Consider the following 56,966-nt stretch of genomic DNA (forward strand, 5'->3'; position numbering starts at 1 on the left):
ATACCCAGGCATTGAACGCGCTGGAACTCGAGGGTGCGCTGCGGCGCGCCCTCGAGCGCGGCGAATTCGTGCTGCATTATCAGCCCAAGGTCGACATCTTCAGCGGCCGCGTGTGCGGCGCGGAAGCGCTCGTGCGGTGGCAGCGCCCCGACCACGGTCTGGTGCCCCCGTTGCAGTTCATTCCCCAGGCCGAGCGCAGCGGTCTGATCGTGCCGCTGGGGGCGTGGGTAATCGACGAGGCGTGTCGCCAGATGCGCGCGTGGGCGGATGCCGGACTCGGCGAGGTCGGCGTCGCGGTCAACGTTTCGCCGCGGCAGTTCCGCGGCGACGACCTCGAAGCGATTGTCGCGAGTGCGCTGTCTCGCCACGGCGTCCGGCCCGACCTGCTGATGCTCGAACTGACCGAGGGCATGCTGATGGAGCGTCCCGAGGAGACGGTGAAGCGCTTGACGAAATTGAAACGATTGGGCGTCAGACTGTCGCTCGATGATTTCGGCACGGGGTATTCGAGTCTCGGTTACCTGAGCCGCTTTCCCATCGATCAACTGAAAATCGACCGTTCCTTCGTCACCAACATCGTCTCCGATCCGAGTTCGGCCATCATTGCCACGTCGGTGATCGGGCTCGCGCACCGCATGGGTATCGATGTCGTTGCCGAAGGAGTAGAAACGGAGCCGCAACTGAGCTATTTGCGGAGAAACCGGTGCGACAAGATGCAGGGCTATCTTTTCAGCAAACCGCTGCCGGCCGACGATTTTTGCGAACTCGTTCATCAGGAGATTTGTCTGCCCGCCATGACTCCGGTAACCGATACGCGAACCCTTCTGCTCGTCGACGACGAGCCCAACATCCTTTCCTCGATCCGGCGATTGCTGCGGGGCGAGGGCTATCGCGTGCTGACGGCGGGTAGCGCACGGGAGGCCCTGGAGATCCTCGCCGGGGAGCCCGTGCAGGTCATTCTGTCCGATCAGCGAATGCCCGAAATGAACGGGACCGAGTTTCTCGGCCGCGTCAAGGTGCTCCACCCGAGTACGGTGCGCATCGTGTTGTCCGGTTACACGGAGTTGGAATCGATCATGCAGGCGGTCAACACCGGCGCCTTGTACAAGTTCCTGACGAAGCCCTGGGACGACAATGCGTTGCGCGAGCACGTTCGCGATGCGTTCAGCTACTACGAGGCGGTATTGGCGCCGCGCGCTGCCGGCGTCACGAACGGCCTCGCGCCGGGCCGCTAGACGCGCCTCCGCAGTGCGCGGCAACCGGATGCGTGTCAGGTTGAACGCGGGACGGAACGTTCGCCTGACGCTGGGTGCGTGTCATCGACCGGGAGCCACAATCGGACGGACGTGCCCTGTCCCTGGGTGCTATCCACCTCGAAGCGCCCGCCGTGCTTCTGCGCAATGTTGTATGCCACCGACAGTCCGAGCCCGGTTCCCTGTCCGACGGGCCGCGTCGTGTAGAAGGGGTCGAACATGTGATCGCTGACGTCGGACGGCATGCCGCAGCCGGTATCGGCAATCTCGACACATACCTCGTCGAGCCCGCGCGACGTGCGCAAGGTGATCGTTCCACGATGGTCGATGGCATGGACGGCGTTGAGCAGCAGGTTCAGGAAGATCTGGTTGAGTTGGACGGCATTGCCGCGTACTGGTGGTAGGGCCGCGTAATCGCGCACCACCTCAGCCTTCTCGTCAATCGCCGCGGCCACCATCTTGAGGGTGGCGTCGAGGCAATGGTTGATGTCCACGTTCCCCCATTCGGCGGGTGAGCTGTCGATTCGGGAGAAGTCCTTCAGATCGGTCACGATGCGGCCGACGCGTTGCAGACCCTGGCGGCTTTCGCCTATCAGGTCGCGAAGATCGTTGCGGAGGAAGTCGAGATCGGCCGCTTCGCGCATCCGCTTGACCGTCGCATGCGCCGATGCGTCCGCTGTCGCCGCGATCACCCCCTCGTAGCCGTCGATCAGGTTCAGGAGATTGTTTACGTAGGTTTCGAGTGTCGCAAAATTCGAGTTGACGAAAGCCAGGGGGTTATTCATCTCGTGCGCAACCCCGGCGGCCAGTTGCCCCAGGCCGGCGAGTTTCTCGGCCTGGATCAGCTGGACCTGCGTCTCGGCGAGGCGCGCGTTCGTGTCCTGCAGCTCGGTTACGGTTTCGTTCAGCAGCTGCTCGTGCTGCCGGCGTTTGGTGATATCGTGGAAAATGACCACGCCGCCCGGCGCGCGACTGCTGTCCATGTGAAGCGGGGCACTCGCGTACTCGACCGGGAAGCTGCTGCCGTCCTTGCGGAAGAAGACCTCGTCGTCCCGATGTTCAATGTGCGCGTGTTGACGCGAGCGTGCGATCGGACAGTCTGCAAACGCGTAAGGGCGCCCGTCCGCATGATGGTGGTGCACCAGCGCGTGGGCAGCCTGGCCGATCACCTCGGTCTCCTGATAGCCGAGCATCGTCAACGCAGCAGGGTTCACGAACATGATCCGGCCTTCCCCGTCGACGCCGTAGATCCCGTCCGCGACCGAATTCAATACGGTCTGCAACTGACGCATCAAGGCCGTGAGCGCGAGGCGGTCGTCGGCCATCTGCGTGATCGTCCGATTGATCGCCGACGCGATCCGGGCCATTTCCGACTCCCCCTCGAGGTAAGGGATCCCAACGGATTGCTCCCCACGCGCGATCGCGTCCAGGGCCTCCTCGATGCCGCCGATGCGCTGCATGATGTGACGACCGAGGTGCACGGAAAAGAGGACGAGGCAGAACAGTCCGGCACCCAGCACGGCCGAGACGGCAAGCCGGGTGTGCCGAATCGAGCTTTTCAGATTCTGCGTTGCCGTAAGGCCATGTTGTTCCTGCAGCGTGGTCAGGATCTGCAGATTTTCGACGAGGGCTTGCTGGAGCTGGTACCAGCCCGTCTCGCTCAGGTACGACAACTGCGCCCGGTCGCGCTGCTCGTATGCCTGCTCGGTTCCGTCGAGAAAGGTTTGAAGGATCGGCAAGGAGGTCGCGATGTCTTCAATCAGGGCATCTTCGGCAGGATCGTCGACCTCGCTGCGGTGATCCCGACGAAAGGTTTGCCACGCCGTCAGCAAGAGCGGCCGCTCCTTCCGCAGCATCTCCAGAGCACCGCGCGGGGTCGACTGGCCCAGGAGGACGGATTGCATCCTGGTATGAATCGATTGGAGCCGTGCCCCGAGTGCATGCAATTCCATTGCGGGGAGCATTTCGCCCCGGATCACGCGAAGAAAGGCGCGGTCCGTCACCTGCTGGGCCCACACGGACGCCAAGGCGAGGCCAAGCATCACCGCGCCTGCGAAGATGGCCTGAAGGCCGAGGCGTCTGCGAATGCTCAAGTGTCGGATCATGGTGCGTGCAAACGGGCCAAGGTCAGGAATGGTAAGGCATTCCCCCCGCATTGACTACGACCAATTGTGTATTCTCGATGTCATTCAGGCACACGCCTGTCGTCGCCTGGAAGTCTCTGCCGTGTGATATTGGCTTCGGCGCACCCTCATGAAATCCGGGGTTCGCTCGTGGAGTCCCGGCCTACGAGTCGCCAAGTTCGGTCAGCACGAAGAGCCGCGCCAGCGCGGCGATCGATCTGATTTCGAGCTTGCGCAACAGGTTGGCCCGATGGGCATCGACCGTCCGCGGACTTATCCCGAGGAGATCGGCCATCTCGGGAGACGACAGCCCTTCGGTCAGATGTCGTGCGACCTCGATTTCCCTTTCGGTCAGGAGTTTCAGTTTGGCGCGTGCCGACGCGCTCTGGTTGCGCCGGGTTCGCCTGGCTCGGGCATCGGTAATCGCCGCTCGTACGCGCGTGATCAACAGTTCGCTGCTGAGAGGTTTCTCTACGACGGCGTAGGCACCCGCTTGCATCGCCTGGACGGTGACGGGAACGTCCGCATTGCCCGTGTAGATGATCACCGGAACGTCGATGCCACGCTCCTTGAGGCGGTCGAGGAGTTCGAGCCCCCCGAGTCTCGGCATCCGCAGGTCAAGGATGATGCAAGCCTCATCCTTCGGGATGTAGCTGGCGAGAAATGCTTCGGCAGCGGCAAAGCTTTCGGTGCGAAAGCCGGCGGAGTGGAAGACTCGTTCGAGTGCTTTTCGAAAAAAATCGTCGTCATCAACGATCGCTACCGACTGGTCGGCACTCATCAACGTTTCCCCGTGTTTTCGTGTGCGCATCTGCCGGCGAAGCGGCGCCTCGCGCTGGCAAGTGAAGGCAATAGGGCCTTACTCTACCGCCTCTGGTGTGCGCCCTCCAAGGCTGACAAGCGTCGTGGCCCTGCTCCGGGACGAGAGAAGGGAAGGGGAGCGATCGCCGGCTGATGCCGGCCCGTCCCGGGCGACTGCTCGCTCGGGACGGGCCGGTGTTGTGTGGGGAGCCGTCTTCGCGGGCGGAATGCCTTACGCCACGGCGATCTCGATCTTGCGCGGCTGGGCGTGTTCGGCCTTCGGGATGCGCAGTTTGAGTGCGCCCTGGTTGAATTCGGCCGAGACCTTGTGCGCGTCGAGTTCCTTCGACAGCGTGAACACGCGGCGATAGCGCGGCAGGCTGACTTCGGCATGTACCGATTCCATGCCCTCGGGCGCAACGAGGCTCACTTCGCCTTCGATGGTCAGCGTGTCGCCTTCGACCAGCAGGCTCAGCCGGTCCTTCGGCACACCCGGCAGGTCGGCGTACAGCGTGATCCCGCCGGCATCCTCGATGACATCCACCGGCGGCATCAGCGCCATGTCGCTGGCCGGGGTTTCGGGCTTGCGGGTGACGTTGGTGTTGTCGCTCATGTCCGGTTCCTCCTCATTCGATGCTGATGCGGCGCGGCTGGGCGGCCTGCCGGCGCTGGATGCTGACGTGCAGCACGCCGTCGCGGTACTTCGCCGACACGGCGTTCGGGTCGGCGTCGTCGGGCAGCGTCACGACGCGGCGGAAGCGGCCGCTGAAGCGCTCGTCGATATGGACAGTCGCGTTCGCGTCCTTCGGGGGGAGAAGGCTCGCCCGTTCGCCGGCGATCGTCAGCACGCCCTTTTCGAGCTGCACGTCGATCGTCGCCGGGTCGATGCCGGGCGCGAAGGCGTAGATCTCGACCGAATGCGGCGTGTTGCCGACATTCATCGCCGGAAAGCCGCCGCGTGCGAGGCCGCGGATGCTGGGGGAGAACTCGTAGGCCTGCTGCATCTCGCGCTGCAGGCGATCCAGTTCGGACACCAGGTCGCGGGGAAACAGTGATCGGTAGAACATGATGATCCTCCATCGGACAGGGACGGGTGTCCGCCTGCAACACCCATGATTCCGGATATAGAGGCGGTTGTCCGGAGTTCAAGTCCACGTCCTGCGACGCGCCGGCGAGCGCGGGGCGGCTCGGCGCGACGGCGCCGAGCAGGGTCACACCGGCCGCGAGCGTGGCGCGCGTGAGGAAGTTGCGACGGGCCCCGGAGTGATCGGGGGTCGGGGTGTGCGGGCAGTTGCAGTGGTCGTGAGTGTCCATTGTTCGAAGTGTTATTGATGGATATCGGTATGAAGGCGGCCGGAATGGTATGCCGGCGGAATTGAATGATAAATGCATTAACGATATTTAATGCAATTTGGATTAATTGGCCAGAACCAGCGCGGACGTGGGTGCCGTGCTTTCGTGTGAGTGACAAACGGTTTGATGGGCGTCGGCTCGTTGCCGACCGGCGATTGCCTGCGGGGGCGCAGGTCATGTCCTCGATCTGCTGCGCCGGCGCTTGTGGGCCGGGGGCAGCAGGACGTGCCGCTCCAGCATGCCGTCGAACTCCGCGGCGGGAAGCGGTTTGCCGATCAGGTAGCCCTGCAGGAGGTCGCAGCCCAGCCCGCGCAGGAAGTCGACCTGCTCCCAGGTTTCCACCCCTTCCGCGGTGACCTGCAGGCCCAGGCTGTGCGCCATGTTGATGATCGCCTCGACCAGGTGCGCGTCGTTGCGGTCGTCCGGGCAGCCGGCGACGAAGCTGCGGTCGATCTTGACGATGTCGACGGGGAAGCGCTTGAGGTAGGACAGCGAGGAAAAGCCGGTACCGAAGTCGTCGAGCGCGTAGCCGATGCCCAGCGCCTTGATCTCACGCATGCGCGATTCCATCGATTCGCTGCCGCCCATCAGCACCGACTCGGTGATCTCGACCATCAGCCCGCCGCGGTCGATGCCGAATTCGGCGAGGACTTCGCCGACGAGATCGGGCAGGCCGGCTTCGCGGAATTGCACGCCGGACATGTTCACCGCGAGGCGCGGCGAGGCACGGCCGCCATCGCGCCATTGCCGCGACTGCCGTGCCGCTTCGCGCAGCGCCCATTCGCCGATGCCGATGATGAGCCCGCTGTCCTCGGCGACCGGGATGAACTCCAGCGGCGAAACCGGGCCGCGTTCGGGATGGATCCAGCGGATCAGCGCCTCGGCGCCGACCAGTTCGCCGCTGTCGGCATCGACGATGGGCTGGTAGTGCAGCGAGAAGGCCTGCCGTTCGAGCGCGATGCGCAGGTCCGCTTCGAGCTGCAAGCGGGCGAGGGCGTCGCTTTGCATGTCGCGAGCATAGAACTGGAAGCGGTTCTTGCCCGCCTGCTTGGATTTGTACATCGCAATGTCGGCGTTGCGGAACAGCGCCTGCACGTTTTCGCCGTCGTCCGGATACACGGTGATACCCACGCTGCCCGACATGCGATGCTGGATCCCGCCGAGAAAGAATGGATCGCGCAGCACCGCGACGATCTTTTCGGCGATGGCGTTGAGGTCGTCCGGCTCGGCGAGGTCCTGCACGATGATCGTGAACTCGTCGCCGCCGAAGCGTGCCACGGTGTCCTGCTCGCGCACGCAGAAGGTCAGGCGGCGCGCCACCTCGACCAGCAGCTCGTCGCCGATGTCGTGGCCCAGTGTGTCGTTGATCCACTTGAAGCCGTCGAGATCGAGGAACAGCAGGCCCACGCGCGCGCGGTTGCGGCGGGCGTGGGTCAGGGCCTGGTCGAGGCGGTCCTGCAGCAGGCTGCGGTTGGCGAGGTTCGTGAGCGGGTCGAAGTTCGCCTGCCGCCAGATCGCCTCTTCCTGCTGCTTGCGCTGGGTGATGTCGTTGAACAGCGAGATGTAGCCGGTGAGGTGGCCGTGCTGGTCATGGACGGCCGAGATCGTCTGCCACTGCGGGTAGATTTCGCCGTTCTTGCGCCGGTTCCAGATCTCGGATTCCCACTGCCCGTGGCGGGCAAGCGAATCCCACATGTTGTCGTAGAAGGCCACGTCGTGGCGCCCGGAACCGAGCATCGACGGCTTGTGCCCCAGCACCTCTTCGGCGGTGTAGCCGGTGATCGCGGTGAAGGCCGGGTTGACGGCGGTGATCACGGAGTGCGCGTCCGTCGTCATGATGCCCTGGCTGGAGGCGTTGAACACGACCATCGCCTGGTTCATCCGCGCCTCGATGCGCTTGCGCTCGGTGACGTCGTTCATCAGGCCGACGAATTGTTGCGGCTCCCCGCGGGGCGACAGGATCGGCGCGATGCGCAAGTCGCTCCAGTACAGCTCCCCGCCCTTGCGGCGGTTGAGCAGTTCGCCCTGCCAGCTTTCGCCGCTCAGGATCACTTTCCACAGTTCGGCATAGACCTCGCGCGGCATGCGGCCGGAGCGGAACAGCGCCGGCGTCCTGCCCAGCGCCTCGGCGGGGGGATAGCCGGTGATGCGTGAAAAGGCGGGGTTCGTGTATTCGATCACCGACGAGCGGTCGGTGATGACGATGCCCGAGGTGCTCGCATCGACCGCCACCTTGAAGAGGCGCAGCCGGTGCGCCGCGCGGCGGCGCTGTTCCAGCAGCACGATGGACAGCACGATCAGCAGCAGCGCGATGAGCTCGACGTGCATGTGCAGCAGCGTCGCCCAGCCGAGGGCGGTGCGATCGACGACGTGATAGACCGTCCACGGCGCGTTCTTCAGATGCAATCCCTTGAGCAGCCAGCCGTCGTGCTCGTCGTAACCCGGCGTCATTGTCCCGGATCCAGGCAGGCGGCCGACGAGTTCGAGCGGCAGGCTGCCGTCGACCAGGCGCACTTCTGTATCGCCCGGCGCCACGACGCCCGGATCGGCGAGAAGCTGGCCCCGGTCGTTGGCGACGAATACGCGGCCGATCTCCAGTCCGGGGCCCGTGAGGTAGCCGTTCAGGGTCGCGAGCGTGATGTCGAGGGCGACGACGGCGCGGAAGCGTCCCGCCGCGTCGAAGACGGGCGCCGTCAGCGAGCTCATCATGCCCTTGCCGGCTTCATCGACGTAGGCCTCGCTCCAGCGCAGCTTGTGTTCGGGGTTGTTCTCCGGTGCAGCGTCCGCGACGATCGGGTGGTTGAGCATCTCGTCGCGCCACGACAGGTATTTCCATTGTGCATCGAGCGGATAGACGCTGATGAAGCCCGAGCGTGACATGTAATACACCCACGCCGCCTGCGGGACATTTTCGCGGACGCGCTGGAACACCGGTATCAGGTGCAGCGCGACCTCGATTTCGCGGTCCATCTCGCGGGGAAACGCGGCGGGGTCGCCGCGGCCGAAGACGTAGGCGCCCAGCTCGGGCGGCACCTCGTCGGGCAGCCGCGCCGTCGCAAACAGGCCCGGTCCGGGGAACACGGCGAAACCCTTGCGCAGCGGATTGGGTGCGTGGACCAACTCGTCGCGCAGCGCGCGTTCGGCTTCGACGCGGAGGATGGCCACGTGGTCGGTGGCGGATTTCGCAGTGGCGTCGAGGGAGTTGCTCATCGCGTGCAGGCTCTCGCCCGAGAGGCGCAGCGCCGCGGCGACGCGGAACGACCACAACTCGTAGAAGCCGAAGCCCGCGAGGCCGATCACCGCGGCGTACGCGATCAGGACGACCCGGTTGAGCTGCGGAGCTTTCACACACCACCTGCTTCGTTGGGAACGAGCGAACACTGCAATCTAGCGCATTGGCGACCGAAATGGCGCTGAACTAGTGCGCGGGTGCCAATTTCCCGGGAATGCGCTGTGCAGGTGCGCGGTGGATGATCCTCAGCGGCGCAGGCCGGCGTTGTCAAGCACGCGTTCGACGATGCGGCGCAGCAGGGCGCGCGCGAACTCTCCGCCCGGCGTCTGCAGCGCCGGCGGGCGCGACACCAGGAATACCGTGCGCGGGCGGCCCGGCAGGGTATACAGCGCAATCGTCATCGGACACAGCGCGATGTGGCGGACGTCCTCGGCGACCATGCGCCCGGACACCTGCGCGCTGCAGAAGGAGAAGATCTCCGCCTGATCGTAGAAATCCGCGCGGTGGCCGAGGTCGCGCGCGGTGCGGGCCAGCATTTCGCCGAACTGGCTCACCGCGGGGGGCGCGAGGCCCTCTTCGACGAAGGCGTCGAGCAGCGCCGTGCGGGCGTCGGCATAGGCGAGCGGTTGCAGTTCGCGCTCGATGAGTTCGCCGTCGGCCGCGCGTGCCACGCCAAGGCATGACAGCAGGGTCGCGAGCCAAAAAACGAGCCCCGCCCGTACGAGCCGGGCAGGGCGAAGACGGTCACCGCGAAGGAGGAGGAGCACGGGCCGATGTCAGAATCGATAGCTGGCCCTCACGCCCGCGAACAGGCTGCGGGTCGGGCCGGGTTCATAGAAACGGTCGTTGCCGTCGCCGACGATCACGGAGGCAATGTGTTCCTTGTCGAACAGGTTGTCCACGCGCAGCATCTCGCGGAGGGTCCAGCCGCCGGAACGCTGCTCGGCGGTCAGGCGCAGGTTCGCCAGCGTGTAGCGGGGCGCGGCGCGCTTCGCGTTGGTGTCTTCCACGAACACCTTGCTCCGGTGCACCGCCTCCACCGCGGCCGAGAGGCCTTCCTGCGGTTTCCATTCGAGTTCCGCATAGGCCGAGAGCGCGGGGATGCCGGGGATGCGCTTGCCGTCGTCGATGGTCTTCGCGTTCGCCCCGGTGCCGGTGACAAAAGCCTCGTCGTACACGGCGCGCAGCTGCGTCACCGCCAGCTTGCCCCGCCAGTTGCGGGAAAACTCGCTCTCGGCGGCGAGCTCGATGCCCTGGCGCAGCGTCGATCCGGCGTTCTTGAACACCGTGCGCCCGCCGACCGCGTTGTCGACGACCAACTCGTCCTCCGTGCGGATCTCGAACACCGCGAGGTTCACACGGGTGTTCTCGCCGACGAAAGCCTTGGCGCCGAGTTCATATTGCTTGCTGGTCGCGGGTTTCAGGCCGAAGTTGAAGCCCTTGGTCGCCCCGGTGCCCGAGTACGACAGTTCCGCCAGCGTCGGGGTCTCGAAGCCGCGCGCGGCGCTGGCGTAAAGGTTCATGATCGGGCTCAGCTGGTAGACGATGCCCACCGCGGGGGTCGTCTTGCGGAAGCTGAGGTCGCCGCTGTCGTCCGGGTTGCCCGCCGCGATGAACTTGTCGTTCACCTCGAACTTCACGTCGCTGTGGCGCAAGCCGGCCTGCAGCGTCCATTTGTCGAGTTTCCAGCTCGCCTGCAAGTAGGGATCGACGCTGGTGACGGTGTCGGTCTCGTCCCGGCGCAGCCGCCCCTTCACCCCCAGCGCGGTCGGGGCGTTGGCGCGGCCGACGAAGTTCTCGAAACCCTTGCGCGCGTCTTCCGAGCGGTCGTAGTCGACGCCGCCGGTCAGCGTCAGCTCGCCGGGGCCGGCGGCGAGCGTGTGGATCCAGCGTGCGCCCAGTCCGTGGAAGCTGCGGTCGAAGTCGATGACTCCGCCGGAGTGCCGCGGGTTGAGCTGCGGGCCGGTCGGAATCGCCTGGAACTGCGTCACGCTGCGTTCGCCCGCGTACGCCGAGAGCTGCAGCCTGCCGGGGCCGAAGCGCCGTTCGTAGGTCGCACCCGCCTGGCTGTGATCGATGCTCTTGCGGGTGTCAAAAGTCTCGGCCACGCTCTCGACGGCGCGCGGATTGCGCTTGAAGGTCTCCCAGGTGAGGCCCAGCGGGTCCTGGGTGTCGTCCTGGCGCAGCGCGTTGGCGACCAGCGTGAGCTTGCTGTCCTGGTCTGGGTGGAAGACGAGCTTGCCGAACAGCTGGTCGCGCGTCGCGGTGCTGTGGGCGCGGTAGCCGTCGGTGTCGAAGCGCGACGCGTCGATGAGGTAGCCGACGCCGTTCTTCTCGCCTTCGGCGCCGATGTCGACCTTGCTCGTGCCCCACGAGCCGCCGAGCACGCCGCCATATACGCTCGGCGCCCCCTTCGGGTCGCGCGAGAAGAGCTGGATCACCCCCCCGGCATCGTTGCCATACACGGTGGAGAAGGGGCCGCGCATCACCTCGATGCGATCGGCGGTGTCGAGGTTGAAGGTCGCCGCCTGGCCCTGTCCGTCGGGCGTGCTGGCGGGGATGCCGTCCGCGATGAGCTTCACGCCGCGCACGCCGAAGGCGGCCCGGCTGCCGAAGCCGCGTACGGAAATCTGCAGGTCCTGCGCGTAGTTCTGGCGGTTCTGCACGACCAGCCCCGGCACCCCGGCGAGCGCCTCCGAGGCGTTCACGCCGAGGTTGCCCGCTTGCACCGGCCGCATGTCGACCGAATCCACCGAGAAGGGCAGGTCGAAGCTCGGCGTCTCGACGCGGCTGCCCGTCACGACGATCGGGTTGAGTGTCGGCACCGGATCGGCGGCGAAGGCGGGGACGGCGCCAAGGCCCGCGATCAGCGCGGCATGCAGCGGCCGGAGCCGGGGGGGCGGGAGAGGCGGGAGCGAACTGCAGGGCGATGCGAACATGTTTCCGGGTCCTGTCGATGGGCGTGCGCCGCGTCTGGCGTTTGTACCCACTTTACGGTCGCGCGCACAGTCCCGCGTCCATGACTCCACGGAATGGCACTACAGAAAATCATGAGATCGGCCGGAGAGGGCCGACTGGCGGGCGTCTCAGCCGTACCAGATGACGAAGTACTTTTGCGGCCAGCGCAGCGAGCGCCACCATCGCTCGCCGGCCTCATACAGCGCAACGCCGTCGGACGACAGGGTGTAGAAGTGCGCGCGTGGCCCTTCCTTCGCGCAGGGCACGATGTAGCCGTTGCGTTCGAGAAAACCGAAGTAATGCACCGCCATCGGTGCGCCGTCGAGGTGCGTGAGGCAGGACAGATCCCACAGGTGTATGAAGGGATGCCCGGCGTGCATGGAGCGCAGCATCTGCAGCACGTGCCAGCGATGCGGCAGGGGTTCGCGGCGGGGGGCGACGTCGGCGCGCGCAAGCATCACGGTCTCCTGGAGCTGCGCAGTCAGGGCAGCCCGGCAAGGTATCCATTCGTTCCATGCGCCAGCGTCGGCAGGGTAGCTTGCCGGCGCGGGCCATCCCGAATCCCGGGATGGCGCACCCGCGGCGAGGAACGGATCAGATGCCCTTCCAGGCGTAACGCACGCCAACCCATGCGCTGCGTGGCGCGCCCGGGGCGATGAACTGTTCATGGCGCCATTCGCCGGGATCCGCCACAAACGCGTTGTCGGGGCCGACGAAGGGGTTCGCCGCCAGCGCCCCGGCACTCGCGTAGCGCTTGTCGAACAGGTTGTCGATGCGGCCGAAAAGGGTCCAGCCGCGCGCCAACTGGTAGTCCGCGCGAAGATTGACCACCCCGTATCCGGGAAGTTTCCCGCGCCCTTCGAACCTGCCCTGGGGCTCGTGGCGGTTGTTTTCGTTGCCGCGCACGTAGCGGTCGGAATATGCAACGAGGTCGGCCCCCACGCGCAACACGTCGGTGGCGTGCCAGCCGAGACCGAGCTTGAGGCTGTGCTTGGACAGTCCGGGCAGCCGGTCGCCGCGCGCAACGCGGATCTCGTCGTCGGGGCAGCCGCCCTGGCCTTCGGTGCTGTTGTTCTCGGCGAGCAGGCAGGCCGAGGACTGGAAGGTCGCGTCGAGGTAGCTGTAGTTGGCCTGCCAGTCGAAGGCGCCGATTTCCCCGCTCAGGCCCAGCTCGATGCCCTGGCGGCGGGTCTGTCCGAAGTTGGTGAAGAAACCGAGGCTGCCGGCGGTGCCGACGAAGAGGATGTCGTCGTGGTTGGTGCTGCGGAATGCGGTGGCGTTCCACTGGGTGTTGCCGGCGAGTTTGCCGCGCACGCCGAATTCGAGCGTGCGGGTGACGACCTGTCCGAGGAACGGGTCGGCGGCCATCGCATTCGGCAGGCTGCAGGCGTTGCCGGGATCGGCGCAGCCCAGCTCGATCGGCGTCGGCGCGCGGTTGCCCTGGGTGAAGCCGCCGTAAACGGTGAGGGCAGGCGTCACCTCCCAGGTGAGACCCAGCGCCGGATTGAGCTTGTGGTAAGTGAAGTCGCCGTTGAGTGCGTCGCCCATGCGATCGCTGTTGAGCACGCTCGTGCGGTTGTAACGCAGCGAGCCCGTGAGATGCACGGTCGGGGCCAGCGCGACGGTGTCGGTCGCATACACGCTGGTGGTGCGCGTGCGGCCGAGCAGGCTGTTCACCGGCTCTTCGTCGCCGGTGGCGGAAATGCCGCGATTTGCGGTCAGCTCGCCCGCTTGCTGGCTCTGGCGGAAGCCGGCGTGGCTGCGGTCGTGGGACACGCCGACCGAGAATTGGTGGGCGCCGGCGATGCGGCTCCACTGCAGCGCGATGCCCGCAGCGGTCTGGCCGGTGCGGGCGCGGTTGAGTGCGCCGGCTTCCGGTTCCGCTCCGACGGGAAAGCCGGCAGCGGCCCATTGCGCGAACTCGCTCGCGAACTTGTCGTTCAGGTCGCCGTTCAGCGTGCGGGTGAGGGTGCGCCGCGCGTAGACGGTGCCCGAGATCTGGTCCTGATCGTTGAGCCAGTGGCTGCCCGAGAGTGCCAGCAGGGTGCTGCGGTTCCGTGTCTCGTCGGGATGGGTGAAGGTCGCTGCGCGCCGTTGGCGTTCGATGCTCTCCGGTACGAGGGCGTTGCCGATCAGGTCGGTGTCGGCGTGGGCGAGCGTGAGCGCCAGATCGGTTTCGCCCCTCGTCCACGCGAGCTTGCCGAACAGCTGGCCCACTTCGGACGGGGAATGGTCGCGCCAGCCGTCTTCCTTCATGCCCTCGGCCGCGACGTACCAGGAAAGCTCCCCGCGCTTGCCGCCGTGCTCGACGGAGCCGCCGCGGCGGTTGAAGGAGCCGCCGTATACCTCCAGCGCGCCGCCGGGGTGCGTGTCGCCGCGCTTCGTCTGCAGCGCCAGTGCGCCACCCAGGGTGTTGAGGCCGTACAGGGGGTTGGAGCCCGGCACGAGCGTCATCGTGGCAATCGCCGTCTGCGGGATCAGGTCCCAGTTCACGACGTCGCCAAAGGGTTCGTTGACGCGCACGCCGTCGAGGAAGACGGACAGGCCCTGCGGCGTACCGAGCAGCGGCGAGGCGGAAAAGCCGCGGTAATTGAGGTCGGCCTGGTAGGGATTGCCCTGGATCTCGTTCACGTTGACGCTCGGCAGCTTGCGCTGCAGCTTCTCGGTCAGCGCTGGCCCGCCCGCGTCGCGCAGTTGCTGGCTGTTCATCAGCTGGACGTTGGCGGGAACCTGGTCCTTCGGGAGGTTGATGCCCGGCAAGGGCGTGGTGCCGACGACCTCCACCGGCGCGAGTTCGACCGTTTCGGCTGCGCTGGCGGCGGTAACGGATCCCAGGAGGGCGGTCAGGATCGCGAGCGGTTTGCGGATCGGTGCCGGGGGGGCGTGCTGCATGAGCTTGCTCTTGTTGGCTGAAATGATTGGCCGGCCGGCGCGATGCTCCGTGAGCCCTGCCGGATGCAGGCGTCAGCGTACATATACCGCGTGGCGCTTTCCATAGGAAAAACTCTGATTGCCGACGTCCTCACGCGCTGCTGGAGTGAATGTCGGCGGGGCGCAAACGGATCGGCCGTGAGCCGGGGCGGAAATTTCCATGCATCGCGGCACTCGACAGGCGTCCCCGCGGTCTGAACTTGCGGAGGCCGGCGACGGCCGTTCTCGAGGAGGCGAGGCATATGCGCAGTCCGGCGGCATCACGGCTTCCTGCCTGCAGCATGACGCGGGCGCAGTTCCTGCGGCTCGCGGCAGGGGCTGTCGTATCGTTGGTCGCGGGCCGGTGGGGGCGTGCGCAGGCGCCGGCCGGATCTTCGGGAGGTGCGATGTTGACGCGACCGATTCCTTCGACGGGGGAGAGGCTGCCCGTGATCGGCCTGGGCACCTACGTGGGTTTCGATGTCGAGCGCGATTCGGAGCAGTATCGCAGGCTGCCTGAAGTGTTGAGGGTCATGTTCGAGGCGGGCGGGTCGGTGATCGACTCGTCGCCGATGTACGGGCGCGCCGAGGCAGTGACGGGCGAACTGCTCGCCGCCGAGGGCGTGCGCAGCAAGGCTTTCGTCGCGACCAAGGTGTGGATTCGCGGGCGCGCCGAGGGCATCCGGCAGATGCAGGAGTCGATGCGGCTGCTGCAGGTGGAGCGTCTGGATCTGATGCAGGTGCACAACCTGGTCGACTGGCGCGTGCATCTGGCGACGTTGCGCGACTGGAAGGCGGCGGGCCGGGTCCGTTACATCGGCATCACGCATTACACGAACGGCGCCTACGCCGAACTCGAAGCGGTGATGCGCGAGGCGCAGTTCGACTTCGTGCAGGTGAATTATTCGGTCGCCGAGCCCGAAGCGGAACGGCGCATCCTGCCGCTGGCGGTCGATCGCGGCATGGCGGTGCTGATCAACCGGCCGTTCGGCGGCGGCCGCGTGCTGCGGCGGCTGAGTGACCGGCCGTTGCCGCCGTGGGCGGCAGAGATCGGGGCGACGAGCTGGGCGCAGGTGCTGCTGAAATTCGTGCTGAGTCATCCGGCGGTGAGCTGCGCGATCCCGGGCACGGGGCGGCCCGAGCACGTGACGGATAACGTCCGCGCCGGCATGGGGATGATCCCCGACGTGGCGTTCTGGAAGCGCCGTCTGGATTCGATCAGTGCCTGAGCGTCCAGCCAGGCCGCGTTGGGCCGCAGGGCCCGGACCATGAAGAGGAGGCAAGGGTGATCGCGCAATCCCGGCGCCAGTCCGGGCTCCATTTCCTGCTCCAGTCGCCCGTCAATCGCCGGCGCCGTGCGCTGCTGGCGGCCAGCGCGGCGACTGCGGTACTTGGCGCGCTGCCCGGATGGGCCGTCGCGTCATCCGACGGTTTCAGGATCGGCGTCATCGGCGCCGGACGGATCGGCGGCACGCTCGCGGAGCTGTGGGCGAAGGCCGGCCACGAACTCCTCATTTCCTCGCGCCACCCCGACGAGCTGAAGCCCCTCGCGGCGCGCCTGGGCTCGAACGTGCGCGTGGGGACGCCCCGCGAGGCGGCGACCTTCGGCGACGTCGTGCTGATCGCGGTGCCGTATGGGGCGCTGCCGCAGTTGGGGCGCGACTACGCGGGGCTGATGGCGGGCAAGGTGGTGCTTGAAACCGGCAATCCGCGCCCCGAGCGCGACGGCCCGATGGCGACACCGACGCTGAACCGCGGCACCGGGCTCGCGTCGGCCGACTACCTGCCGGGCGTGCGGCTGGTGCGGGCGTTCACGTCGGTGCCGTATCTTGCGCTGCGCAGCGAGGCGCATCGCAGCGGCGAGCGCATCGGTGTGCCGCTGGCGGCGGACGATCGCGACGCGCTGGCGGTGGCGGCACGGCTGGTCGAGGATGCGGGCTTCGAGGCGGTGCCGGTGGGCGGGTTGACGCGGGCCAGGGACTTCGACGTCGGTTCGCCGGTGTTCGGCCGCGCGCTGACGGCGCGCGAGCTGCGGCAGGCGCTGGGCCTGGTGCCGAACCTGTGATCGGCGCCGCCGGCGGGTCAGCGATGTTCGCCGCACTCATCCGGCGGGTGGTCCCGGTTCGCGAAGGCGAGACCCTGCCGCTGCTGCTCGCCACCGCCTACGGTTTCGCGATCCTGTATGCCTACTATCTGCTGCGGCCCGTGCGCGACGAGATCGGCGCGGCGGATCGCGGCAACCTGCAGATCCTGTGGACCGCGGTGTTCCTCGTGATGCTGCTGGCGGTCCCGCTGTATTCCGTGGCCGTCGCCCGCTGGCCGCGGGCGGTGTTCGTGCCGTTGGCGAACCGCTTCTTCGCGGCCAACCTCGGCGCGTTCTATGCCGCGCTCCACCTGCTGCCCGCGGTCGCGCTCGTCGGCTTCGTCGCCCGCGGTCGCGCTCGTCGGCTTCGTCGCCCTCGGCGCGGCACCGGCGCTGGCTGCGTTGGTCGCCGTGCGCGTGCTCTACGACAGCAGCCGCCATGCGTTGGCGAAGCCCGCGCGCGAGGTGCTGTTCACGCTGGTGAGCCGCGAGGAGCGTTACAAGGCCAAGGCCTTCATTGACGCGGCGGTGTATCGTGGCGGGGACCTCGCGAGCGGCTGGATCTACGCGGGGCTCGCCGCGCTGGGCCTGTCGGCGGGCGCGATCGCGCTGGCGGCGGTGCCGGTCGCGGGCGGCTGGATCGTGGTCGCGCGCCAGTTGGGACGCTGGGAGGAGCGCGATCGTACCTGAGCCGCGCCGCGGGGCGTAGTGCCGCTCACTTCCGGACCTATTCGTGGTAAATTACCACGTAAATATTACAAAACTGCGTTGGGCGTGCGGAGGATCGACTCTCTGCACACGCGCCGATCCCCCTGTCCCGAAGCAGAACTTCCCCATCCGAATATTTTGGATCGACCACGTCATTTACGGATGAACGGATGAAGCTGCCTGACTTTCGGTGGCGCAAGCTCAACACGCGAATCGCCCTCGTCACGCTGTGCATCTTCCTGGTCGGCATCTGGTCGCTGGCCTGGTACGCCAGCCATGTCCTGCACAGGGATATGCAGCGCCTGGTAGGCGAGCAGCAGTTCTCGACGGCCACCATCCTGGCTGCGGGCGTCAACGAAGATCTCGCACAACGTCTGCACGCACTGGAGGTTGTCGCCGGGACGATTGCCGCGGCCTCCGCGCGGACCCCGTCCGGGCTGCAGATGCTTCTGGAACGGAATCCGGTCCTCCTGGATCTGTTCAACGGCGGTGTGATGGCCCTCGACGCCGATGGCACCGCGATCGCCGACATGCCGCGTTCGGTCGGGCGGATCGGCCTCAATTACATGGAACGGGATCACGTCGCCGCTGCGCTCCGGGAAGGCCGGGCAATGGTCGGTCGGCCGGTCATCGGCAAGAAGCTGTCGGTGCCCGTGTTGGGCATGGCCGCGCCGCTTCGCGACGCTCAGGGGAAGGTGGTTGGTGCCCTATACGGCGTGACCAACCTGTCGACGTTGAATTTCATCGACAAGGTCGCCGGAAACGGCTACGGGCGCACCGGCGGTTACGTGCTTGTTGCGCCGCAATATCACCTCGTGCTCGCGGCGTCGGACAAACGCCGCATCATGGAGGTGCTGCCGGCCCGCGGCACCATCCCTGCGATCGACCGCTTTGCGGACGGCTACGAAGGATCCGTCATCTTCCATAACCCCCCCGGCGTCGAGATCCTCGCCTCGGCGAAGGGCATTCCGCTGGCGGGCTGGTACGCGGCCGTTGCGCTGCCGATCGAAGAGGCTTTCGCTCCCATTCGCGACGTGCAGCGGCGTGTGCTGGTTGCCGCGCTCCTGATCAGCCTGCTGGCTGCGGGGCTCACCTGGGTGCTCGTCAAGCGTCAGCTCGCGCCGGTGCTCGATACCGTCAAGTCGCTGGCCGCGTTTTCGGATTCGGAGCAGTTCTTGCACCCCCTGCCCATCGTTCGCGACGATGAAGTCGGAGAGCTGATCGGTGGGTTCAACCGCCTTCTGGAGACGCTGTCGCAGCGCAAGCGCGCGGTGAAGGAAAACGAACGGAAGCTTTCCTTGATCCTCGACAGCGTCGACGCCTTCATTTACATGAAGGACGCGGCGGGCGTGTATCTGTTTGCCAATCGCAAGGCGTGCGAACTGTTCGGCCTGGCCGAATCGGAAATCGTCGGGCATGGCGACGAGAAGTTCTTCGATGCCGAGACCGTGGCGCGGATTCGCATGGACGACGCGCAGGTTCTGGAGAAAGGGGACTCGGTCAGGACGGAGGAAACCCTCCGCAATCGCAAGGACGGCGGCACGTCGACCTACCTCACCTTCAAGCTCCCGCTGCGCGATGGAAGGGGTGAGGTCTACGCACTGTGCGGTATCTCGACGGACATCACGGAGCGCAAGCAGGTCGAGGAGACTTTGCGCGAAAGCCGGGTATTCGTGCAGGGGGTACTGGACTCCGTGCCAAGTCAGATCGCCGTTCTCGATGGTGACGGGATGATCATCGCCGTCAATGAACCGTGGCGGCGATTTGCCATCGAGAACGGGCTCGAGCCCGGGAAAGCCGCGCCCAACACCGATATTGGAACGTCTTACCTGGCGATCTGCGGTACGAGTGACAATGGCGCCACGGGCGGGGCCGCCGAGGGGATCCGCGCAGTGCTCGCAGGTCGGCTGCCCAGTTTCAGTCTCGAATATCCCTGTCACGCCCCGCATGCGCAGCGCTGGTTCACGATGACCGTCAATCCGCTGGGGCCCGAGCGCCAGGGCGTGGTGGTCATGCACAGTGACATCACGGCCCGCAAACTGGCCGAGGACGGCTTGCGCCTTGCCGCCAGTGTTTTCACCCATGCCTATGAGGGGATCGTACTCACGACTGCGACGGGTGAGATCATGGACGTGAACGAAGCCTTCTGCCGCATCACCGGCTACAGCCGGGAGGAGGTGCTGGGCAGGAACCCGCGGATACTGAAATCGGAGCAGCATGACGAGACGTTCTACGCGGCGCTGTGGCAGCGGCTTGCCGAGAAGGGCCACTGGCAGGGGGAAATATGGAACCGCCGCAAGAGCGGGGAAATCTATCCGGAACAAAAGACCATCACGGTCGTGCGCGATGAGCATGGCCGGGTTCAGCATTATGTCGCGTTGGGCTCGGATATCACCGAGCGGAAGAACATGGAGGAGCAGATCCGCCAGCTCGCTTTTTACGACGCGCTGACGAATCTGCCGAATCGCCGACTGTTCCACGACCGCATGCGGCAGACGCTTGCCGCCTGCCGGCGCACGGGCCGGCAGGCCGCCCTGCTGTTCGTCGACCTGGACAATTTCAAGCCGCTGAACGACACCCACGGGCACGACGTGGGCGATCTGCTGCTGGTGGAAGTGGCCGGGCGGCTGCAGAAATGCGTGCGCGAGGTGGACACCGTGGCACGCTTTGGCGGCGACGAATTCGTGGTGATGCTCGGCGACCTTCAGGCCGATCACGTGGAGTCGCGCCGCCAGGCCGAGCGGGTGGCGCAGAAGATCCTGGCGCGCGTTTCCGAGCCCTATGTGCTGACAGTCGAACACGCCGGCCAGCCCGCGCGCACCGTCAGGCACCACTGTTCGGCGAGCATCGGCGTGGCAATGTTCCTGGACACCGAGGGGAGCGAAGAGCTCATCCTCAAGCGCGCGGATGCCGCGATGTATCAGGCCAAGGAGGCCGGCCGCGGAGCCATCCGCGTGGTCGATTCCGGTGCCGGGGCGTCGCCTGTGGAACCGGAAGCACTCGACTGACCGTCAAGCGCGCGGTCCCGCCGCAAGGGCTGCGCCGGCATCCGGGGCGGTCACTTTCCCTGCGACAGCCTTGCCTTCAGATCGGCAAACGGGTTGTGCGTCGCCACGGCGCCGTTGTCCGTCCGGATCGAGCTGCCCGCCTGTGCTTCGAGCTGCCGCTGGTGTTCGTTGTCGTGGCAGTAGATGCACAACAGCTCCCAGTTGCTGCCGTCGGGCGGGTTGTTGTCGTGGTTGTGGTCCCGGTGATGCACGGTCAGTTCGCGCAGATTGGCGAGGGTGAATTCGCGTCCGCAGCGGCCGCAGATCCACGGGTAGATCTTCAGTGCGCGTTCGCGGTAGCCGTCGCTGCGCGCGTCGGCGGCGCGCCGGGCATTGGCGACGATACGGTCGAGCTTGTCGTGGTCGAAGGCCTTCATGGCGGGACGATTCGCTTGTGGCTCGTGGACGTTTCGATCGCGGCGGAATTGCGCCGGTTCATCGGGACCTGAGGGCGCGGTGCGGGCGCGCTCAGAGCAGCGCTTCGATGTCGTTCGCGATGGACTGGGGCGACGTCATCGGGGCATAGCGTTCGACCTGCGTGCCGCTGCGATCGACGAGGAACTTCGTGAAGTTCCACTTGATCGCCTCCGTACCGAGCACGCCCCGGGCGTGCGCCTTGAGCCAGGCGTACAACGGGTGGGTGGCGTCGCCGTTGACGTCGATCTTCGCGAACATCGGGAAGCTGACGCCGTAGTTCTGCTCGCAGAACGCGGCGATCTCGGCGGCGTTGCCGGGTTCCTGCTCGCCGAACTGGTTGCACGGGAAGCCCAGCACGACCAGCCCGCGGTCGCGGTACGTTCGGTAAAGCTGTTCCAGGCCCGCATAGTGCGGGGTGAAGCCGCATTGGCTCGCGGTATTCACGATCAGCAGCACTTTCCCGGCGTATTCGCCCATCGTCGTGCTGCCGCCGGCAAGGCGCTCGACCTCGATGTCGCCTAGTTGCGTGTCCATGTGCCTGTCCCTCCACATCCTGCCTGCCGCATTACGGCGATACCCCCGGCCGGGCCGGGGGGCAAAGCGTCACGCCGTCACAGCAATCCTTCGGCCTTCATGGCCGCGGTGACCGACGGGCGGGCGGCGACGCGGGCCTGGTAGGCGGCCAGTGCGGGCCATTTCGCCAGGTCGATGTCGATGTACTTCGCCCAGCCGAGCACAGTGAACAGGTAGGCGTCGGCGACGCTGAAATCGGCGCCCAGCAGGTAGTCCTTGCCCGTGAGCTGTTCGGCGATGTAGCCGAGGCGGCGGTCGAGGTTAGCGCGGCAGATCGTCTTCCACGCATCCGGGGTGGCCGGATTGAAGAACGGGCTGAAGGTCTTGTGCAGTTCGGTGCCGATGAAGGTGAGCCAGCTCTGCAGGCGGTAGCGCTCGGGCGTGCCGTTGGGGGGCGCCAGCTTCTTCTCCGGGACCTGGTCGGCAAGGTACTGGACGATCGCCGGCCCTTCGGTGAGCAGTTCGCCGTTGTCGAGCAGCAGCGCGGGGACGTAGCCCTTCGGGTTGGTCTTCGTGTAGTCCTGCCCCGATCCGGTGACCTTGGTCTGCAGGTCGACGGTTTCGGTTTCGTACTTGAGGCCCGCTTCTTCGAGCACGATGTGCGGGGAGAGCGAGCATGCACCGGGTTTCAAGAACAGCTTCATCGATAGGCTCCTTGGCCGGGTTATTGGTGGGTGCGATCGGAAAGCAACTCCTTGCGTGCGCGGGGCCCGAGCGGGCGAACCGCGGCGCTGCGGGCGGCCTTCCGTGATGGGGGTGCCCGGGAACGTTCCTGCCGTGGCAACGATTGCACGTCCGGGCACACCGCAAAGACTCCCGGATCGTGCCGGGGTTCCGCAGAGCCTACGCGCGGGGCGCGCACAAGGCAATGCGGATCGCCGCGCGCACGTTCAGCGTGTGCTCACGCTGCGCAACCTGACGATGTCGGCGCAACGCGCCGATTGACGGGCGCCACCGCCGCTCAACCGGCACCCGTCTGGGGGTAGTCCGCACGTGGGTGGGAGAACTGGTGCAGGGTGGCCTGTTCGCTGCGCAGGCGCCGGAACAATTCCGTCATCACCGCGTCGATCTGGGGTGCCGACAGGATGTCCATGTCGAAAAGAATCGCACCGAGCAGCCGGTGGCCGTTCCCGCTCAGTTCCCCGCGAACCTGGCAGGCGAGCGCTTCAGTGAGCTGCGATTCCGTGAGGAATCCGAGTTCGACGGCGATTTGCCCGAAGCGCGGGCCGTATTTCTCCGAAAGACTCTTGCGTATGGAATTGAACATGATCCGGGGCTGGCGACAGTGTCCTGAGCGCGGTCCGATGCCACCACGCCCCCACGGCCGGACTGCGCCGCGCGTGCCGGTGTATCGTAAGTGTCTGTTCCGAACCTCTCATGCCGATGCGGCTGCGATTGACGCAGTCGGCACGAAAACGAGGCGGACAACATATTACACCGGCAATATTGCCATTGCATGTCATTTCGTGGGGTGCGGCGTCGGGCCGTCGCCCTGGAGCGGAGCTGCTCAGGCTTCAATCAGCCCCGATCGCACCGCGATCAGCGCGAGTTCGGCGGCGTTCGCCGCGTTGAGCTTCTGCTTGATGTGGTACAGGTGCGTGCCGACCGTGCTCGGGCTGAGCTTGTGCGTGTCGGCGACCTGGTTCACCGAGCTGCCTTTGGCGAGCTGCAGGAACACCGCGAACTCCTTGTCGGTGAGCGCATCGGCGGGATCGTTGCTGCCGCCGAACTGCGCGAGCGCGAGCTGCGGGGCGAGTTCGGGGTCGACGTAGCGCTGGCCGCGCGCCACCTGCGCGACGGCGCGCACGAGCTCCTGCGGCTGGGCGCGCTTCGACAGGTAGCCGGTGGCACCCGAGCGCAGCGCACGCATCGGGATCTGCGAATCCTCGTGCGCGGAGAGCATCAGCACGCGCGCGCCGGGGTGGCGGGCAAGGAGGCGCTCCAGCGCGCCGAGGCCGCCGATGCCCGGCATCGTCACGTCCATCACGAGGACGTCGGGCTGATGCTCGGCGAAGGCGGACAGTGCGCCCTCGCCGCTGTCCGTTTCGGCGACGATGCACGCACCGGCCCCTTCGAGCAGCATGCGGAAGCCCATGCGGACGATGGTGTGATCGTCGGCGAGGATGAGGCGGAGGTTTTCAAGAACGCTGGCCATGGAAGCTCTCCTCGGGTGAGTGGTGATGGGGCAGGCGGGCGCTGACGCGCAGTCCGCCGCCGGGGGGCGTGTCCAGATGCAGTTCACCGTGCAGCTCGGCGACGCGCTCGCGCATGCCGGTGAGGCCGTAGTGCCCGGGGAGCGTGTCGGCGGCGAGGCCGCGGCCGTTGTCGCAGACTTCCAGCGCGACGGCGTCCGGCGCGAATTCGAGGCGCACATCGACGTGCGAGGCGCCGGAGTGGCGGGCGACGTTGGTGAGGCTCTCCTGCAGCAGGCGCAGCACCGTGAGGCTCAGGGCGCCGTCGGTGGGGGTGCCCGCCGGGGCGGTGCGGCAGTCCACGCGAATGTGGGGGTGGTGGCCGGACCATAGGTGGCAGTAGTCGCTCACTGCCTGGTCGAGCCGGCCGCCGCCGTCGGTGCTGGCCGGGCGCAGACGTTGCAGGATCGCGCGCACGCCGTCCTGCATCTGGCCGGTCATCGCGAGGATCGCCTGCGCGCTGCCGTGGAGCTGCGGCTGGTTGTCGCAGCGCTGCAGGATCGCGCCGGAGATTGCGCGCACGGCGGTGATGGCCTGGCCCAGCTCGTCGTGCAGCTCGCGTGCGATCACGCGGCGCTCTTCCTCCAGCCGCGCCTGTACGGCGCGTGCGAAGGCCTGGTCTTCTTCGAGGCGCAGGTTCTGCGCGCGCGTGTCGTCGAGCGTGTCGGCGAGGCGGTTGTAGCTGGCGGCGACGCGGTCGAGCTCGGCGACGCGGTAACCGGGCAGACGTACGTCGAAGCGGCCGTCGGCGCCGCGGGCGAGCGCCGCGTCGATCTGCGCGAGCGGGGCGAGCGCGCGGTGCAGCGCGAGGCGGGCGCCGATCGCGACGATCAGCAGCAGCGCGAGCGCGGAGCCGAGGCCGGCGGCGAGATCGTCCCAGGCGTCGAGGACGGCGCGCGACGCATCCGGCCGCAGCACGATCTGGCGGTCGCCGACGTCGAAGTGGCGCACCGGCAGCGAGGGCGTGAGCCAGTCTGCAAACCAGTCCGGCGCGAAGCGGCCGGGCTTGTAAGTCGATTCGGGCGACACGTACAGGCGCGCGCCGTCCGGCCCGAGCACTTCGAGCTGGTTCGCGCGCAGTCGCCCGACCGCGCGCAGGTGGGTCATCAGGCGGTCGGGGCCGTCGGTGCGGTCGCGCAGGGTCTCGGACACCAGCACCGTGACCCATTGCTGCGCGACGTGGCTCGCGGCGAGCACCTCCTCGTGGATGGACTTGCGCGTCTCGCTCACCCACCAGCCGACGCCGGCGAGCAGCACGAGCGCGAGGATGGCGGCGAGCACGAGGCCGATGCGGGTGCCGAGGGTGGTCGATCTAGCGCGCATGGGCTTTCTCCAGCACCGCCTGTTCGGCGGCAGGGAAGAGGTGGACGACGGAGCGGCGGTATTCGCGCTCGACTTCGGCGAGGCCGCGAAAGCGCGCGGGAATGGGGCGGGCGAGCATCTCGGTCATGTCGAGGCCCGACTCGGCGCCTTCGCGCATCGTTGCGGCCACCCATTCAAGATAGTCGCGCGTCTGGGTGATTGCAGCCGCGTCGCGGACGACGTCGCCGTGGCCCGGCACCCACTGCCGCGCGGGGAGCGCCTCAAGGCGCTTCAGCGTGGAGAGCCAGTGCGCGAGGTCGGCGTGCGGCGTGGTGGCGGCGCGGTCGTGGAACAGCAGGTCGCCCGCGAACACGGTGCCGCTCGCGTGATCGATCAGGACGAGGTCGGCCGGTGTGTGGCCGTCCAGCGCGACGATCTCGATGTCGCGCCCGCCCACCGTGCGCCGCCCTGCGGCGAGGGGCTGCGTCGGCACGACGCGCTCGGTGCCTTCCATCCAGTCGCCGGCCATGCGGTACAAGTTCTCGTTGAAGGCCTCGCCATCCTTCTGGATGCCGCGCTGCGTTTCGGGCAGTGCGGCGAGGGTCGCCGCGGGGAAGGCCTGGTTGCCGAGGAAGTGGTCGGGGTGGAGGTGCGTGTTGATCGTCAGCACGACCGGCAGCGGCGTGACGCGCCGGATCGCGGCGAGCATCTGTTCGCCGTAGCGGCGCGAGGGGCCGGTGTCGATGACGATGACGCCGGTGCTGCCGACGAGGAAGCCGGTGTTGACGATGTTGCCGCCGTTGGCGGGTGAGAAGTCCTCGCGCCGGCCGGTGAAGACATGCACGCCCGGGGCAATCTCCTGCGGCGCAAGGTGGTAGTCGAAGCGCGCGGCTTCAGCCGCGGCCGGCGCGGGCGCCGGGAGCAGCGCCAGTGCGCCGGCGAGCAGGACGGGGAAAGCCACACGCCGCGCGTTCATTGCGTCACCCACGCATCGATGCGGTTGCCGTCGTTGTCCCGCCCGCGGGCGCGGACGCGCGCGCCGGCGGCGGGCATGTCGATCGTGAACAGCGGGTTCTCGGACACCGGCTCGTAGGTCTGGATGCGCATCAGCTCGGCGCCCGATTCGTCCGAGAGGGTCAGCTCCTCGATGTGGAACGCCGGGATGCCGGGTGCGAATCCCGTGTCCATAGGATGGATCACGCGCATGCGCAGGCGCTCGCTGCCGTCGCTGCGGGAAAAGATCTTCCCGCTGACCTCGTTCAGGCGCTCCTGCCATTCGGGCGAACCCGAGCCCGTCGACGGCGCCGTGCAGCCGCCGCCCGTCGCGGTGACCCACGTGCCGCCGACGTGCCACACGCCGTCGGCAGTGCGGGCGGCGGCGCGCACCGGCGAGGATTGCTGCAGCTTGAGGCGGAAGCCGAGGGCGGGCTTCGCCTTCACGGGGTGGAAGCGCAGCGCCGCGAGGATCGGGTTGAAGTCGGCGAACACCAGCACTTCCTCGATGCCGGCGAGTTCGCTCGCATCGACGAACACGGGGACGTTGAGCGAATCTTCGGCGATCGCCGGCGCAGTGACTTGTACGCGCGCATCGAACACCACCGTGCGGCCGGCGAAGAAGGTCGTCGCCATGTCGCCCCAACGGGCCGAATCCAGCGGATCGGTGCTCGCGGGCATGGCGACAGGCGCCACGGCGCTTGCATCCGCAACGGAACACAGCCACAGCGTCGCCAGGGCGAGCACGGTCGTACGGCGCATCGAGTCTCCTCCGCGGGCGGTCGATGCCGCCCTTGTTTGTTCCCTCAATTTAGCAAGGAATGTTCCATGCGAATGAGGGACACATCTGTGCGGAGCGCAACGAGCGACTGCTCCGAAACGGAACAGGTGCTGTCAATCAGAGCAGTGAAAATCGCCAGATGGCATCGTCGAACCTTGAAAAATGCCCCTTCTGAGCCATGTTTCAGGGAACCGCGGCATTTTTCGCGGTGCGCGGACCGGTGGCACGCCCTTTGCGAAACCGTTGCCGAATCCGGTCGCCCGGTCAGGGAGGCGGTTTCCAACAAATACGACGAGATTCCACAAGGAGGATTCAAATGGAGCAGATCCGCAAACGCGCAGGGCTGTCCGTCGCGGCATCCGTCCTCGCGCTGTCCCTGGCAGGCCTGGGCAGCGTGCAGGCCAAGGAGGTCACCGACGCGGACATCCTCGCCGACGGCACGGGCAACACCACGCAGGTCGTCACGCACGGTCTCGGCACCAAGGGCCAGCGCTTCAGCCCGCTCGCGCAGATCGACCCGCAGACGGTGAAGGACCTCGTTCCCCAGTGGTCCTTCTCGTTCGGCGGCGAGAAGCAGCGTGGCCAGCAGTCCCAGCCGCTGGTGTTCGACGGCAAGATGTACGTGACCGCCTCCTACAGCCGCATCTTCGCGCTGGACGCGAAGACCGGGGCGAAGCTGTGGAAGTACGAGCACCGCCTGCCCGACGGCATCATGCCGTGTTGCGACGTGATCAACCGCGGCGCGGCGATCTACGGCAACCTGGTGATCTTCGGCACCCTCGACGCGCAGCTCGTCGCGCTCGACAAGGACACCGGCAAGGTCGTGTGGAAGGAGAAGATCGCCGACTACAAGGCCGGCTACTCCTTCACCGCCGCGCCGCAGATCGTCAAGGGCATGGTCATCACCGGCAACTCCGGCGGCGAGTTCGGCATCGTCGGGCGTGTCGATGCGCGCGATGCGAAGACCGGCAAGATGGTGTGGACCCGCCCGGTCGTCGAAGGCCACATGGGCTTCAAGTACGACAAGGACGGCAAGCAGGTCGAGAACGGCATCTCGGGCACGACCAACGCAACCTGGCCGGGCGACCTGTGGAAGACCGGCGGCGCGGCGCCGTGGCTGTCCGCCTACTACGACCCCGACGTCAACCTGATCTTCATCGGCACGGGTAACCCGTCACCGTGGAACAGCTGGTTGCGTCCGGGTGACAACCTGTACTCGTCCTCGACCGTCGCGATCGATCCCGACACCGGCAAGATCGTGTGGCACTACCAGACCACCCCGCACGACGGCTGGGACTTCGACGGCGTGAACGAGTTCGTGTCCTTCGAGTACAAGGATCCGAAGTCCGGCAAGCTGGTCAAGGCCGGCGGCAAGGCGGACCGCAACGGCTTCTTCTTCGTGCTCGACCGCACCAACGGCAAGCTGATGAACGCCTTCCCGTTCGTGAAGCGCATCGACTGGGCCAAGGGCATCGATCTCAACACCGGCCGGCCGATCTACAACGACGACAAGCGTCCGGGCAACCCCTTCACGGAAGGCGGTGGCGACGGCAAGAAGGGCGCGGTGGTGTTCAATGCGCCGTCCTTCCTCGGCGGCAAGAACCAGATGCCGATGGCGTTCAGCCCGAAGACCGGCTACTTCTACGTGCCGGCCAACGAGTGGGGCATGGACATCTGGAACGAGCCGGTCTCGTACAAGCGCGGCGCGGCCTACCTGGGCGCCGGCTTCACGATCAAGCCGCTCAACGACGACTACATCGGCGCGCTGCGCGCGATCGATCCGGTCAGCGGCAAGATCGTGTGGGAGGTCAAGAACAACGCGCCGCTGTGGGGTGGTGTCCTGACCACCGGTGGCAACCTCGTGTTCTACGGCACCCCCGAGGGCTACCTGAAGGCGATCGATGCGACCAACGGCAAGGAACTGTGGAAGTTCCAGACCGGCTCCGGGATCATCGCGCCCCCGATCACCTGGGAAGACAACGGCGAGCAGTTCGTCGCCGTGGTGTCGGGGTGGGGCGGCGCAGTGCCGCTGTGGGGCGGCGACGTCGCCAAGCGCGTGAATATGCTCGAGCAGGGCGGTTCGGTGTGGGTGTTCAAGCTGCACAAGTCGTGAGAGGCCGCGAATAAATCTACTGCGCGACCCGATTTCGTCCCTGTGATGCTCGCCGTACCACTTGTACGGCTGCGCTTCTCGGAACGAACTCGGGCCGCTCGCTACGATTTCTTCGCAACCTCTGATAGAAAGAGAAGCGGCTGAATGCCAACCGCATCTCGTCCCCCCGGTTCGCCGGGGTGGTCCGCTGAGCCTGCCTGGGCCTGCCCCATGGCGCCCGGGCGGGTTCAGCCGACCATCCCCCAACCGTCGCGAGTATTTCGCTGCCCGCTTTTTCCATCTTCGCCTGAGAGGATCCGTACGTGAAACGTCTCCCCATGAAATCGCTGATTGGTGCGACCCTGCTTGCCGTTGCGGCGCAGTCCGCGTTTGCCGTCGACCGCGGCACCCCGCGAGAAGCCCGCACGCTCTTCGACCAGGCCGTGAAGTACATCGAGGCCAACGGTCCCGAACGCGCCTTTGCGGCCTTCAATGACCGCAAGGGCCGGTTCGTGCGCAAGGACCTGTACGTCTTCGTGATCGATGACAAGGGCGTCTACCAGGCGAGCGGTGCCGCGCCCGAGGCGCTCGTCGGCCTCACCGTGCTGAACACCACCGACGCCGCCGGCAATCCGCTGTTCCGCGAGATGATCGACAGCACGCGCGTGACGCCCGAAGCCACCGTGCGCTACATGTGGCTCAACCGCGTGACGAACAAGGTCGAACCCAAGGTCAGCTACGTGCGCAAGGTCGGCACCTACGTCGTCGGCGTGGGCTACTCTGCCCCGCGCGCGAGCGCCGACGATGCGCGCGCGATGCTCGGCCGCGCGGTCGCGCTGGCGAAGGCGGACGGCCCGGTGAAGGCTGCGGCGGCGTTCAACGACCGGCGCGGGGCCTTCGTGAAGGACGACCTGTACGTCTTCATGGTGAACCTCGACAGCGGCAAGTTCGAGGCGATGGGCATGAACCCGGCGCTGTCCGACACCGACGCGCGCGGCCTAGCCGATGCGGAAGGGCACAAGATCATCGCCGAGATGATCGAGAAGCTGAAGACCGCCGACGAAGCCACTGTCGACTACGTATGGCGCAATCCGGTCACCAACCGCGTGGAAAAGAAGCGCTCCTACGTGCGGCGCGAGGGTGGTTCGATGATCGGCGTCGGACACTACACGGAGTAGTCGGGTAAATTCGCGTGCGTGGCGGCGGCGCGGACCCGGTAGGAGATGGCGTGGTGGCGAGGATGCGCGGCACAGCGGCGGGGAAGTTCGTGTGGTCGCTGCTCCTCGTTGCGTCGCTCTCCGGGGGCGTGCCCGGGGCGGGCGCCGCCTGGGAGCCGGCGGCCATCTCCGGCCTGTCCGGGCTCACGATCCGCGTGGAAGGCGAGGGCTGGGGCAGCGCCGAACGTGACGAAATCGAAGCCCTGCTATACGCGGTTGCAGACGAACTCACGGGCGGCTCGGCGGCCGGCCCGGTCGATCCCATCGTCGTCACCCACGCATCAGGCAGCCCCGTGACGCTGTTCGACAAAGGCCGGGAGGGCGAATACCGCGTGAGCCTCTCCGCGCGCGATCGTGGCTGGGCGCAGTATGCCTACCAGTTCGGCCACGAGTTGTGCCACATTCTGTCGAACTACGAAATGCGCGCGCACGATCCGGGCCGTCGCAAGACGCAATGGTTCGAAGAGGCCCTGTGCGAGACCGCGGGTCTCTATGTGCTGCGCAGCATGGCGCAGCACTGGCGGACCGATGCGCCGTATCCCGGCTGGGATGTCTATGCACCCAGTCTCGCTGCCTACGCCGAGCATCTTGTCGCCGAGCCGCATCGCCAGCTTCCGCCGGGCATGTCGGTCGCGGGGTGGCTGGAGTCGAAGCTGCCAGGCCTGTCGGCCGATCCCTATCGCCGCAGCGACAACGAAGTCGTCGCCAACCTGCTCCTTCCCCGATTCGAGCAGGAGCCGGGGAACTGGGTCTTGCTGCGGTATCTCAACCTCGCGCCCTCAGCGCCCGGCAGTCTTGCCGGTTACCTCGCGCAGTGGCGCGACAGCGCGCCCGCCGATCGTCGCGGCTTCATCTCTACGCTTGCGGGAACGCTCGGGCTGCGCCCGCCGGCGACGGTCGCCGGCTTGTAGGAATCGCTGCCGGGCGCGTTTCCGTCAGTGGAACCCGTCCGGATCGCGGTCAGTGATGGCGTTGCGCAGGCGGATCTCGAGCGCGAGGCGTTGCACGTAGCGATTGAGTTCGCGATCCCCGACGGCGCTCGCCCGCGGTCCTTCTTCGCCGCCGAGCCCGGGGCGGCCGAATACCCCGGCGTCTTCCTTGAGCTTCATCCCTTCATCGAGCGCTCGCGTCTGCCGGTCGAAGGATACGCCACTGACCGTGTCGGCCGCGACGGCGGACGGGAACGCCAGGATGAGCATGGCGCCGACCATTGCGAGAGCGGCTGGTTTCCCCATCATGAGACTCTCCCGAAAGCGTTGTTCCCTGAAACCATCAGGGACTTGACGGACTGCTGTGCTGCACAGGTCCACTATAGGTCAGGGTGGGGGGAAACCCGCTGGACGCAACCGGCGGCGAGCGCCGATTGCATGTTTGCCCGCGCAGACATCTGCGTCGCAACAACGGCGGAGAACCCGGATTGAGGCCGAGAGCATTTTTTGCCACCATTCGCAGCGCTTCGTAAAGTTGTAACTTGCTGTAGTGGTCTTTTCCGCGCCCCGCACCGTGGACGCGAAATTGCTGCGAAAATCTCACAAGGAATACCGGATGAAAAAGACTGCATTGCTGTGCGCGATGCTGGCCCTGACTGCGGGCAGCGCCTTCGCCAAAGACTGGACCGAGATCCGCCTGGCGTCCGAGGGCGCCTACCCCCCGTTCAACATCACCGCCGCAGACGGCTCGCTGCAGGGCTTCGACGTCGACATCGGCAACGCGCTGTGCGCCGAGATGAAGGCGAAGTGCACGTGGGTGAAGCAGGAGTGGGACGGCATGATCCCGGCGCTGGTCGCGCGCAAGTTCGACGCGATCATTGCCTCGATGTCGATCACCGACGAGCGCAAGGCCAAGGTCGATTTCACCGAGAAGTACTACGCGTCGCCCTTGGCGCTGATCGCCAAGGGCGGCTCGCCGCTGCGTCCCGACACCACCTCGCTGAAGGGCAAGAAGGTCGGCGTGCAGCGCGGCACCGTCTCCGACAACTACGCCACCAGGTACTGGGACGGCAAGGGGCCGGAACTGGTCCGCTACGCCAAGCAGGATGAAGCCTACCTCGACCTGAAGTCCGGCCGTCTGGACGCTGTCTTCGCGGACTTCCTCGAAGCCTGGGGCGGCTTCCTCACCAAGCCGGAAGGCAAGGGCTACGAGGTCGCGGGCGACCGCCTGTTCGGCAAGAACGCCGAGGAGAAGGGCGTCATCGGCGAAGGCATCGGCATCGCCGTGCGCAAGAAGGACAAGGACCTCACCGCCCAGTTCAACAAGGCCCTCGCGGCCATTCGCGCCAGCGGCAAGTACGAGGAAATCCGCAAGAAGTACTTCCCGATGGACATCTACGGCAACTGATCGCCACCAGGAAAGCAGCGCCGGACTGCACTCGCAAGCGGCGCTTTTTCTTTTCCCGTTTTCCCGGAGCCGGCATGGATGCCCTGATCGAATACTCGCCGAGCCTGCTGGGCGGCGCCTGGGTGACCCTCAAGGTCGCGCTGCTGTCGCTCGCGCTGGCGGTCGCGACCGGGCTGCTGGGCGCGGCCTTCAAGCTGTCGGACTTCCTGCCGCTGCGCCTGTGGACCATGCTCTACACGACGATCGTGCGCGGCGTGCCCGACCTCGTGATGATGCTGCTGGTGTTCTACGGCGGCCAGCTGCTGCTCAACGAGGTGGTCGACTACTTCGAGTGGGAGTTCATCGAGATCAACCCGTTCGCTGCCGGCGTGCTGACGATCGGCTTCATCTTCGGCGCCTATTTCACCGAGACCTTCCGCGGCGCCTTCCTGGCCGTGTCGACGGGCCAGCTCGAAGCGGGCAGGGCCTACGGGATGACCGGGTGTCAAGTGTTCTGGCGAATCATGTTTCCGCAAATGTTGCGTTATGCGCTGCCCGGCATCGGCAACAACTGGCTCGTGCTGCTGAAGAGCACCGCGATCGTGTCGTTGATCGGCCTCTCGGACATGACCTCGCTCGCCGACCAGGCGGGGCGCTCCACGCACCAGCCCTTCACCTTCTATCTCGCCGTCTGCGCGCTTTACCTCGTGATGACGGCGGTGTCGGGCTACGTCCTCAACCGGCTGACGGCGCGCTACAACGTCGGCGTTCGCGAAGCCCAGGTCTGAGGGAGCCCGAACCGTCATGGAACTGTTCGATTTCAATGTCATCACCACCAGCCTGCCGGAATTCTGGCGCGGCCTGTGGATGACGCTGCAGCTCACCGGCATCGCGCTGCTGTTCGGCTTCATCGCCGCCGTTCCGCTCGCCGTCGCGCGCGTGTCGAAGAATCGCTGGGTCAGCGGCCCGGTCGCCGCCTACACCTACTTCTTCCGCGGCACGCCCATGCTCGTGCAGCTGCTGCTGATCTACTACGGTGCGGGGCAGTGGCAATGGATGCAGGACGCGTGGGCGGAAGGGCAGCCGTTCTGGTCGCTGTTCCGCGAACCCTTCTTCTGCGCGCTGCTCGCCTTTGGCCTCAACACCTGCGCCTACACGATCGAGATCATCGCCGGCGCGATGCGCAACACCGCGCACGGCGAGATCGAGGCCGCCAGGGCGATGGGCATGAGCCGCTACAAGGCGCTGCAGCGCATCGTGCTGCCGTCGGCGCTGCGCCGCATGCTGCCTTCCTACAGCAACGAGGTCATCCTGATGCTGCAGGGCTCGGCGATCGCCAGCGCGGTGACGCTCGTGGATCTCACCGGCGCCGCGCGCAACGTGTATTCGCGCCATTTCGCGCCCTTCGAGGCCTTCATCTTCGCGGGCCTCGTCTACCTCGTGCTCACCTTCATGCTGGTGGGTCTGTTCAAGTACGCCGAACGCCGCTGGCTCGCGCATCTCGCGCCGCGCAAGGCTGGCCGGCGCTAGGAGGCATAATGAGCACCGCTGCGACTTTCGATCGGCTCCGCGTCGACGACCCGCACACTTCCCGCGCCGTGCCCGACGACGCGCTGCCCGCCGTCAAGCAAGGAACTGCAATGAACCGGATGACCGCCATCGTCGAGCAGGTCCGCGTCGAGGATCTTCACAAGTCCTACGGCAACCACGAGGTGCTCAAGGGCGTCTCGCTGTCCGCGAGTTCCGGCGACGTCATCAGCATCATCGGCTCGTCCGGCTCGGGCAAGAGTACCTGGCTGCGCTGCATCAACTTCCTCGAGAACCCCACCTCGGGCCGCGTCGTCGTCGGCGGCAAGGAAGTGGGCCTGAAGCGCGACCGCAAGGGCGACCTTGTCGTGGCCGACGCGAAGCAGCTGCAGCAGATCCGCACGCGCCTGTCGATGGTGTTCCAGCACTTCAACCTGTGGAGCCACATGACGGTGCTGGAGAACGTCATCGAGGCGCCGGTCCATGTGCTGGGCATCCCGAAGGCCGAGGCGCTGGAGCGTGCCGAGCGCTACCTCGAGCGCGTCGGCGTGTGGAAATTCCGCGACAGCTACCCGGCGCACATGTCCGGCGGCCAGCAGCAGCGCGTCGCGATCGCCCGCGCGCTGGCGATGGAGCCGTCGGTGCTGCTGTTCGACGAGCCGACCTCGGCGCTCGACCCGGAACTCGTCGGCGAAGTGCTGAAGGTGATGCGCTCGCTGGCGGAAGAGGGGCGCACGATGCTGGTCGTGACGCACGAAATGGGCTTCGCGCGCGAAGTCTCCAACCATGTGATCTTCGTGCACCAGGGCCGCGTGGAGGAAGAGGGCAATCCGCGCGAAGTGCTGGTCCGCCCGCAGAGCGAGCGCCTGCGGCAGTTCCTCTCCGGCAACCTGAAGTAAAGCGGGGCAGCGTCGGTCGGCCGCACACTGGCACTGCTCACCGTTGCTTCCCGAGGGAGCTGCCGTCCATTCCGCCGCTTGACCGGTCCGGGATCTCATCGTCCCGAGACGAGATCGAGCGTGCGCCGGTAGGTCGGCAGGCGCGGCCCGCCGGTGGCGACCGCGCGTGCCGCAGCGTCGCGTGCGGCCGAGTCCTGCCCGCGCTCGTGCAGGACCTGGGCGAGGTTGTTCCAGGCGTCGCCGGCTTCGGGATGATCGGCCGCCGCCTGGCGGAATGCGGCTTCCGCGGCGTCCCGGTCGCCGCGCCGATAAGCCGTGTTGCCGAGGCCGATGCGCGCGAGCAGATTGCGCGGCCAGGCCGCCAGGGCGGTGCGGTAAGCGGTTTCGGCCGCGGCGGGGGCAACCCGTTCCAGCGCCACGACTGCGGCGACGTACCCGGTCTCGTTGGCGGTCGCGGGCAGCCGGTCGGGCGACAGCGCGACGAAGGCCCAGCGGTCGGATTTCGCCCAACTGCGGTCGAACGCGTCGAAGTCCATCACGAGGCGTTGCTCGCGCCCCGAGCGCAACACCACCTGCCGTGCCGGCATGTCGTAGCCCACCGCCACGGCGTAGTGCCACACCGGCACCCAGTCGAAGCGCAGGTTCTGCAGCACCACCACCGCATGTCCGGCCGCCAGTTCCTTCAGCAGCGCCTGCGGCTCGGGCGCGAGGCGATAGGCGACGGCGCCCGAGCGGCGCGCGGAGGCCAGCATTTCCGGCTGCAGGCTGCCCTGCCGCGCGGGCAGATATACCTCGTCGCGCAGTTCCTCGGGGCTGCGCCGCAAGCCTGCGCTCCCCAATGCGGTCGCCAGGGCTGCCGGGCCGCACTGATAGTCATCCTGCGGGTAGAAGGGCGCATTCGTCTGCTCGGCCCGCTCGGGAAGCGGGCCGGTTGCCGGAGTGCCCCATTGAACGGGCGGAAGGCTCGAACAGGCCGCCAGGGCGAGCGCCGCGAGGGCGCCCAGGCAGCGTTTCACCTCAGAGGGCAACCACCACGAGGATGGCGATCAGGACGATCAGGATCCATTCCATCGTGGAGATCGCGCCGCCTGCCGGCATGGAATCGATGCGCTGTGCAAGGGCATGGATTTCCTGCTGATCGAGCGCGGCGACGCGCTCGCTGGCGGCAAGGCCGTCTACGCCCATGGCCTGGAGCCGTTCCTTCACGTTGGCCTGTTCCAGGAACTGAAGCACCTTTGCCCGCTCGGTATCTTCCGCGTTGTGGGTGGCAGCGTCGGGTGTCGTCACCAGTTCGGCGCGCGCGAGGGGCGCCTGGAAGCCGACAGCCAGAGCAAGCAGCGAGGTGGAGACAAGACGGAGGGCAGATTTTTTCATGGTCTTTTCCTTCTTGTGGGGCAAGTGTCCGTTCGACATTCAAACGGCGGAAAAGATTGTCGCCGATCAGGCGCGAAAGGTTCGTAAGGAAGTGCGTCCGGCCTTGACGCAGGCCCGTCCCAGCCGTTTCGCCGCGCCCCGCGCATCCGCCCGGCATTCTCCGGGGGACCGCTACGCCGTTACGACTTTGCTGCGCCGCGTGCCGCCTTTTCGCGTTCGACCCGTTCCGTCACGTCGCGGGCGATCGCGACCGAACCCGTGGCCGCCCCGGTTTCGTCGGTCACGAGCGCGAAGCTCATTTCGACGTAGATGCGGCTTCCCGAGCGGTGCTGTGCGCGGGTCAGCGTCGGTGTGCCGTGCAGGCGGGTCGCGCCGTTCTTCATCGCCGCTTCGAAACCGCGCCAATGCGCCGCCCGCAGGTTTTCGGGGATGATCAGGTCGAGCGACTGCCCGAGGGCTTGCGCAGCCGGGTGACCGAACATCGTTTCGGCGGCTCGGTTCCATCGCCGGATGATGCCTGCGCGGTCGGCATAGACGAGCGCTTCGGCCATCTCGTCGAGGATCCGCTCCGCCAGTGGCGTCGCTTCCTGGGGCTTGTCTTCCATTCGGGGTCTCCGGTCGGTGGGGGGAATGCGACAGTCTTGCCCGCTTGCCGCCGCAGGGCAAGCGGGCGTCGGGATTTTCCCCCGATTGACGCGCCAATGGATCACCAGCCGTTCGGGCTGAGCCCGTCGTCAGGCTCAGCCCGAACGGTATCTGGTGGCCAGGTTGATAATGGGCTTCGCGACGTTTCCACGTCCGGTTATCCGCGCGTGAGTCCGAACTGAACCGGGGCGCGGCGGCCGACTGCAGCCACGACGAAATTTCGGCCCGGATCGGGCGCGTCGGCCCGCGGTGAGGCCGCCAGCTGCTCTGGTACACTCGTCCGCCCGTGCTTTCCGGAGTCCGCCGCATCGTGAACCCGCCTGCCCTCGAACGCCAGCTCGCTTTTCTCAGGGAGATCGACCGGCTCAAGAGCATCGTCCGCCTGTCGCCGCTGATCGACCGCTCGCGGCGTGAGAACAGCGCCGAGCACTCCTGGCATCTGGCGCTGTATGCGCTGGTGCTCGCCGAGCACGCGGCACGCCCGGTCGACGTGGTGCGGGTCGTGAAGATGCTGCTGATCCACGACATCGTCGAGATCGACGCGGGCGACGTGCCTTTCCATGTGCCCGCGACCCATGCCGGGCAGGCCGAGCGCGAGCGGCTCGCCGCCGAGCGCATCTTCGGCCTGCTGCCCGATGCCCAGGCTGCGGAGTTTCGCGCCTTGTGGTTCGAGTTCGAGGCGGCCGAGAGCGACGATGCGAAGTTCGCGAAGGCGCTCGACCGCTTCCAGCCGATGCTGCACAACGCCGCGACCGACGGCGGCACCTGGGTCGAATGCGAAGTCACGCTGGAGCAGGTCGTCGCGCGCTGCCGCCCGCCGATCGAAGGTGGGGCGCCGGCCTTGTGGGCGGTCGCAGCGCAGTTCGCCGAAGCGCATTTCCGCGAGCCGTCGCAGGAATCGTAGCGAAAGTGCCGCCGCCCCGCGCGGGGGTGCGGTCTCCTGCGCAAGGCTCGCGGTCATGCGCCGCGCTTCTGCGACGATCCGGTCCAGCCTGTCGTGATCCGGTGTGTGCATCTGCCTTCACCTGCATCGCTGCGCCTGAACCTCAGATGATCAGCTGCGTGCCCAGTTCCACGACGCGGTTGTTCGGGATGCGGAAGAAATCCGTCGCGCTGGTGGCATTCTTCGACATGATCGCGAACAGGCGGCCGCGCCAGGTCGCTATGCGCCGGCGGCTCAGGCGCGGGATCACCGTTTCGCGCGACAGGTAGAAGGTCGTCTCCATCATGTCGAAGGATTCGCCGAAGCGGCTGCAGTGATCGAGCGCGCTCGGGATGTCGGGGTCTTCCATGAAACCGTAGCGCAGGATCACGCGGATGAAACCCTGCTTCAGGTGGTGCAGGTAGATGCGGTCGAGTTCGCTCACGTAGGGCGAGTCGGTGGTCTGCACCGTCACCAGCACGACGCGTTCGTGCAGCACCTGGTTGTGCTTGAGGTTGTGCAGCAGCGCCGCGGGCACGCCGTCCTTCGCGCTGGTCATGAAGATGGCAGTGCCGTGTACGCGGTGCACGCCTTCGATCATGGTGGTGAACTCGGTTACCGACACACCCTGCCGGGCGATTTCCTCCTGCACGAGGCGACGGCCGTGGCGCCAGGTCGTCAGCACGGTGAAGGACACCAGCGCCATCGCGATCGGAAACCAGCCGCCCTGCGGAATCTTGATCGCGTTGGCGGCGAAGAAGGCGATGTCCACGGCCACCAGCGAGCCGGCGACGAGGGCGACCAGGAGTGCGTTCCAGCGCCACAGCAGCAGCATCACGAAGGCGACGAGGATCGTGTCGATCATCATCGTGCCGGTGACTGCGATGCCATACGCGGCCGCGAGGTTGGACGAGCTGCGGAAGCCGAGGACCAGCGCGATCACGGCGAGGTAGAGCGTCCAGTTCGTGAACGGGACGTAGATCTGCCCCTTTTCGTGACCGGAGGTGTGCACGATCAGCATGCGCGGCAGCAGGCCCATCTGCACGGCCTGTCGCGCCACGGAGAAGGCGCCGGAGATCACGGCCTGCGACGCGATCACCGTGGCGAGCGTCGCGAGGATCAGCAGCGGGATCATCGCCCACGTCGGCCCGAGGTGGAAGAACGGACTTTCGATGGCGGCCGGCTCGTTCAGCAGCAGCGCGCCCTGGCCGAAATAGTTCAGCACCAGGGCTGGCATCACGAAGCCGAACCAGGCGAGGCGGATCGGGAAGGGGCCGAAGTGGCCCATGTCGGTATAGAGCGCCTCGCCGCCGGTCACCGCGAGCACGACCGCGCCGAGCGCGAGGAAGGCGAGGGCGGTGTGGTGGGCGATGAATCCGGTCGCGTACAGCGGGTTGAGGGCCGCGAGGACTTCCGGATGGCGGATGATCTCCAGCAGGCCCAGCGCGGCCAGCACGGCGAACCAGCCCGCCATGACCGGCCCGAAGAAGAGGCCCACGGCGCCGGTGCCACGGCGCTGGATCATGAACAGCGCCGTGAGGATCACGACGGTGAGCGGCACCACCAGGGACTGGAGCTCGGGTGCGATGATGCCCAGGCCTTCGACCGCCGACAGCACCGAGATGGCCGGCGTGATCATGCTGTCGCCGTAGAACAGCGCCGCCGCGAACACGCCCAGCATCGACACCACCCAGGTGAGCCGCCGGCTCTTCGCCTTGTCGACGATCAGCGCGAGGAGCGCGAGCGATCCGCCTTCGCCGCGGTTGTCGGCCCGCATGATGATCAGCACGTACTTCAGCGTCACCAGCACCATGATCGACCAGAACACCATCGACAGGATACCGAGGATGTTTTCCGGGGTGACGGGAATGGGATGGTGCCCGTTGAAGATTTCCTTCAGGGCATACAGCGGGCTGGTGCCGATGTCGCCGAATACCACGCCGATTGCGCCAACCGTGAGGGCCGGCAATGCCTTGCGCGAATGCATGCGCTACGTCCTGTGTTGTTGTTTTGGATGTTGCGCGCGCATTGTAAGGGCGACGCATGGGGCGTGCGAGAGTCGCGAGGTGGCACGCACCGGCGCGCTGCCGGCTGGGGGACTCAGTCGGGCTTGCGCGCGGCGGGTGCCGGCTCCGGCAGATCGTCCTGATCGTACTGCCGCCTCAGGCGTTCGAGCCCGGCGCGGAAGGCCTCGCCGTCGCCGTAATCGAAGTAGTGCGGGTAACGTTCGTGGGCCTGATGGATACGGCGGGCGTGTTTGATCGGGCACCAGTACTGCTCGGTGCGGGCGGCGACCTCCCGCGTGTAGGCGGCCACGCCGTTGCCGTACGAGCAGTACAGGCAGTTGAATTTCTCGATCAGGTTGAGGTAGGGCAGGCCGGCGCGATCGAACACGATGTAGTCCGAGCGCCGTACCTTGCGGATGCGATACACGGGGAAGCAGATCGCCTGATAGATGGTGACGAACAGATCCATCAGCAGGAAGGGAATCCAGCCGATGTACACCACCGGCGCGGTCAGCGCGACCAGCAACCGGGTGCGCCGCAGGTAGCGGAACAGGCCGATCTTGTAGCGCTGCTGGTGTCGAAGGAAGTTGTCCGCAAGTTCCAGCCGCCTGCGTGCGAGATCCTCGCGACGTTCGCGGTACAAGGCTTCCAGCTCCTCCTGCAGCGCCTGGATTCGCGTGAGCAGGTCGTCGAGTTGCTTCATTTGTTGGACTCCGTGCTTGTCGACCTCGTCGGTTCCGTTCGCAAAATGAAGGTGGCGTCCGCGCGCGGTGGAGACTGTGTCCACCTATTTCGGAAGATCAGGAATAAGGCCGGCAAGTTCCGGCATCGCACCTGGATTTGCCCCGCTTTTGGCCCCGGCGAGTGGGGAATTTCACCCTCAGTCGGGGACGTTTCTTGAGCGCCGGCGTCGTTCCCTTGCCCCGATCCCGCCCCGTTCTGGGGCTGCATTCGCGTTTACGTGACAAATTCCGCGTTTGCATGGCGGCGACCTTCGAATATCTGTGACAAATGTCACGATTTTGGTGGTTCGGTGCGGAACTTTGACCCAAAAATGGTGCTTGGCACGCAGGATGCTGATCGGTGGGCGCGCCCCCACAAAATGTCGGGAAGGATGGAAACAGGATCGGGTTGGCGGATCGCCGGATTGCAGGCGCCGCGGAATCCTCTCTCTGCAAATGTCGGGACGTCCGCAGAAATTGTCCTTATTGGACGCTTGGGAGACCGATCATGTTCTTTCTTTCACGGAACGCTTCGAAACAACGCCTGCTCGAGGCCGAGCGCGCGCGCAACAACCGTCTGGAAATCGTCGCCGCGCTCTCCCAGGGGCAGATCACGCGGCGCGACCTCATCAAGGCAGGGATCTTCACCGCCGGCGGGATGCTGGCGTGGAAACACGGCCTGAACCCCTTCGTCCGCAGCGCCTTCGCCAGCAGCGGCAGCGTTCCCACCGGCACGCCGCGCAGCCCCTATCCGTTGCCCACCGACCAGCCGTTCATCCAGCCGCTGCTGCGTTGCAATAACCTGACGCCGCACAAGCTCGCCTCGACCGGCGGGAGCGACGCCTGGCTGCTGTGGCCCAAGGAAACGGGCGAGGGGCCGGCGATGCGCCGCGCCAACACCGAGATCATCCGCCATACGGTCAATCTCGCCAACGCGGACAACACCGGTTCGGTTGCCGTGAGCGGCACGACGGGGCCGCGCGAAGGGCGTGCACCGGGTGAAGCCTTTGCGCACCAGCGTTGGAACGAACTGGTCAACAAGGCCGTGGGGCCCGATGGCCACGTGTCGCATCCGCTCGATCCGGTCGGCTTCGTGATGTCCCTCGGGCAGGTCGTCCCCAACACGAGCTTCTGCTTCGCCAATAACTGGCACGCGCAGGAGCCGAGCCGGATCTGGACCTTCTGCGAGGGCCGGTTCGACCGCGGGCACCTGCCGCCCTGTCTCATGCAGGCCCGTTATGGCGAATCGGTGATCAACCGCATCTACAACAACATGCCGTTCTTCGATCCGCAATTCGGTTCGGCGAACTTCCCCAATGTCGCCAATACCACGAACGGCGGTTTCGGGCGGCAGGAGGCGGCAATCCACAACCATAACGGTCACAACGGGTCCGAAAGCGACGGCGCCACCAACACCCACTTCTTCCCCGGCCAGTATTACGACTACAACTACAGCCTGATGATGGCCCGGCGCGATGGCGGGCTGAAGGATTCGCGCGGACGCGACCTGGACAAGCTGCTCGGCGTGCGGCGGGGCGATCTGCGCTGTTCCACCCCCACCAACGACGGCGGCATCATCCCGGTGCCCGGCGATTTTCGCGAGATCCAGGGCACCCTGTGGTTCCACGATCATCGCATCTCGTTCACGTCGGAAAATGTCTACAAGGGGTTTGCCGCGCTGCTCGAGTACTTCAGCGGCCCGGACCGCGGCTACGAGCGGCCCCTCGACAACCCGGCGGCGAACAAGGTGAACCTGCGCCTGCCGAGCGGCTGGCGCAACGCCAAGACCTGGGGCAACCGCGACTTCGACGTTTACCTGCTGATCCAGGACGTCGCGATGAACCCCGACGCCCAGCTCTTCTTCGACATCTTCGATACCGACGGCTTCCTCGGTGACGTGATGCACGTGAACTACCAGTGGAAGCCGACCATGGCGGTGCTGCCGCGCAAATACCGCTTCCGCACGCTGTCGGCCGGCATGTCGCGCTGGATCAAGCTCGCGGTGTCCGACAGCCTCGATCCCGGCACGGCGAACCCAGTGCCGCTGACCATCATCTCCAACGACGGGAACCTGTTCCCGCAGTTCGTGCGCAACGCCCCGGAACTGGACCTCCAGGGGACGGCCGAGCGCTGCGACTTCGTGCTCGACTTCTCGAAGTTCAAGGTCGGCCAGAAGCTCTACCTCGTGAACATGCTCAAGTTCTCCAACGGCAAGGGGCCGGACAAGGTCCTCACGCTGCGCGATGCGCTGAGCGGCAGTGCGCAAAGCGACGATCCCTGCCTCGGTGCGATCATGGAATTCCGGATTGCCAGCGAGGTGCCGAGCATCGACGAGCCGGGCGCGATGAACACCATCGCGAATTCCTGCGGCGTCAACGACATGAGCCTGGTGAAGGATCCGGGCGCGGACTGGGAGATTCCGACCGTCGAACCGGTCAGGACGCGGGTGATCGAGCTGGTGCGCGGCGCGGACGGCGGCGGTCTGCCGTTCGATCATCCGAGCGGGTCGGAGCCGTGGGGGGTCAAGGTCAATGGTGGTGCCGCCTACAACGCCGACATGCGGCGGGTGTCGAACCTGCCGCGGCCGGGCGACGTCGAGCAGTGGACCATCATGGCCGGCGGCGGCTGGGGGCATCCGCTCCACCTCCACTTCGAGGAAGGCAAGACCATCGGCCGGAGCACCGGCCTGCCCATCACCGAGCGCAACAAGCGCAAGGATGTCTGGCACGTCGGCAGCTTCGTCGGCAACGTCACGTTCCAGGTTGCCTTTGGCGAGTTCGGCGGGGCCTACGTGAACCACTGCCACAACACCGTGCATGAGGACAACGCCATGCTGCTGCGCTACGACATCATCCGCGGCAACAGCAATGCGAACGGTATCGAGGCGGTGCATATCACGGTGCTGCCGACCCCGGACCCGCGGCCCGAGGGCGTGAGCTACGTGGATTCCTGCTACCTGCAGGAAGGCAACCCGCAGGGCTTCCAGACCGGCGTCGATGTGTGTCCGACCTCCAGCCCCGACATCGGACCGGTGGTGCCGTCCCACGACCCGCGCACGCTCTGAGTGGAGGGGCCGGCAGGCGACGCCTCGCAGGTGTCGTCCGCCGGCCTGGAGTAACGAAAGAAGGAGGGATGCAAGCATGATCAAGCGCCTCATCACCGCCGCCGCGATGTGTGCGGCCTTTTCGCTGTCTGGGGCGCCGGGGGTTGCATACTCGGCGCCGGACGATACCTGGGGAGCGGACTACTTTCCCAACGTGCCGCTCGTGACCCAGGACGGCAAGACGGTGCGTTTTTACGATGACCTGCTCAAGGGCAAGAAGGTGCTGGTCAACTTCATCTTCAGCAACTGCGACCAAGTCTGCCCGCTCGACACCGCGAACATGGCGCGGGTGCAGAAGCTGCTCGGCGAGCAGGTGGGGCGCGACGTCTTCATGTATTCGATCAGCCTCGATCCGGAGCACGACACGCCCGAGGTGCTGAAAGCCTACGCGGAAAAATTCGGCGCAGGGCCGGGCTGGGTGTTCCTGACCGGCAAGCGGAAGGACGTCGATGCCGTCCGCTTGAAGCTCGGAGACCGGGGGAGCAAGGAGGAGCACGCGAACACCGTGCGCATCGGCGACGTGGCGCAGGGCCGCTGGATCAGGGTGCCGCTGACCGCCGATCCGCACTACATCATGGTCGAGGCGAACAGCACGCTGAACCCGGGCTGGTCCACGGGCAAGACGCTGAAGAGCATCGCGGATGCCCCGCGACCCGAGGTCTTCGGTCCGGGGCAGCTCCTGTTTCACAACCGCTGCGCCGCCTGTCATGCCTTCGGCAAGGGCGACCGGATCGGGCCGGATCTGCAGGGCGTGACCGCGCGCCGGGCGCGCGACTGGCTCGTGCGCTATCTCGCAGCCCCCGAGCGGATGCGCGCCGACAAGGACCCCATCGCGATGGAACTGGCGAGCCGCTACAAGGTGCTGATGCCGGACCTGTCCCTGACGCACAAGGAACTCGGCGAGCTCATCGAGTACCTGGAGGCCAAGAGCGTCCCGCAGCCGGCCGCCGCGACGTCGATGGCGCCGGAAGCGGCGGGCGAGGCACCGCCGGCGGCCCATTCCCATGATGACCACCATCATCACGATCACGTCGCCGACGGCAAATAGCGCGGGTGGCGTGTAGCGGGCGGCCGCGCCGGACGGCGGCCCCGGCACGACCGGTTCAGCGGTGGCGGCGCGTCTGCCGGTACATGCGCATCAGCGTGCTCTTGCCGAACAGGCTTTCGACCAGGTCGACGGCCAGTTCGGCCGTCATGTTGCGGTTGTCCAGCGCAGGGTTGAGTTCCACGATGTCGAGCGAGGCGAACTGCTCGGTATCCGCGATCATTTCCATGCACAGCTCGGCTTCGCGATAGGTCGGGCCGCCGCGCACGGTGGTGCCGACGCCCGGCGCGATAGTCGGGTCGAGGAAGTCGACATCCAGGCTGACGTGCAGGTGCGTGTGCTCATCGACGCCGGCGAGCGCTTCTTCCATGACCGCGCGCATGCCGACCTCGTCGATGTAGCGCATGTCGAAGACCTCGACGCCGAGCTCGCACAGGAAGCGTTTTTCGCCTTCGTCCACGCTGCGGATGCCGATCTGGCGGATCTCGGACGGGAGCATCGCGGGGGTGTGGCCGCCGATGCGCGTCAGCACTTCCGGCCCGTGTCCGCACAGGCAGGCGACCGGCATGCCGTGGATGTTGCCCGAAGGCGTCAGCGTCGCGGTGTTGAGGTCGGCGTGGGCGTCGAACCACAGCACGCGCAGCTTCTTGCCGACGCTGCGGCAGTGGCGCGCGACCGCGCTGATCGAGCCGATCGCGAGGCAGTGGTCGCCCCCCAGCACGACCGGCAGGCGGCCGGCGCTGAGCTCGGCGTATACCGCGTTGTGCAGCGCCGTGTTCCACGCGGCGACCTCCTGCAGGTGACGGAAGCCGTTCACCGCCGGCAGGTCGGGGTTGGCCGGACCGGCGAGGTTGCCGCAGTCGCGCACGTCGGCGCCGAAGGCCGCGATGGCGCTCTCGATGCCGGCCACGCGCAGGGCCTCCGGGCCCATGCTGGCGCCGCGCGTGCCGGCGCCGACATCGGTGGGTACGCCGATCAGGCTGACGGTCAGGTTCATCATGATGCGTTGCCCCTTGTCAGGCGTCGTATGCCGCGGTTCGATGATTCGCTTCGACCCCGCTTGGCGCGGAGTGGTTCGTCCGGTGCCGTTTCACAGGGCCGAACTTTGAAGGATGCGGCCGCCAGACAGAATCGACAATTTTGTAGCGGAATGGCATTGGTCTGACAAAACGGCAGGGCGAGTTGCCGATCTGATCAAATCCGCCGTCCCCGTGCCGCCAGAGCTTGCCACAGTTGAGGTATAAAGGCGCCGCGGCAGGCCGGACCGCGGCCGTCGAAGAGTCCCGCAATCGCGGATTCCGATGAGGAGAGGCACGACGTGAAGCGCGCGCAGGCCAACGGCCTCCTGCTGGTGGCGGCACTGATCTGGGGGACGGCCTTCGTCGCCCAGCAGACGGGCATGCGCGACGTCGGCCCCTTCACCTTCACCGGCGTGCGCTTCCTGTTCGGCGCGGTGGTGATCCTGCCGCTGGTTGCGCGCGAGTTGCGCCGGCTCGGGCGGCGGGGCGTGTGGCTCGACCGAAGGGACCTGGCGGGCGGGCTGCTGCTCGGCGTGGTGTTGTTTCTCGGCGCCGCCTTCCAGCAGATCGGCATCGCCGGCACGACGGTGAGCAACGCCGGCTTCCTCACGGCCCTGTACGTGCCGCTGGTGCCGGTGGCGAGTGCACTGCTGCTGCGCGAGCGCATGCACTGGTCGGCGTGGCCGGCGAGCGCGGGCTGCCTGGGTGGCACCTATCTGCTCGGCGGCGGCAGCCTGTCGGCGCTGTCGACGGGCGACCTGTGGGTGATCGCGAGTGCGCTGTTCTGGGCCGCGCACGTGATGATGGTCGGGCGCGTTGCGGCGAGGCACGGCGCGCCGATCACGATCGCGTGCCTGCAGTTCGTGATGTGCGGCATGCTGGGCGTGGCCAGCGGGTTTTCGCTCGAGGTCGTGAGCGTCGATGCGCTGGCGCGCGCGCTGCCGTCGCTCGCCTACGCGGGCATCCTGTCGGTGGGGATCGGCTTCACGCTGCAGGTGGTCGCGCAGCGCCATACGCTGGCGGCGGATGCGGCGATCCTGCTGAGCTGCGAGACGCTGTTCGCAGCGATCGCGGCACGGATCTTCGTCGGCGAGGTGCTCACGCCGATGCAGCTCGTGGGCGGCGCGCTGATCTTCGCCTGCGTGATGGCGATCCAGCTCTTGCCGCTGACGAGCTCGCGCGCGGAGGCGGCGCAGCCGGCGTGACCCGGCGCGCCGTCACGCGGCGTTCTCGAAGAGTTCGGGCGGAATGTCCTCGGGGCACAGCTGGTTCGCCTCGTCACCCATCAACGCAAGCATGAGGCGCAGCTGGTTGCGCAGCTCGCGCAGGTTGCCCGGCCAGCGGTGGCGGTGCAGCAGCGTGAGGGCGTCGGGGCAGACGTAGATCGGGCGCCCGCCCGCCGCCTCCAGCACGAACTGGCACACCAGGGCGTCGAAGTCGCTGCGCTCGCGCAGCGGCGGCAGACTCAGCACCTGCCCGCCGGCGGCCTCGAAGCCGCGCAGGTCGAGCCGGCCCTCGTTGCGTAGGTCGGCTAGCGGGCGGCGCGCGGCGCCGATCAGGCGGGTGCCGTCGCCTGCGTCGAAGAGCCGCGCCTGCAAGGTCGTCGGCAGCGCGTCGATCTCCACGAGGAAGAGGATGCCGTTCGCGGCCTGCGCACGGGCACGTCCGATCTCGGCCTCGGCGGCCGCGCCGTCCGGAAGGGCGCTGCAGTCGATGCCGATCAGCGGCGCGTCGGAGGAGGGCTTATGATCCTCGTGGAAGGCGCGCACGAGATGCGCCTTGCCGGTACCCATCTCGCCTTCGATCAGCAGCGGCACCTTCGTCGCCGCGTTCATGCGCAGGGTTTCGACGATGTGCGCGATGCGCTCGTCGCCGAGGCCGATGGCGCCGAGACGGGAGTCCTCACGCCGCACCGACGCGCTTTGCGTCCCTGCATGTCGTCGACGTCGGGGGCGCAGGTTTGCCCGCGCGATGAGGGTGCGCCCCTTGAGGTCGTAGAGCGGAAACGGTGCGTCGGGCGTCCGCGCGGCCCATTCGACCAGGGTGCCCCATGGCGTGGCGAAGCAGGCTTCGCACGTGGTCGCGGGATGCTTCGCGTCCAGCCCCAGCAGCGCGCGCGCCTTGCGGTTGCTCGCGACGAGGCGGCCGCCTTCGTCGAACACGACGAGCGCGTGCAGGGGATCGGCGAGCGCATCGCGGCGCGTGTGGAAGTGCAGCGTCAGGAAGCCGTCGTCCAGGGTTTCGAGCAGGCGATGCTCGATCAGCTCCGCGGTCGTGCGCAGCAGCGCCTCGGCGTGGGTCAGGTTTTCGTGTGCGTCCGACGATACGTCGAGGATGCCCAGCATGCCGCCGGTGGGCGCGAGGATGGGGGTGGCGACGCAGGTCAGGACGCGGTTGCGCGCGAGGTAATGCTCGTCGCCCTGCACGGTGACGACCGTCCCGCTGTGGAGCGCAGTGCCGATCGCGTTGGTGCCCATCGCGGCCTCGCTCCAGTCGACGCCGGGCCGCAGGGCGACGCGGCTCGCGCGGTCGAGGAAGTCCGTGTGGCCCAGTGCGCTGAGGATCATGCCGTGGCGATCGGCCAGCAGCACCGTCGACGACGGGCTGCCGATCTGGCGATACAGGCCTTCGATCATCGGGCGCGAGAATGCGAGCAGGCGATTGTTCGCGGCGATGCGGTCCGTGAGTTCGCCCGGTGCGAGCGCGGTGTCGTTGAGCGCCGCGTGCGGACGCAGGCCATGCTCGCGGCTGCGTTGCCACGATGCGCTGAGGGATTCCGGGCGGGGAACAGGGGGTGACGCTTCCATCATGGGATGCGATGAAGCATGAATCATTCCGCCGGCGCCGGGCGGGCCGTTGATGGGGCTTCTCGAGGATTCGCGGCGGAACGGGGGCCAAGACGGCGGCTCAGTCTGTCACGCATCGGAACAGGTGTTGCCTTGTTGAGCAGCCGGGAGCAGGTGCGGGGGAAGGTTCGTTCAGCGTCGACGGGCCGCGCATGCCCTGCACAAGTGATTGTGCGCAAAAGGAAATGTTCTTCGGGAACGACTGGCCGCACGTGCTGGCACGCACCCTGCGGAAGGAATGGCGACGCGAGACAGCGTTCAACCAATCGATACTTCTGGAGACGAGTTCAATGATCTACGAGATGCCCGGCAAGCAAGGAGCCAAAGTCCAGTTCAAGACCCGTTACGACAACTTCATCGGCGGCAAGTGGGTGGCGCCGGTGCGCGGCCAGTACATGGACAACGTCACCCCGATCACCGGCCGCAAGTTCTGCGAAGTGGCGCGTTCGAGCGCCGAGGACATCGAGCTCGCGCTGGACGCCGCGCATGCCGCCGCCGACAAGTGGGGCCGCACCTCCGTCGCCGAGCGCGCCCGCATCCTGACCCGCATCGCCGACCGCATCGAGGAAAACCTCGAGCTCGTCGCCTACGCTGAAACGGTCGACAACGGCAAGCCGATCCGCGAAACGCTCGCCGCCGACATCCCGCTCGCGATCGACCACTTCCGCTACTTCGCCGGTTGCATCCGTGCGCAGGAAGGTTCGCTCGCCGAGCTCGACGACAACACCGTCGCCTACCACTTCCACGAGCCGCTCGGCGTCGTCGGCCAGATCATCCCGTGGAACTTCCCGATCCTGATGGCCGCGTGGAAGCTCGCGCCCGCGCTGGCCGCCGGCAACTGCGTGGTGCTCAAGCCCGCCGAATCGACCCCGGTCGGCATCCTGGTGCTGATGGAGCTGATCGCCGACCTGCTGCCCGAGGGCGTGCTCAACATCGTGAATGGCCTCGGCCGTGAAGCCGGCGTGCCGCTCGCGACCAGCAGCCGCATCGCCAAGATCGCCTTCACCGGCTCGACCACGACCGGCCGCCTGATCATGCAGGCCGCGTCGCAGAACATCATCCCGGTGACGCTGGAGCTCGGCGGCAAGTCGCCGAACGTGTTCTTCGAGGACGTCGCCGCGCAGGACGACGAGTTCTTCGACAAGGCGATCGAAGGCTTCGTGCTCTTCGCGCTGAACCAGGGCGAAGTGTGCACCTGCCCGTCGCGTGCGCTGATCCACGAGTCGATCTACGACAAGTTCATGGACCGCGCGCTTGCCCGCGTGCAGGCCATCAAGCAGGGCAACCCGCTCGACACGGCGACGATGATCGGTGCGCAGGCCTCGACCGAGCAGATGCAGAAGATCATGTCCTACATCGACCTCGGCAAGCAGGAAGGCGCCCAGCTCCTGACCGGCGGCGAGGCGGCGCGCTTCGACGGCGAGATCGCCGAAGGCTTCTACATCAAGCCGACGGTGTTCAAGGGCCACAACAAGATGCGCATCTTCCAGGAGGAAATCTTCGGGCCGGTGCTGTCGGTGACGACCTTCAAGGACGAAGCGGAAGCGCTCTCCATCGCCAACGACACGCTGTACGGCCTGGGTGCCGGCGTGTGGTCGCGCGACGGCAGCCGCGCCTACCGCATGGGCCGCGGCATCAAGGCCGGTCGCGTGTGGACCAACTGCTACCACCTGTACCCGGCGCACGCCGCGTTCGGCGGCTACAAGCAGTCGGGCATCGGCCGCGAGACGCACAAGATGATGCTCGACCACTACCAGCAGACCAAGAACCTGCTGGTGAGCTACAGCCCCAACGCGCTCGGCTTCTTCTGAGCGCGGTGCCGGGCGCAGTCGCCCGGCTTCGCTCATGTTGTTCTTCTCTCCCTCTCGTCCGTCCACAGCGGAAGAGATTCACGGGCGGCAATGGCCGCCCGTTTTTTTCGCCGCGTCGCTGCGGCAAGGAGCGAATCATGGTCCCGCGAGTCATAGCCACAAAGAGTGCCGAGGAACTGATCGAACGGCTGATCGTGAAGCATGGCCCGGTGATGTTCCACCAGTCCGGCGGCTGCTGCGACGGCAGCGCTCCGATGTGCTACCTGCGTGCGGAATTCCTCACCGGCCCGTCCGACATCCTGCTCGGCGAGATCGGCGGCAGCCCCTTCTACATCAGCCGTGCGCAGTACGAATACTGGAAGCACACGCAGCTCGTCATCGACGTCGTGGAGGGGCGGGGAGGCATGTTCTCGCTCGAGGGACCCGAGGGGTTGACCTTTCTGACGCGTTCGCGCCTGTTCACGGACGAGGAGCTTGCACAGCTCGGCAGGGAAGGGTGATCATGCGCCATACTTGAAGCGGATTCCGCTCCCGCCCGAGAGGCCCTGATTGCGCGGCTCGGCTGCCGGTTGTGCCGAAATGGAGCAGATGCTCCATAACGATACACGCGGGTGCGGGACCGGAGGCTTCCCCCACGCGCCGCAGGCTGGAGCGAATCCTGCAAGTGAAGCATCACCACCCCCGGCTCGATCCGGGGGCAAGGACACAAGAACGATGGAGACAAGAAAATGCTGCGTCTTTTTGCGCGCGCCTGGCTCGTGGCCGCCGCGCTCCTCGCCTGCCTGAGCGCCCCGGCATCGGCCGCCGATCCGGCGGTGATCCGTATCGGCGTGCTGCAATACGGCACCGTGAGCTGGGAGCTCGAGGTGATGAAGCGCATGGGCTTCGCCGAGCGCGAGGGCGTGCGGATCGAGGTCGTGCCGCTCGCGCAGAAGGACGCCGCGAACGTCGCGCTGCAGGGCGGGGCGGTCGACCTCATCGTCAATGACTGGATCTGGGTCGCGCGCCAGCGCGCCGAAGGGCGTGACTTCGCCTTCGTGCCATACTCGCGTGCGGTGGGCGGGATCATGGTGCGGCCGGACGCCAACGTGCGTTCGCTCGCCGACCTGCGCGGGCAGCGGCTGGGGGTTGCCGGCGGGGCGCTGGACAAGAGCTGGCTGCTGCTGCGGGCCTGGTCGCGCAAGTCGCTCGGCGAGGACGCGGCGACCTTCGTGAAGCCCGATTTCGGCGCGCCGCCGCTCCTCAACGCCCTGATCCTGAAGGGCGAAATCCCCGCGGTGATGAACTTCTGGCATTTCTCCGCGCGCCTGCGCGCGGCCGGCATGCGCGAGCTGCTTACGCTGGACGACGTCCTCAAGGGGCTGGGTGTCGAAGGCGAGCTGCCGATGATCGGCTGGGTGTTCCGCGAGGACTGGGCGACGAAGCACCGCGCGGCCTTCGAAGCCTTCCTGCGCGCCGGGGCGCAGGCGCGGCGGCACATGCAGACCTCCGACGCGGTGTGGGAGGAACTGCGCCCGCTCACGCGCGCCGAGGACGACGCGACCCTCGCCGCCCTGCGCGACGGTTTCCGGGCCGGCATCCCGAGTGAAAACATCGCGCAGGCCGAACGCACCGCGCAGCGCATCTTCTCGATCCTCGCCGCGGAGGGCGGGGCCGAACTCGTCGGCAGCGCCACGGCCTTGCCGGCGGGCACCTTCTGGCGTGCGGGCGGAAGCCGCTGATGAAGGCAGGAACCGATGACTCCACGTCCTGGAGCGTGCCGGCGGTGACGCGCGGGCGGGCGGCGAAGCGCCTCCGCCTGCCGGGCGAGGGCTGGCTGCGCGCGGCCTCGCTCGTTGCTTTCCTCCTGCTGTGGCAGCTCGCCGCCGCCTTGTTGCAAAGCTCGACCCTGCCGCCGCCGGCGACGGTGTTCGCGCGCATCGTCGCCGAGACGCGATCGCTCGCCCTGCCGTCGCACCTCGCGATCACGCTGGCGCGCGTCGCGGTCGCCTTCCTCCTGGCGATGTCGATCGGTGCGGCGATGGGCATCGCGATGGGGCGCTGGCGCCAGCTCGACCTGCTGCTCGACGGCTGGCTCGTGCTCGGGCTGAACATTCCGGCGCTCGTCACGATCATCCTGTGCTACGTGTGGTTCGGCCTCAACGACGCGGCGGCGATCGTTGCCGTCGCCCTGAACAAGATCCCGACCGTCGTCGTCACCGTGCGCGAAGGCGCGCGCGCCGTCGACGCCCGGCTGATGCAGGTCGCCCGTGCCTACCGCGTGCCGCGCACTCGCACCTTCACCCACGTCTATCTGCCCCAGCTCGTGCCCTACCTGATGGCGTCGGCGCGCTCGGGCCTGTCGCTGATCTGGAAGATCGTGCTCGTCGTGGAGCTCCTCGGGCGCAGCAACGGCATCGGCTTCCAGCTCAACATGTTCTTCCAGCTCTTCGACATCGCGGGCATCCTCGCCTACACGCTGGTGTTCGCGGCGATCGTGCTCGTCGTCGAAGCGGCGGGCCTGCGCCCGCTGGAGCGGCGCCTGACGCGCTGGAGGTCCTGAATGCTCGACATCGTCATCGACCGCAAGTCCTACCCCGACCGCGGCGGCGTGCCCCACGTCGCGCTCGCGGGCCTGCATCTGCGCGCCGCGCCGGGCGAGTTCGTGTGCGTCGTCGGCCCCTCGGGCTGCGGCAAGAGCACGCTGCTCAACGTCGTCGGCGGTCTCGACCGCGACGTCGACGGCCGCGTTCAGCTCGCCGGCGCGGACAGCGCGCGCGACATCGGTTTCATGTTCCAGGAGCCGCGCCTGATGCCGTGGCTCACGGTGCTGGAGAATGTGCTCCTCGTCACCGGATCGCCGCCCGCGGCGAAATTGCGCGCGCGCGAACTCCTCGTCGCGATGGGCCTCGGCGACGTGCTCGACGCGTTTCCCGGGCGCCTCTCCGGCGGCATGCAGCGCCGCGTTGCGCTCGCGCGGGCCTTCGTGATCGAGCCGAAGCTGCTGCTGATGGACGAGCCTTTCGTATCGCTCGACGTGCCCACCGCAAACCGCCTGCGCGCGATGCTGGTGGAACAGTGGCAGCGCTCGGGCGCGACGGTGCTCTTCGTCACGCACGACTTGCGCGAAGCGCTGGCGCTGGCCGACCGCGTCTGCTTCCTCTCGCGCTCGCCGGGGCGGGTCGTGCTGGAACTCCCCGTCGCGCTGCCGCGGCCGCGCCTGCCCGACGATGCCGCCGTGCAGGCCCTGCAGGCGAATCTCCTTGCGCAGCATCCCGAGCTCCTTGCCGGGCTCACGACCTCCCAAGACGGGACCACGGATGAATGACCGGATGAAGATCGAAAGCGAAGTGTCGCAAGCCACATCGTCGGCGACGGCGGGGGGAGCGGTCCTCCTGGATCTCGCCGACGTGCGCAAATCCTACGGCGCGCGCGAGGCGCTGCGAGGCGTGAGCCTCGCTGTCGGGAGGGGCGAATTCGTCGCCCTGCTGGGTCCCAACGGCGCGGGCAAGAGCACGCTGTTCCAGCTTTTGACCGGCCTCTTCAACGCCGATGCAGGCCGCATCGAGGTGTGCGGCCACGACATCCGCAAGGATCCCGTCGCGGCGCTCGCGCACATCGGCGTCGTGTTCCAGCAGAGCACGCTCGACCTCGACCTCGGCGTCGCCGCGAATCTCAAGTTCCATGCCGCGCTGCACGGCCTGGGCGGTGCGCGCGCGCGCGAACGCGTTGCCGACGCCCTTGGCCGGCTGGGCCTCACCGAGCGCGCGGGCGACCCGGTGCGTGAGCTCAGTGGCGGCAACCGGCGCAAGGTGGAGCTCGCGCGCGCCCTCGTGCACGAGCCCGCGGTGCTGCTGATGGACGAGGCCACGGTCGGCCTCGACCCGGCCTCGCGCCGGCAGCTCCTCGACGAAGTGCTCGCGCTGCGCTCGCGCGGCGTCGGCGTGCTGTGGGCGACCCACCTCGTCGATGAGGCCGAGGCGGCCGATCGCGTCATCGTTCTGCATCGCGGCCAGATCCTCGCCGAAGGCCGTCCGCAGGAGCTCGCCCGCAGCGCGGGCTCCGCGACGCTCGCCGACGCCTTCCTGCAGATGACCGGCGGGGGCGGCGAGCGCGCCGACTGAGATCTCCCGGCCCCCCGCGCACAAGAACACAAGAACCAGAAAGGAGACCCGCTTGAACCCCCCCATCCGATTCCTCGCCGCCTGCGCCCTCGCACTGGCCGCGGGCGCGGCCGGCGCCAAGGGCACCGGCTACGTGTTCGTCAGCAGCGAGAACGACAATGCCGTGACCGTACTCGACAGCAAGACCTGGCAGGTCGTGAAGACCATCGCCACCGGCAAGCGCCCGCGTGACATGCACCTTTCGCCCGATCGCAGCCAGCTCTACGTGATCGCCAGCAAGGCCAACCGCATCGACGTCATCGATATCGGCCAGTTGAAAGTCGCGCAGAGCATTCCGGTCGGCGAAGACCCCGAAATGTTCGACCTCTCGCCCGACGGCAAGCGGCTCTACGTCTCGAACGAGGAGGGCGCACAGGTCACGGTGATCGACGTGGCGACCAAGAAACCCGTCGCCCGCATCGAGGTCGGCGAGGAGCCCGAAGGCGTGCGCCTGTCGCCCGACGGCAAGCGCGTGTACGCGACTTCCGAGGTCGCGAACATGGTGCACGTGATCGATGCCGCAACGAACAGGATCCTCGCCAACGTCGTCGTCGCCAACCGCCCGCGCCGCTTCGCGATGACGCCCGACGGCGCCGAGGTGTGGGTTACCAGCGAACTGGGCGGCAAGGTCACCGTGCTCGACGGCGGAACCAGCGCGGTCAAGGCCACGATCGGCTTCACCCCGAAGGGCTTCCGCCCCGATGACGTCACCCCGGTCGGCATCGCGATGAGCGCCGACGGCAAGACCGTGTACGTGACGCTCGGGCGCGCGAACCATGTCGCCGTGGTCGACGTCGCCAGCCGCAAGGTGCAGGACTACGTGCTGGTGGGCAACCGCGCCTGGGGGGCGGCGCTCAACCGCGACGGCAGCCTGCTCTTCGTCACCAATGGCCTGTCGGACGACATCTCCATCGTCGACACGAAGACCCGCAAGGTGCTGCGCTCGGTGCCGGTCGGGCGCGTGCCGCATACCGTCGTGATCGACGACTGAGTAACCGTCTTTGGAGTCAAGCAGAATGGAAGTCGGCAGCCCAAGGCGTGTTGGTCTTGACCATGGCGTTGAGAGTGGTCAGGAGCTTGCGCATGCAGGCGACCAGGGCGACCTTGGGCAGCTTTCCGGCGGCGATGAGCCGCTGGTAAAAGGCCTTGATGGTGGGGTTGTGGGTGGCGGCGGTGAGCGTGGCCATGTAGAGGACGCGGCGGATCTCGAAGCGCCCGCCCTGCACGCGGCGTCGGCCGCGGCTGGTGCCCGAGTCGTTGGCCATTGGCGCCACCCCGACGAGTGCGGCGATCTGGCGGCGGTTGAGCCGGCCCAGCTCGGGCAGCTCGGCAATCAGGGTGGCGCTGGCCACGGGGCCGATGCCGCTCGCGGAGCGCAACAGCTTGTCGAGCGCGGCGTAGTGCTCGCGCACGTGGCCGACCATCTGCGCTTCAACCTCGTCGAGCTGCTTGCGGATGGCCTCGATCATGGCCTCGATACTCGGGCGCACCACGGGGATCGCGAGTTGCAGGCGCTGGCGCTCGGACAGCAGCATGGTCAGCAGCTGGCGGCGGCGGGTGACCACCGCAGCCAAGGCCTGCTGCTGAGCGTCGGCGAGCGGGCGGATGAGGCTGGCCAGATCCTCGCGGCGCACCAGCACCGCGGCGAACTCGGCCAGTATGCGCGCGTCGATCGCGTCGGTCTTGGCGAGGCGCCCCATCGACTTGGCGAAGTGGCGCGCCTGGCGCGGATTGACCACCGCCACGGCGAGGCCCGCCGCCTGCAGCGCGCAGGCGAGGGTCGCCTCGTAGCCGCCGGTGGCCTCCATCACCACCAGCGCCACCCCTTGCGGCTGCAAGGCTGCCGCCAGCGCCGAGTGGCCCTCGGCATCGTTATCGAACTGCTGAGCATCAAACTTGGCGCCCATCACCGCGACATCGACATGCGCCTTGGCGACGTCGATGCCCACCACCACTGAGGTCACAGACATGATCTTCGGATCCCTTCCTTGTGCATGCGCGCTCGGTCGAACCGGGGCGCGTAACCGTTCGGGCTTCAGGAAGACCAGCACGGCGGCCGTGCGCTCTGCACTCAGTCACGGGCTCGGACACCCCAGGCGCGCTCAAACTGCACGGTCCGGTCTGGCCGCCTCAGCGGCAACCAGACTCTACCGTACTGGTCTGGCTTAAACATACAAGGGGCGCCGCATGTACCGGATCACCTCACGACTGCTGCGCCACGCCGCCGCACTTCTCGCCGCGCTGACCCTCGCCGGCGGCGCGGCGGCCGCGACCACCGTGCGCTTCGCGCATCTCGAACTCGATGCCGACGCGCGCTACGACGAGACGCATCTCGCCTTCCGCGGCCTCGCCCTGCCGCTGGGGCGCCCCTTCGCCGGCGCCGAAGTGGCGCTGCGCGAGGCGCGCTTCGTCGGCCAGGCAGTCGGCGCCGAGTTCGCGCTCGAACGCGTCACGGGCGCCGACGCCAAGGCGCTCGTCGCGTCGATCGACAAGCTCAACAAGGAGGGCGTGCGCTACTTCCTCATCGACGCGCCCGGCGCGGTCGTCGCCGACG

General features: G+C 67.1%; 51 protein-coding genes (2 of these 51 only partly in view). 25 read left to right on the plus strand and 26 right to left on the minus strand.

The genetic code is table 11. From position 1 onward, the window contains the following. A protein-coding gene (locus CDA09_RS07710; RefSeq protein ID WP_121428082.1) for an EAL domain-containing protein crosses the window boundary here: on the plus strand, nt 1-1,235 show its end. The gene continues 1,345 nt to the left of window position 1, outside the view; 1,235 of the gene's 2,580 nt are visible here — the last part of the coding sequence; the start codon falls outside the window, past its left edge; the stop codon is at nt 1,233-1,235. Nucleotides 1,236-1,270: 35 nt separating this feature from the next. Here the strand turns inward: CDA09_RS07710 and CDA09_RS07715 are convergent, their stop codons facing one another. The 9 genes from CDA09_RS07715 to CDA09_RS07755 all read right to left on the minus strand — a co-directional run bounded on the left by CDA09_RS07715 (nt 1,271) and on the right by CDA09_RS07755 (nt 14,612). Then, nucleotides 1,271-3,346, minus strand: a complete 2,076-nt coding sequence (locus CDA09_RS07715; RefSeq protein ID WP_286164412.1) for an ATP-binding protein — start codon at nt 3,344-3,346, stop codon at nt 1,271-1,273. Between the two features lie 193 nt (nt 3,347-3,539). Next, a complete protein-coding gene (locus CDA09_RS07720) occupies nt 3,540-4,157 on the minus strand; it encodes a response regulator transcription factor (RefSeq protein ID WP_121428083.1) in 618 nt (205 codons plus the stop codon). Between the two features lie 252 nt (nt 4,158-4,409). Then, complete coding sequence (locus CDA09_RS07725) at nt 4,410-4,790, minus strand: Hsp20/alpha crystallin family protein (RefSeq protein WP_121428084.1); 381 nt, start codon at nt 4,788-4,790, stop codon at nt 4,410-4,412. Nucleotides 4,791-4,803: 13 nt separating this feature from the next. Further along, nucleotides 4,804-5,244 carry an Hsp20/alpha crystallin family protein gene (locus CDA09_RS07730; protein ID WP_121428085.1) on the minus strand — a complete coding sequence of 147 codons (441 nt, stop codon included), beginning with the start codon at nt 5,242-5,244 and terminating at the stop codon, nt 4,804-4,806. Between the two features lie 460 nt (nt 5,245-5,704). Beyond that, nucleotides 5,705-8,878: an EAL domain-containing protein gene (locus CDA09_RS07735; protein ID WP_121428086.1), complete on the minus strand. Its 3,174-nt coding sequence runs from the start codon at nt 8,876-8,878 to the stop codon at nt 5,705-5,707. 129 nt (nt 8,879-9,007) lie between these two features. Further along, nucleotides 9,008-9,433 (minus strand): DUF302 domain-containing protein, encoded by a 426-nt coding sequence (locus CDA09_RS07740; RefSeq protein WP_121428087.1) that lies wholly within the window; start codon nt 9,431-9,433, stop codon nt 9,008-9,010. Between the two features lie 105 nt (nt 9,434-9,538). Beyond that, complete coding sequence (locus CDA09_RS07745) at nt 9,539-11,701, minus strand: TonB-dependent receptor family protein (protein ID WP_121428088.1); 2,163 nt, start codon at nt 11,699-11,701, stop codon at nt 9,539-9,541. Nucleotides 11,702-11,848: 147 nt separating this feature from the next. Next, on the minus strand, nt 11,849-12,178 hold the full coding sequence (locus CDA09_RS07750; protein WP_121428089.1) for a hypothetical protein: 330 nt from the start codon (nt 12,176-12,178) through the stop codon (nt 11,849-11,851). 136 nt (nt 12,179-12,314) lie between these two features. Further along, a complete protein-coding gene (locus CDA09_RS07755) occupies nt 12,315-14,612 on the minus strand; it encodes a TonB-dependent receptor (RefSeq protein ID WP_121428090.1) in 2,298 nt (765 codons plus the stop codon). A gap of 467 nt (nt 14,613-15,079) precedes the next feature. Between CDA09_RS07755 and CDA09_RS07760 the strand changes: the two genes are divergently transcribed. From CDA09_RS07760 to CDA09_RS07775, 5 genes are all read left to right on the plus strand, one after another. Next, complete coding sequence (locus CDA09_RS07760) at nt 15,080-15,859, plus strand: aldo/keto reductase (protein WP_286164413.1); 780 nt, start codon at nt 15,080-15,082, stop codon at nt 15,857-15,859. A 56-nt stretch (nt 15,860-15,915) separates the two neighbouring features. After that, complete coding sequence (locus CDA09_RS07765) at nt 15,916-16,695, plus strand: NADPH-dependent F420 reductase (protein ID WP_121428091.1); 780 nt, start codon at nt 15,916-15,918, stop codon at nt 16,693-16,695. A gap of 23 nt (nt 16,696-16,718) precedes the next feature. After that, complete coding sequence (locus CDA09_RS23125) at nt 16,719-17,234, plus strand: hypothetical protein (protein ID WP_128106541.1); 516 nt, start codon at nt 16,719-16,721, stop codon at nt 17,232-17,234. Further along, on the plus strand, nt 17,179-17,403 hold the full coding sequence (locus tag CDA09_RS23130; protein ID WP_128106542.1) for a hypothetical protein: 225 nt from the start codon (nt 17,179-17,181) through the stop codon (nt 17,401-17,403). Before CDA09_RS23125 ends, CDA09_RS23130 begins: the two co-directional genes overlap by 56 nt. 188 nt (nt 17,404-17,591) lie before the next feature. Continuing rightward, nucleotides 17,592-20,429 carry a PAS domain S-box protein gene (locus CDA09_RS07775; RefSeq protein ID WP_121428093.1) on the plus strand — a complete coding sequence of 946 codons (2,838 nt, stop codon included), beginning with the start codon at nt 17,592-17,594 and terminating at the stop codon, nt 20,427-20,429. A gap of 50 nt (nt 20,430-20,479) precedes the next feature. Here CDA09_RS07775 and CDA09_RS07780 read toward each other — a convergent pair whose 3' ends face one another. The 8 genes from CDA09_RS07780 to CDA09_RS07815 form a co-directional block, all read right to left on the minus strand. After that, nucleotides 20,480-20,845, minus strand: a complete 366-nt coding sequence (locus CDA09_RS07780; RefSeq protein ID WP_121428094.1) for a YajD family HNH nuclease — start codon at nt 20,843-20,845, stop codon at nt 20,480-20,482. 91 nt (nt 20,846-20,936) lie between these two features. After that, nucleotides 20,937-21,419 carry a glutathione peroxidase gene (locus CDA09_RS07785; RefSeq protein WP_121428095.1) on the minus strand — a complete coding sequence of 161 codons (483 nt, stop codon included), beginning with the start codon at nt 21,417-21,419 and terminating at the stop codon, nt 20,937-20,939. Nucleotides 21,420-21,496: 77 nt separating this feature from the next. Beyond that, nucleotides 21,497-22,102: a glutathione transferase GstA gene (gene gstA / locus CDA09_RS07790; protein WP_121428096.1), complete on the minus strand. Its 606-nt coding sequence runs from the start codon at nt 22,100-22,102 to the stop codon at nt 21,497-21,499. 317 nt (nt 22,103-22,419) lie between these two features. Then, the gene (locus tag CDA09_RS07795; RefSeq protein WP_121428097.1) at nt 22,420-22,725 is read right to left on the minus strand and encodes a hypothetical protein; all 306 of its coding nucleotides are present in this window, start codon (nt 22,723-22,725) and stop codon (nt 22,420-22,422) included. Between the two features lie 240 nt (nt 22,726-22,965). Further along, on the minus strand, nt 22,966-23,613 hold the full coding sequence (locus CDA09_RS07800; protein WP_121428098.1) for a response regulator: 648 nt from the start codon (nt 23,611-23,613) through the stop codon (nt 22,966-22,968). Then, nucleotides 23,597-24,973, minus strand: coding sequence for a sensor histidine kinase (locus CDA09_RS07805; RefSeq protein ID WP_121428099.1), 1,377 nt, complete (start codon nt 24,971-24,973; stop codon nt 23,597-23,599). Before CDA09_RS07805 ends, CDA09_RS07800 begins: the two co-directional genes overlap by 17 nt. After that, on the minus strand, nt 24,963-25,928 hold the full coding sequence (locus CDA09_RS07810; RefSeq protein ID WP_121428100.1) for a quinoprotein relay system zinc metallohydrolase 1: 966 nt from the start codon (nt 25,926-25,928) through the stop codon (nt 24,963-24,965). Before CDA09_RS07810 ends, CDA09_RS07805 begins: the two co-directional genes overlap by 11 nt. Beyond that, on the minus strand, nt 25,925-26,707 hold the full coding sequence (locus CDA09_RS07815; RefSeq protein WP_121428101.1) for a quinoprotein dehydrogenase-associated SoxYZ-like carrier: 783 nt from the start codon (nt 26,705-26,707) through the stop codon (nt 25,925-25,927). The genes CDA09_RS07810 and CDA09_RS07815 overlap by 4 nt, the downstream gene beginning before the upstream one ends. Nucleotides 26,708-27,042: 335 nt before the next feature. Between CDA09_RS07815 and CDA09_RS07820 the strand changes: the two genes are divergently transcribed. The 3 genes from CDA09_RS07820 to CDA09_RS07830 all read left to right on the plus strand — a co-directional run bounded on the left by CDA09_RS07820 (nt 27,043) and on the right by CDA09_RS07830 (nt 30,946). Further along, on the plus strand, nt 27,043-28,839 hold the full coding sequence (locus tag CDA09_RS07820) for a methanol/ethanol family PQQ-dependent dehydrogenase (RefSeq protein ID WP_121428102.1): 1,797 nt from the start codon (nt 27,043-27,045) through the stop codon (nt 28,837-28,839). Nucleotides 28,840-29,141: 302 nt separating this feature from the next. After that, a complete protein-coding gene (locus tag CDA09_RS07825; protein WP_286164414.1) occupies nt 29,142-29,996 on the plus strand; it encodes a cache domain-containing protein in 855 nt (284 codons plus the stop codon). Between the two features lie 62 nt (nt 29,997-30,058). Next, nucleotides 30,059-30,946, plus strand: coding sequence for a hypothetical protein (locus tag CDA09_RS07830; protein WP_121428104.1), 888 nt, complete (start codon nt 30,059-30,061; stop codon nt 30,944-30,946). Nucleotides 30,947-30,970: 24 nt separating this feature from the next. Here the strand turns inward: CDA09_RS07830 and CDA09_RS07835 are convergent, their stop codons facing one another. Continuing rightward, nucleotides 30,971-31,273, minus strand: coding sequence for a hypothetical protein (locus CDA09_RS07835; RefSeq protein WP_121428105.1), 303 nt, complete (start codon nt 31,271-31,273; stop codon nt 30,971-30,973). A 307-nt stretch (nt 31,274-31,580) separates the two neighbouring features. Between CDA09_RS07835 and aotJ the strand changes: the two genes are divergently transcribed. The 4 genes from aotJ (at nt 31,581) to CDA09_RS07855 (ending at nt 34,777) form a co-directional block, all read left to right on the plus strand. After that, nucleotides 31,581-32,372 (plus strand): L-arginine-binding protein AotJ, encoded by a 792-nt coding sequence (gene aotJ, locus CDA09_RS07840; RefSeq protein ID WP_121428106.1) that lies wholly within the window; start codon nt 31,581-31,583, stop codon nt 32,370-32,372. A 74-nt stretch (nt 32,373-32,446) separates the two neighbouring features. Then, nucleotides 32,447-33,139 (plus strand): ABC transporter permease, encoded by a 693-nt coding sequence (locus CDA09_RS07845; protein ID WP_121428107.1) that lies wholly within the window; start codon nt 32,447-32,449, stop codon nt 33,137-33,139. Nucleotides 33,140-33,155: 16 nt separating this feature from the next. Then, on the plus strand, nt 33,156-33,881 hold the full coding sequence (locus CDA09_RS07850; RefSeq protein ID WP_121428108.1) for an ABC transporter permease: 726 nt from the start codon (nt 33,156-33,158) through the stop codon (nt 33,879-33,881). 119 nt (nt 33,882-34,000) lie between these two features. Next, complete coding sequence (locus CDA09_RS07855; protein ID WP_121430782.1) at nt 34,001-34,777, plus strand: ABC transporter ATP-binding protein; 777 nt, start codon at nt 34,001-34,003, stop codon at nt 34,775-34,777. A gap of 95 nt (nt 34,778-34,872) precedes the next feature. On the opposite strand, the gene CDA09_RS07860 is transcribed toward CDA09_RS07855, so the two are convergent. From CDA09_RS07860 to CDA09_RS07870, 3 genes are all read right to left on the minus strand, one after another. Then, the gene (locus CDA09_RS07860; protein WP_286164416.1) at nt 34,873-35,793 is read right to left on the minus strand and encodes a PA2778 family cysteine peptidase; all 921 of its coding nucleotides are present in this window, start codon (nt 35,791-35,793) and stop codon (nt 34,873-34,875) included. A gap of 1 nt (nt 35,794) precedes the next feature. Then, nucleotides 35,795-36,151, minus strand: a complete 357-nt coding sequence (locus CDA09_RS07865; protein ID WP_121428110.1) for a PA2779 family protein — start codon at nt 36,149-36,151, stop codon at nt 35,795-35,797. Between the two features lie 179 nt (nt 36,152-36,330). After that, nucleotides 36,331-36,756: a PAS domain-containing protein gene (locus tag CDA09_RS07870; RefSeq protein ID WP_121428111.1), complete on the minus strand. Its 426-nt coding sequence runs from the start codon at nt 36,754-36,756 to the stop codon at nt 36,331-36,333. 350 nt (nt 36,757-37,106) lie between these two features. Between CDA09_RS07870 and CDA09_RS07875 the strand changes: the two genes are divergently transcribed. Beyond that, nucleotides 37,107-37,700 (plus strand): HD domain-containing protein, encoded by a 594-nt coding sequence (locus CDA09_RS07875; protein WP_121428112.1) that lies wholly within the window; start codon nt 37,107-37,109, stop codon nt 37,698-37,700. A 142-nt stretch (nt 37,701-37,842) separates the two neighbouring features. Here the strand turns inward: CDA09_RS07875 and CDA09_RS07880 are convergent, their stop codons facing one another. Continuing rightward, nucleotides 37,843-39,705 carry a potassium transporter Kup gene (locus CDA09_RS07880; RefSeq protein WP_121428113.1) on the minus strand — a complete coding sequence of 621 codons (1,863 nt, stop codon included), beginning with the start codon at nt 39,703-39,705 and terminating at the stop codon, nt 37,843-37,845. A gap of 113 nt (nt 39,706-39,818) precedes the next feature. Further along, the gene (locus CDA09_RS07885; protein WP_121428114.1) at nt 39,819-40,427 is read right to left on the minus strand and encodes a hypothetical protein; all 609 of its coding nucleotides are present in this window, start codon (nt 40,425-40,427) and stop codon (nt 39,819-39,821) included. 527 nt (nt 40,428-40,954) lie between these two features. Between CDA09_RS07885 and CDA09_RS07890 the strand changes: the two genes are divergently transcribed. After that, nucleotides 40,955-43,510 carry a multicopper oxidase domain-containing protein gene (locus CDA09_RS07890; RefSeq protein ID WP_121428115.1) on the plus strand — a complete coding sequence of 852 codons (2,556 nt, stop codon included), beginning with the start codon at nt 40,955-40,957 and terminating at the stop codon, nt 43,508-43,510. 76 nt (nt 43,511-43,586) lie between these two features. After that, nucleotides 43,587-44,597, plus strand: coding sequence for an SCO family protein (locus tag CDA09_RS07895; RefSeq protein WP_164844382.1), 1,011 nt, complete (start codon nt 43,587-43,589; stop codon nt 44,595-44,597). A gap of 55 nt (nt 44,598-44,652) precedes the next feature. On the opposite strand, the gene rocF is transcribed toward CDA09_RS07895, so the two are convergent. After that, the gene (gene rocF, locus CDA09_RS07900; RefSeq protein ID WP_121428117.1) at nt 44,653-45,594 is read right to left on the minus strand and encodes an arginase; all 942 of its coding nucleotides are present in this window, start codon (nt 45,592-45,594) and stop codon (nt 44,653-44,655) included. Between the two features lie 318 nt (nt 45,595-45,912). Between rocF and CDA09_RS07905 the strand changes: the two genes are divergently transcribed. Continuing rightward, nucleotides 45,913-46,818, plus strand: coding sequence for a DMT family transporter (locus CDA09_RS07905; RefSeq protein WP_121428118.1), 906 nt, complete (start codon nt 45,913-45,915; stop codon nt 46,816-46,818). Between the two features lie 12 nt (nt 46,819-46,830). Here CDA09_RS07905 and CDA09_RS07910 read toward each other — a convergent pair whose 3' ends face one another. After that, on the minus strand, nt 46,831-48,447 hold the full coding sequence (locus tag CDA09_RS07910) for a sigma-54-dependent Fis family transcriptional regulator (protein WP_286164417.1): 1,617 nt from the start codon (nt 48,445-48,447) through the stop codon (nt 46,831-46,833). Nucleotides 48,448-48,749: 302 nt separating this feature from the next. Here CDA09_RS07910 and adh point away from each other — a divergent pair, with 302 nt between their 5' ends. The 7 genes from adh (at nt 48,750) to CDA09_RS07945 (ending at nt 55,403) form a co-directional block, all read left to right on the plus strand. Continuing rightward, nucleotides 48,750-50,270 (plus strand): aldehyde dehydrogenase, encoded by a 1,521-nt coding sequence (gene adh, locus CDA09_RS07915; protein WP_121430783.1) that lies wholly within the window; start codon nt 48,750-48,752, stop codon nt 50,268-50,270. Nucleotides 50,271-50,407: 137 nt separating this feature from the next. Beyond that, nucleotides 50,408-50,770 (plus strand): DUF779 domain-containing protein, encoded by a 363-nt coding sequence (locus CDA09_RS07920; RefSeq protein ID WP_121428120.1) that lies wholly within the window; start codon nt 50,408-50,410, stop codon nt 50,768-50,770. Nucleotides 50,771-50,998: 228 nt separating this feature from the next. Beyond that, nucleotides 50,999-51,991 carry an ABC transporter substrate-binding protein gene (locus CDA09_RS07925; RefSeq protein ID WP_121428121.1) on the plus strand — a complete coding sequence of 331 codons (993 nt, stop codon included), beginning with the start codon at nt 50,999-51,001 and terminating at the stop codon, nt 51,989-51,991. Next, on the plus strand, nt 51,991-52,812 hold the full coding sequence (locus CDA09_RS07930; RefSeq protein WP_121428122.1) for an ABC transporter permease: 822 nt from the start codon (nt 51,991-51,993) through the stop codon (nt 52,810-52,812). Before CDA09_RS07925 ends, CDA09_RS07930 begins: the two co-directional genes overlap by 1 nt. Next, a complete protein-coding gene (locus CDA09_RS07935) occupies nt 52,813-53,577 on the plus strand; it encodes an ABC transporter ATP-binding protein (protein WP_121428123.1) in 765 nt (254 codons plus the stop codon). It begins immediately after the preceding gene. A gap of 4 nt (nt 53,578-53,581) precedes the next feature. Further along, the gene (locus CDA09_RS07940) at nt 53,582-54,373 is read left to right on the plus strand and encodes a lanthanide ABC transporter ATP-binding protein PedB/LutE (RefSeq protein ID WP_164844383.1); all 792 of its coding nucleotides are present in this window, start codon (nt 53,582-53,584) and stop codon (nt 54,371-54,373) included. Between the two features lie 52 nt (nt 54,374-54,425). Next, nucleotides 54,426-55,403 (plus strand): PQQ-dependent catabolism-associated beta-propeller protein, encoded by a 978-nt coding sequence (locus tag CDA09_RS07945; protein WP_121428124.1) that lies wholly within the window; start codon nt 54,426-54,428, stop codon nt 55,401-55,403. A 16-nt stretch (nt 55,404-55,419) separates the two neighbouring features. Here CDA09_RS07945 and CDA09_RS07950 read toward each other — a convergent pair whose 3' ends face one another. Then, on the minus strand, nt 55,420-56,382 hold the full coding sequence (locus tag CDA09_RS07950) for an IS110 family RNA-guided transposase (protein ID WP_502697064.1): 963 nt from the start codon (nt 56,380-56,382) through the stop codon (nt 55,420-55,422). A gap of 217 nt (nt 56,383-56,599) precedes the next feature. Between CDA09_RS07950 and CDA09_RS07960 the strand changes: the two genes are divergently transcribed. Beyond that, a protein-coding gene (locus CDA09_RS07960) for a lanthanide ABC transporter ABC transporter substrate-binding protein PedA1 (RefSeq protein WP_121428125.1) crosses the window boundary here: on the plus strand, nt 56,600-56,966 show its 5' portion. 824 nt of this gene lie beyond the right edge of the window; the window shows 367 of its 1,191 coding nt (coding positions 1-367); it begins with the start codon at nt 56,600-56,602; its stop codon lies beyond the right edge, outside the window.

It is taken from the genome of Azoarcus sp. DN11 (genome assembly GCF_003628555.1).
GTDB lineage: Bacteria > Pseudomonadota > Gammaproteobacteria > Burkholderiales > Rhodocyclaceae > Aromatoleum.

What these genes read in the sequence shown, in the direction of transcription:
- CDA09_RS07720 (WP_121428083.1), bottom strand. Translation starts at nt 4,157, where the DNA reads ATGAGTGCCGACCAGTCGGTAGCGATCGTTGATGACGACGATTTTTTT.
- CDA09_RS07725 (WP_121428084.1), bottom strand. Translation starts at nt 4,790, where the DNA reads ATGAGCGACAACACCAACGTCACCCGCAAGCCCGAAACCCCGGCCAGC.
- CDA09_RS07730 (WP_121428085.1), bottom strand. Translation starts at nt 5,244, where the DNA reads ATGTTCTACCGATCACTGTTTCCCCGCGACCTGGTGTCCGAACTGGAT.
- CDA09_RS07745 (WP_121428088.1), bottom strand. Translation starts at nt 11,701, where the DNA reads ATGTTCGCATCGCCCTGCAGTTCGCTCCCGCCTCTCCCGCCCCCCCGG.
- CDA09_RS07750 (WP_121428089.1), bottom strand. Translation starts at nt 12,178, where the DNA reads ATGCTTGCGCGCGCCGACGTCGCCCCCCGCCGCGAACCCCTGCCGCAT.
- CDA09_RS07755 (WP_121428090.1), bottom strand. Translation starts at nt 14,612, where the DNA reads ATGCAGCACGCCCCCCCGGCACCGATCCGCAAACCGCTCGCGATCCTG.
- CDA09_RS23125 (WP_128106541.1), top strand. Translation starts at nt 16,719, where the DNA reads ATGTTCGCCGCACTCATCCGGCGGGTGGTCCCGGTTCGCGAAGGCGAG.
- CDA09_RS07775 (WP_121428093.1), top strand. Translation starts at nt 17,592, where the DNA reads ATGAAGCTGCCTGACTTTCGGTGGCGCAAGCTCAACACGCGAATCGCC.
- CDA09_RS07780 (WP_121428094.1), bottom strand. Translation starts at nt 20,845, where the DNA reads ATGAAGGCCTTCGACCACGACAAGCTCGACCGTATCGTCGCCAATGCC.
- CDA09_RS07785 (WP_121428095.1), bottom strand. Translation starts at nt 21,419, where the DNA reads ATGGACACGCAACTAGGCGACATCGAGGTCGAGCGCCTTGCCGGCGGC.
- gstA (WP_121428096.1), bottom strand. Translation starts at nt 22,102, where the DNA reads ATGAAGCTGTTCTTGAAACCCGGTGCATGCTCGCTCTCCCCGCACATC.
- CDA09_RS07795 (WP_121428097.1), bottom strand. Translation starts at nt 22,725, where the DNA reads ATGTTCAATTCCATACGCAAGAGTCTTTCGGAGAAATACGGCCCGCGC.
- CDA09_RS07800 (WP_121428098.1), bottom strand. Translation starts at nt 23,613, where the DNA reads ATGGCCAGCGTTCTTGAAAACCTCCGCCTCATCCTCGCCGACGATCAC.
- CDA09_RS07805 (WP_121428099.1), bottom strand. Translation starts at nt 24,973, where the DNA reads ATGCGCGCTAGATCGACCACCCTCGGCACCCGCATCGGCCTCGTGCTC.
- CDA09_RS07810 (WP_121428100.1), bottom strand. Translation starts at nt 25,928, where the DNA reads ATGAACGCGCGGCGTGTGGCTTTCCCCGTCCTGCTCGCCGGCGCACTG.
- CDA09_RS07815 (WP_121428101.1), bottom strand. Translation starts at nt 26,707, where the DNA reads ATGCGCCGTACGACCGTGCTCGCCCTGGCGACGCTGTGGCTGTGTTCC.
- CDA09_RS07820 (WP_121428102.1), top strand. Translation starts at nt 27,043, where the DNA reads ATGGAGCAGATCCGCAAACGCGCAGGGCTGTCCGTCGCGGCATCCGTC.
- CDA09_RS07830 (WP_121428104.1), top strand. Translation starts at nt 30,059, where the DNA reads ATGCGCGGCACAGCGGCGGGGAAGTTCGTGTGGTCGCTGCTCCTCGTT.
- CDA09_RS07835 (WP_121428105.1), bottom strand. Translation starts at nt 31,273, where the DNA reads ATGATGGGGAAACCAGCCGCTCTCGCAATGGTCGGCGCCATGCTCATC.
- aotJ (WP_121428106.1), top strand. Translation starts at nt 31,581, where the DNA reads ATGAAAAAGACTGCATTGCTGTGCGCGATGCTGGCCCTGACTGCGGGC.
- CDA09_RS07845 (WP_121428107.1), top strand. Translation starts at nt 32,447, where the DNA reads ATGGATGCCCTGATCGAATACTCGCCGAGCCTGCTGGGCGGCGCCTGG.
- CDA09_RS07850 (WP_121428108.1), top strand. Translation starts at nt 33,156, where the DNA reads ATGGAACTGTTCGATTTCAATGTCATCACCACCAGCCTGCCGGAATTC.
- CDA09_RS07855 (WP_121430782.1), top strand. Translation starts at nt 34,001, where the DNA reads ATGACCGCCATCGTCGAGCAGGTCCGCGTCGAGGATCTTCACAAGTCC.
- CDA09_RS07865 (WP_121428110.1), bottom strand. Translation starts at nt 36,151, where the DNA reads ATGAAAAAATCTGCCCTCCGTCTTGTCTCCACCTCGCTGCTTGCTCTG.
- CDA09_RS07870 (WP_121428111.1), bottom strand. Translation starts at nt 36,756, where the DNA reads ATGGAAGACAAGCCCCAGGAAGCGACGCCACTGGCGGAGCGGATCCTC.
- CDA09_RS07880 (WP_121428113.1), bottom strand. Translation starts at nt 39,705, where the DNA reads ATGCATTCGCGCAAGGCATTGCCGGCCCTCACGGTTGGCGCAATCGGC.
- CDA09_RS07885 (WP_121428114.1), bottom strand. Translation starts at nt 40,427, where the DNA reads ATGAAGCAACTCGACGACCTGCTCACGCGAATCCAGGCGCTGCAGGAG.
- CDA09_RS07890 (WP_121428115.1), top strand. Translation starts at nt 40,955, where the DNA reads ATGTTCTTTCTTTCACGGAACGCTTCGAAACAACGCCTGCTCGAGGCC.
- CDA09_RS07895 (WP_164844382.1), top strand. Translation starts at nt 43,587, where the DNA reads ATGATCAAGCGCCTCATCACCGCCGCCGCGATGTGTGCGGCCTTTTCG.
- rocF (WP_121428117.1), bottom strand. Translation starts at nt 45,594, where the DNA reads ATGATGAACCTGACCGTCAGCCTGATCGGCGTACCCACCGATGTCGGC.
- CDA09_RS07910 (WP_286164417.1), bottom strand. Translation starts at nt 48,447, where the DNA reads ATGATTCATGCTTCATCGCATCCCATGATGGAAGCGTCACCCCCTGTT.
- adh (WP_121430783.1), top strand. Translation starts at nt 48,750, where the DNA reads ATGATCTACGAGATGCCCGGCAAGCAAGGAGCCAAAGTCCAGTTCAAG.
- CDA09_RS07920 (WP_121428120.1), top strand. Translation starts at nt 50,408, where the DNA reads ATGGTCCCGCGAGTCATAGCCACAAAGAGTGCCGAGGAACTGATCGAA.
- CDA09_RS07925 (WP_121428121.1), top strand. Translation starts at nt 50,999, where the DNA reads ATGCTGCGTCTTTTTGCGCGCGCCTGGCTCGTGGCCGCCGCGCTCCTC.
- CDA09_RS07930 (WP_121428122.1), top strand. Translation starts at nt 51,991, where the DNA reads ATGAAGGCAGGAACCGATGACTCCACGTCCTGGAGCGTGCCGGCGGTG.
- CDA09_RS07935 (WP_121428123.1), top strand. Translation starts at nt 52,813, where the DNA reads ATGCTCGACATCGTCATCGACCGCAAGTCCTACCCCGACCGCGGCGGC.
- CDA09_RS07940 (WP_164844383.1), top strand. Translation starts at nt 53,582, where the DNA reads ATGAAGATCGAAAGCGAAGTGTCGCAAGCCACATCGTCGGCGACGGCG.
- CDA09_RS07950 (WP_502697064.1), bottom strand. Translation starts at nt 56,382, where the DNA reads ATGTCTGTGACCTCAGTGGTGGTGGGCATCGACGTCGCCAAGGCGCAT.